Genomic DNA, 57,671 nt, shown 5'->3' on the forward strand with positions numbered 1-57,671 from the left:
TTTTGAACGCCGACAAAGGCAGCCGCTAACCTGTGGCCGCCTTTGTTTTGAAAGGATGTCCTGAGCGCACTGCTACGCTTGCTTGCCTGGCCTTGCACGTTATGTGTATGCCACGCCGGTTCATTAGCCTGATAATGCCACCCATGAAACAGGCGACACACGATGCATTGATCGAAGTTCGCGCAGATGTCTGGCTTTGCCGGTTTGAATCGTCCACCGACGCGGCCCAATAAGTAGGAGCGTCGGGAATTGCGACGGCTAAAGCAACACTGAACAAGTCTTGCTGCACCCTCATCATTTGCCGAGTATTACGACTCGCTGCAAGGGTGAGCCGGATCATCCACCGCTCCCCGACTGGCGTCACATTCACCACGAACATCCCCTTGACGATGGTGACGGCAAACTGCAAATGGATTCGATCACTGACGATGGAATGCGGCGTAGTCGAAAAGCTCAGAAAATCCAGACCTTCTATAGATGGAAGCCCCGTCGGCTGATGCTTCCAGAAAGCACAGCGCGACGTTGCGTGACTTGGCTTGTACTAGTGCATGTTGAATCAGGGCACTGGCGTATCCTCTGCCCTGAAACTCGGACTGTGTACCGATATCGAATGCCGTCTTTGAGGACAGAGTCGATATAAGCGCTCGGCTGTTTCACGATCAACAGATTGAGGCTCGCTGCCTCGACGCCAGTAAGGTAAGCGGACGCGCAATCATTGAAATGGTGATATCTCTGGCTGATCGAGGTGAAGAAATAATCTTCCACCCGATGATAGAGAGACGTCAGCGAGGCATCGTTTCGTTTGGACATGGTCAAAGATCGGGACAGGAAAGGGTATGCCAGCGATCCAACGCATCAGGAGTGGCAGTGCATTTGTCACTTCTGGAGGAATGCTTAGTTCGTCTCCGTTTTGCCTTGTCATTTTGGTCACCGTAGCGCCACAGACTGTGCTGCGGCGCTTAAGGCATTTCTTCAGGTTTGCAAGTAGACGTTACGCCAGATCAAACCGATCAAGGTCCATCACCTTGGTCCAAGCGGCAACGAAATCATGCACGAACCTTTCTTTTGCATCCGCACTGCCGTAGACCTCGGCCAAGGCTCGAAGCTGCGAGTTTGAGCCAAAGATGAGGTCCACGCGGGTGCCGGTCCACTTGAGGTCGCTCGTCTTGCGATCGTGTCCTTCGAACACATCTCGCGAACTGGCGGTGGGCTTCCACTCCGTACCCATGTCCAGCAGGTTGACGAAGAAGTCATTGGTCAACACGCCGGGTCGCTTGGTGAACACACCATGCTTGGATTGCTTGTGGTTGACGTTCAGGACACGCAGTCCACCCACCAGCACGGTCATCTCGGGCGCGCTGAGCGTGAGCAATTGTGCCTTGTCGACCAGCAGGTGCTCGGCAGGTACGGCGAATTCACCCTTGAGGTAATTGCGGAAGCCATCGGCTAGCGGCTCCAGCACGCCGATCGATTCCACATTGGTCTGTTCCGCGGTGGCATCGTTGCGGCCCGGACTAAACGGCACCGTCACGTTGACGCCAGCATCCTTTGCCGCTTTCTCGATGCCAGCGTTGCCGGCCAGCACGATCAGGTCGGCCAGCGATATCTTCTTGCCGCCGGTGGCTGCAGTGTTGAACTCAGCCTGGATACCTTCGAACGTCTTCAGCACCTTGGCTAAATGAGTCGGCTCGTTGGCGTCCCAATCCTTCTGCGGAGCCAGTCGAATGCGTGCGCCATTGGCGCCACCGCGCTTGTCCGAGCCGCGGAACGTGGAAGCCGATGCCCACGCCGTGCTGACCAGTTCGGACACGCTGAGTCCCGAGGCGAGCACCTTGGCCTTGAGTGCGGCCACGTCCGCATCGTCGATCAGCTTGTCATGGACGGCAGGAATCGGATCTTGCCAGATCAGTTCTTCCTTCGGCACTTCCGGGCCAAGGTAGCGTGCGCGCGGTCCCATGTCGCGATGCGTGAGCTTGAACCATGCGCGGGCAAAGGCTTCGGCGAACGCTTGCGGATTCTCCAGGAAACGGCGCGAGATCTTCTCGTAAGCGGGGTCGAAACGCAGCGAGAGGTCGGTGGTCAGCATCATCGGCAGGCGCTTCTTCGACTTGTCGTGCGCATCCGGGATGATGGCCTGGGCACCCTTGGCGACCCATTGATGGGCGCCGCCTGGCGACTTGGTCAGTTCCCAGTCGTACTTGAACAGATTTTCGAGGAAGTTGTTGCTCCATTGAGCAGGTGTGGTGGTCCAGGTCACTTCTAGGCCACTGCCCACCGCATCGCCGGCCACGCCGCTGCCGAAGTTGCTCTTCCAGCCCATGCCTTGCTGTTCGATCGGGGCGGCTTCGGGCTCCGGACCTTTGTGAGATTCTGGTGCGGCGCCATGGGTCTTGCCGAAGCTGTGGCCGCCTGCGATCAGCGCGACGGTCTCCTCATCGTTCATCGCCATACGGCCGAAGGTAGTGCGGATTTCATGGGCGGCAGCAAGCGGGTCCGGCTTGCCGCCGGGGCCTTCCGGATTGACGTAGATCAGCCCCAGTTCGTTGGCGCCAAACGGCTGGGGCAGTTCATTGGTTTGGGGATCACGGCGATCACCCAGCCATTTTTTCTGGATATCGCCCCAGTTGACGTCCTCGTCCGGTTCCCAGGTGTCTTCGCGGCCACCAGCGAAACCGAAGGTACGAAAACCCATCGTTTCCAGTGCGACGTTGCCGGCGAGGATCAGCAGGTCCGCCCAAGAAATCTTCTGACCATACTTTTGCTTGATGGGCCATAGCAGACGGCGCGATTTGTCGATATTGACGTTGTCCGGCCAACTATTGAGCGGCGCGAAGCGTTGCTGGCCGCGACCACCACCACCACGGCCATCGGCGATGCGGTAGGTGCCGGCAGCATGCCAGGACATGCGGATGAATTGCGGGCCATAGTGGCCGAAATCGGCCGGCCACCAGTCTTGCGAATCGGTCATCAGGCCGCGCAGGTCTTTCTTCAGTGCTTGATAGTCCAGCTTTTTGAACTCTTCGGCGTAGTTGAACTGCTTGCCGAGAGGATTGGACTTGGCAGAGTGTTGATGCAGGAGGTCCAAACGCAATGGGTTGGGCCACCAGTCCTGATTAGTCGCGCCGCCACCGGCGACGTGGGTGAACGGGCATTTTGCTACGATTGACATGTGTTCTCCACCTTTGGTCATTAGCGTCCAGCTACGTGGTCCAGTCTGAAGTCCAAGTATCGATAGATAGAATGGCTCTTACTTCATGACATTCAGTGATGCATTCGCTTGTTGATGAGCAGATAGTCGTGTGTCAGCAGTACGCTGGCAACAACGCTAACGCTTTTGTAGTGAGCTGGCGTGTTGCAGGTGATCATGCGGATACTGCGGTCGCTGCTCACGATGATTCCTTCCTTGCAATGGAGTCAGTGGCTGGCGTCGGCTAGCTACCCGAGCCAATCTACGCAGATGCAGCCGTCACGGGAATTCGATTTTTCCAATGCTTGCCATAGCCACAAGCTATCACCAAATGAATGATCAAAAGATGCTGGTGATGCTGCTGTGCAGCGAATTTGCGCAAAGTGAAATGAATCGAGTTCGATGCGTGCGTTCGCGTGTCATGCCACGACAATGATTAGCCGAAGCTAGTGTTTCAGTTTTGTGTTTGTCGCGTAAAGCTTCGATGAAGTCAGTCGTTACGAAGCATTGCCATCCTGAGATGCGGGTTATCTCAGGATGGCAAAGAAGGGCGGGCGTAGGGTTGCTCAGACTTATGTTGCGGTCGTTCCTTGGCGTCTTGCTCTTCAGGAAAGCGCCTTCAACCGATAAAGCGCCTCAAGTGCTTCCCGCGGTGTCATCGCATCCAGATCCATGCTTTCCAGCACTCGCTCGACCACGGACGGCATTGCCGCAAACAATCCAAGCTGCGGCGATGCAGGTGCCGTTGCAGCCGGTGCCGCAACATGTGCATGCATGCCACGCTCCAATTTCGCCAGGGTGCGTCGAGCGTCGGCGATCACCCCTTTGGGCAAGCCAGCCAGCGCGGCGACCTGCAGGCCGAAGCTGCGGTTGGCCGGGCCTTCCTTCACCGCATGCATAAACACCAACTGCTCGCCGTATTCGACCGCGTCGAGGTGCACATTGGCGATGGTCCCATATTCGGAAGCTAGTTCCGTCAGCTCGAAATAATGCGTGGCGAACAGCGTATAAGCACAGCTGGACGCAGCAAGATGAACGGCTGCGGCGCGAGCGAGTGCGAGGCCGTCATAGGTGCTGGTGCCGCGCCCGACTTCATCCATCAGCACCAGACTTTGTGGCGTGGCGTTGTGAAGAATATTGGCGGTCTCGCTCATTTCCACCATGAAAGTGGACTGGCCGCGCGAAAGATCGTCGCCCGCGCCGATACGCGTGAAGATGCGGTCGGTCGGTCCGATGGTCGCAGACTTGGCTGGTACGTAACTGCCGATATGTGCCAGCAGCACGATCAGTGCGTTCTGTCGCATATAAGTCGATTTACCGCCCATGTTCGGGCCGGTAATCACTAGCATGCGACGGTTGTCGTCCAGCATCAGGTCATTGGGCTCAAACGGCTCTTCGCGAACCTTTTCCACCACCGGATGGCGCCCGCGTTCGATTGCGATGCCAGCTACGTCGGTGAGTTCGGGCGCACTCCAGTCCAGCGCTTCGGCGCGTTCGGCAAGCGCGCACAGCACATCGAGTTCAGCCATGGCGGCTGCGGCGTGCTTGAGTGGTTCGAGCTGTTCGGTGAGCGTGTCCAGCAGTGCTTCGTACAGAGCACGTTCGCGCATCAGCGAGCGTTCCTTGGCCGACAGCACCTTGTCCTCGAAGGTCTTCAATTCTTCGGTGATGTAACGCTCGGCGTTTTTGGTGGTTTGGCGACGTGTGTAGTGCGTGGGTGCCTTGTCCGCGTGGCCCTTGCTGATCTCGATGTAATAGCCGTGTACGCGGTTGTAGCCGACTTTCAGCGTGGGGATGCCGCTGGCAGCTTTCTCGCGCTCTTCGAGTTCGATCAGGTATTGATCGGCGTGGGTGGACAGGCGGCGCAGTTCATCCAGCTCGGCATCGTAACCATTGGCAATGATGCCGCCGTCGCGCAACAACACGGGCGGTTGTTCGATGATGGCTCGCTTGAGCAGCTCGGCCGTCACGCCATGATCGCCGATGCCATCGATCAGCGCATGCAGTAGCGGGCTGTCGAGCGCGGCAACTGAATCGCGCAAAGCCGGAGCCGCGGCAAGACCATCGCGCAAGGTAGACAGGTCACGCGGACGTGCCGAACGCAATGCTACGCGAGCTAGGATGCGTTCCAGGTCGCCAATGCCGCGCAACTGATCGCGCAGGCTCTCGTAACGATGCGTTTCGATCAAGGCGCCGATCGCCTGGTGGCGTCGACGCAAGATCTCGCGCGAGCGCAGCGGGCGATTCAGCCACCGCCGCATCAAGCGTGCGCCCATGGGTGTCACCGTTTCATCCAGCACGCCGAGCAGTGTGTATTCGGTGCGTCCGCTGGGGTGCGTATCCAGCTCCAGGTTGCGGCGAGTGGCGGCGTCCAGCGCGATCGTTTCGCTGGCGCTTTCCACCGACATGCCGGAAAGGTGTGGCAACGTACTCTTTTGCGTTTCTCCCACGTAACCAAGCAGACAACCGGCGGCGGCAATCGCCAGTGGCATGTTGTCCACGCCGAAGCCACCGAGGTCGCGCGTGCCGAAGAAGCGGTTGAGTTCGCGCCGAGCCGCATCGCTATCGAAGTGCCACGGTGGACGCTTGCGCAAGCTGGGCAGGGAACTCACTAGTTTCGGCCATGCCACATCTTCGTCCACCAGTGTTTCGGCCGGCTGCAAGCGCGCCAGCTCAGCAGCAAGCGCTTCGGCATTGGACACTTCGCTCAGCAGGAAACGGCCGCTGGCAAGATCGACCCAGGCCAATCCGTAGCTACCATGCGCACCGGCGGCAATCGCCAGCAAAAGGTTGTCGCGCCGTTCTTCCAACAAAGCGGCATCGGTGACCGTGCCCGGCGTGACGATGCGCACCACTTTGCGGTCCACCGGTCCCTTGGCCAGCGCCGGATCGCCAATCTGTTCGCAGATCGCTACCGACTCCCCCAGCCGCACCAGCTTGGCCAGGTAATTTTCAACTGCGTGATACGGCACGCCCGCCATCGGAATGGGCTGCCCCGCCGACTGTCCTCGCTGCGTCAGCGTTATGTCCATCAAGCGCGCCGCCTTGCGAGCGTCGTCATAGAACAGTTCGTAGAAATCCCCCATGCGGAAAAATAGCAGCACATCGGGATGTGCGGCCTTGGTCGCGAGGTATTGGCGCATCAAGGGGGTATGCAGGTTCAGATCTTCTTGATTCATGCGATAGCGTAGAGGATGGGCGGATGCAACAATGGCTAGCTGGGAAAACGTGAAAGTTTCGCATGGATGCGCTGCTTTGCCTATTTGGACGCAAACGCTGCTTCATGGGCGTTAAATTCCGTACCATTGGGTATCGGATGTTCGGTCCGGGGGAACCTTTGACGATGACAAACAACATGCCTCCCAAGGGTGTCCAGGTGATGGCTGTGGTTTTGATTGGCGTGCTTGTGTTTGCCGCCATGGGCGGCGCCCACGTTGTTTCACCGACGCATATCGGCTGGCTGATGACGGGCGGTGACACGCCGGCACACTATTTGGGGTGGAGCTATTTTCGACATACGTCGTGGTGGCAATGGCCATTGGGCGCCAATCCCGAGTATGGCAGCGATGCGCCTGGCACTATCGTCATGTCGGATTCCATTCCCGTCGCGGCTTTTTTCTTCAAGCTCTGGCGTGGCTGGCTTTCCCTCGACTTTCAGTACTTCGGCATCTGGGTGCTGTTTTGCTTCGTGATGCAGGCGTGGTTCGGTTACCGCCTGATGGAACGTCTGTCCGAGGATGTTTGGCTGAGGTTGTTCGGGTGCTTTTTTTTCACCACTGCAGCGATTTTTTTGGTACGCATTTACATGCACCCTGCGCTGTCGGCGCAATGGATATTGTTGGCGGCGATCTATCTGGGCCTGGATAAACACCTGCGCACTACAGCGTGGTGGGCTTTGCTGCTTTTTGCCGCGCTGGTTCATGCCTATCTGCTGGTTATGACCTCAGCATTGTGGCTTGCGTGCCTCTTTCATCATGTGCGCATTCGCTCCATGCGGCTGCCGGCGATGCTGGGCTATGTGCTCGCAGTGATGTTCAGCATCGTACTGGCGATGTGGTCTGCGGGTTATTTTGTTCATGAGGCGGTGGTTCCACTGAACGTCCGCTCGTACACTAATTTAGCGTTTCCCATATGGTCGGGTTTTTGCGTGGGGGATCCATGGTCCCACATCATCCCATGCAGCAAGTTCGAATCGCTGGGAATAGCTCTGCAGTTGGGGGACGGATTCGGCTATTTTGGCTTGGGTTATCTGGTGCTTTCGGTCATTGCACTGGTTTTTCTTGCACTGGGCAAGCGGATGTCGCCAGGATGGTCCGGCGCAGTGCGGCCAATGTTGTTGGTGTCGCTCATGTTACTGATCTATGCGATGGGCGATCGCGTCTACGTCGGGCCGCACTTGCTTTTTGCTTTCCATTGGCCTGATCCATTGGATTACGCGGCACATGTGTTCCGCGGGGCCGGTCGCATGATCTGGCCTCTGTGGTATTTGTGCTTATTTATGGTGATGGCCGCGGTGATTTCGGGTTTCGATACCCAATACGCCCGAGTTGTTCTCTTGGTTGCGTTCATTTTGCAATGTGCGGATCTATCGACGGTGGCCATGAAGTTGCAGCGCGAACTCAAGCAGCGAACTGTTGGCATTCCCCGGCTCGGCTCGCCGCAATGGATATTGCTGGACAAGCAATATCGCCATTTTGTCTTCATCAAACCCCGCACGTTGCCCAATATCCTGGTGGGATGGAGTCAGGACTACCGAATGCTTACCTTGCAGGCGGCACGCGATGGCCTGAGTGTGAACATCGGTTATCTCTCTCGAATGAATGAGACAGTGCTGGATGCCGCACTGGCCAAGCGTACAGCGCTGCTTCTTGGAGGTGGTGCCGAACCCTCAACCTACTATGTCATTGATGACAGTGACTTGTGGCAGAAAATCCTGTGTGCTCCCGATCATGGGCAATGGCACGGCATGCTGAACAACATGCCATTGCTGGTGCCGGATCCATCGCCTGATCTCAAGCTTCCACCGGCTTCTGTCGGTCAGGCTTGCAGCGGATAATTCAAAGCGAGCACATTTCACCATGTACGTCACCCCAAACACGGCCGATGATGACCTGCGAGAGCTGGCGCAACGCGTCGTCGAAGCGGTGCAGCATCATCAGTACACCCTGGTTACCGCCGAATCGTGTACCGGCGGCTGGATCGCCAAGATACTGACCGATCTGTCTGGCAGCTCTGCCTGGTTCGACGGGGGTGTGGTCAGTTACAGCAATGCGGCCAAAACATCGTTGCTGGGTGTTCGGCGGGAGACGCTGGAGCGCTATGGCGCAGTGAGCGAGGAAACCGTGCTGGAGATGGTGGCCGGTGTCATGGATCGTTTCGGGGCCAGCGTGGCGGTGGCGGTCACGGGCATTGCCGGACCCACTGGCGGTACGCCACAGAAACCTGTCGGCACCGTGTGGATCGGTTGGAAACGCCGCGACAGCGAGGCGCGTGCCAGGTTGTTTCATTTCGCGGGTGATCGTGAGGCGGTGCGGCGACAAACCGTGGCCGAAGCGCTCATCGGTGTTCGCGAGATGCTGACAAATTGAGTAGAAATTGACCAACTGTTCGGCTTGACCGATGTGGGATACTTGGACTCCGCATCGATCCCAACCCGTGAGACGGGAACGGAGGACGATGCATGCCTCGACCACTTACGACCGGAATCAAGACGATGGATGACAACAAGCGCAAGGCGCTGGCTTCCGCCCTCGGCCAGATTGAGAAGCAATTCGGCAAAGGCGCTGTCATGCGCCTGGGCGACCGCACCGACGACAACATCGAAACCATTTCCACCGGTTCGTTGGGCTTGGATATCGCACTGGGCGTCGGTGGCCTGCCGCGCGGCCGTGTGATCGAGATCTACGGCCCGGAATCCTCCGGTAAAACCACGCTCACCCTGCAGGTGATCGCCAACTGCCAGAAGAATGGTGGTACCGCGGCCTTCGTCGACGCCGAGCATGCGCTCGATCCGACCTATGCGCAGAAGCTGGGCGTGAATGTGGACGACCTGTTGGTGTCGCAGCCCGACACGGGCGAGCAGGCGCTGGAAATCGCTGACATGCTGGTGCGCTCCGGCGCCGTGGATATCGTGGTGGTCGACTCGGTCGCTGCGCTCACGCCCAAGGCCGAAATCGAAGGCGAAATGGGCGATTCCCATGTCGGCCTGCATGCCCGCCTGATGAGCCAGGCATTGCGCAAGCTCACCGCCAATATCAAGAAATCGAATTGCCTAGTGATCTTCATCAATCAGATCCGCATGAAGATCGGCGTGATGTTCGGCAGCCCGGAAACCACGACGGGCGGTAACGCGTTGAAGTTCTACGCCTCCGTGCGCCTGGATATCCGTCGCATTGGTGCAGTGAAGAAGGGCGAGGAAATCATCGGTTCGGAGACCCGCGTGAAAGTGGTGAAGAACAAGGTGGCGCCGCCATTCCGCCAGGCCGAGTTCGAAATCCTCTATGGCGAAGGTTCCTCGCGCGAAGGCGAAATCATCGAACTGGGTGTGAAGGAAAACCTGATCGACAAGTCAGGCGCCTGGTACAGCTACAAGGGCGAGCGCATCGGGCAGGGCAAGGAAAACGTGCGCCAGTTCCTCCGCGACAACGCCGCCATCACCGACGAGATCGATCGCGAGTTGCGCGCACGCTTGCTGGTGAACAGCAGCGGTGCCATGGCTTCTTCCGACGAAGCCCTGGAAGAAGCCTGAGCATGAGCGAAAAACGCCTGCATAGTGTAGAAGGGGAGCAGACGGGGCAGATTTACAAGGTTTTTTGATCTGCCCAAGACGTCATCCCAGGGAGTGTCGAGTTTTAACTCGGCATGTTTTAGGTCGAGCTGGGGCTGGCGTTCCCAGATAGATCACGACTGGCGTCGAGTAATCATCTGTTGCACATGAAACGCAAATCTAGCGATAAAACCACGGAGAGACCCAGCGCCTACAACAAGGCGCTCGGCCTGCTCGTACGCCGTGAACACTCTCGCCGAGAATTGCGCCAGAAGCTGGATCGCAGCGGCTACGCCGACGATGAAGCCTGTGAGGCGCTGGACCGCCTCGGCCAGCAGCATTGCCAGGACGACGATCGCTTTGCCGAAGCGCTGATCCGCAACCGCTCAGCGCAAGGTTACGGTCCCATGCGCCTGCGCGCCGAGCTGAAAAGCCACGGCTTGCCGGATGCACGCATTCGCAGCCTGCTGGAATCGGCCCAGATCGATTGGACTGATTCCGCTGCCGCCCAATTGCGCCGCCGCTATGGCTCTGCAGGCACAACGGACCCGGCCGAACGCACCCGCAGGGCGCAATTCCTCTTGCGCAGAGGCTTTTCCGCCGTCACAGTACGGGATGTAACCCACGCCGACGTGGACGCTGCTGACGCTTCCCCCTGAGTTCCCTGTTCCAGAAGGATGGATGGGCCGGTCGCGGCGTCGGCGCTGTGCGGCGGTCCCTTTTGTCTTTTTGCCATGACATCATGAAAACCGCTGATATACGCTCTGCTTTTCTCGATTACTTCCGCGCCAAGGATCACACCATCGTGCCGTCCAGCTCGCTGGTACCCGGAAACGATCCGACCTTGCTGTTCACCAACTCCGGCATGGTGCAGTTCAAGAACGTATTCCTCGGCAGCGAAAAGCCACCCTACGTGCGCGCGGCTGATGTACAGCGATGCCTGCGCGCGGGCGGCAAGCACAACGACCTGGATTCGGTGGGCTATACCGCGCGTCACCACACTTTCTTCGAGATGCTTGGCAACTGGTCGTTCGGCGATTACTTCAAGCGTGACGCCATACGCTATGCCTGGGAGCTGCTGACCGAGGTCTTCAAGCTGCCGCGCGAAAAACTGTGGGTCACGGTCTATCACACAGACAACGATGCCTACGACATCTGGAATAAGGAATTGGGCGTACCGGCCGAGCGCATCGTGCGTATCGGCGACAACCAAGGTGCGTTGTATGCCTCGGACAATTTCTGGCAGATGGCCGACACCGGTCCATGCGGTCCCTGTACCGAAATTTTCTACGACCACGGCCCAGAGATTGCCGGCGGCCCGCCCGGCTCACCCCATGAAGATGGCGATCGCTACATCGAAATCTGGAACCTCGTGTTCATGCAGTTCGACCGCGCGCCCGACGGCACGCTGTCGCCACTGCCAGCCCCGTGCGTGGACACCGGCATGGGCCTGGAACGTCTCGCCGCCGTGTTGCAGCACGTGCACTCCAACTACGAAATCGATCTGTTCCAGCACCTGATCAAGGTGGCTGCGGAACTAACGAGCACGAAAGAGCTGACCAACAAATCCCTACGCGTGATCGCAGATCACATCCGCGCGTGTTCCTTCCTGATCGTGGACGGCGTGTTGCCGTCGAACGAAGGTCGCGGTTATGTATTGCGCCGAATCATCCGCCGCGCGCTGCGCCATGGCTGGATGCTCGGCGTACGCGGTGATTTCTTCTGGAAGATGGTGCAGCCGCTGGTCGAGGAAATGGGCAGCGCCTATCCAGAACTGGCTGCGAAGCAGTCGTTCGTGGAAGACGCGCTGCGTACCGAAGAGCGACGCTTCTGCGAAACACTGGAAAACGGCATGCGCTTGTTCGATGTCGTGGCAACCAAGTCGGGCGACGAGATTCCGGGTGTGGACGCGTTCCGTTTGTACGATACCTATGGCTTCCCGGTCGACCTGACTGCCGATATCGCACGCGAGCGCGGCCTCACCGTCGACATGGACGGCTTCGAGCAAGCCATGAAGGAGCAGCAGGAGCGTAGTCGCGAAGGCGGTAAATTCGAAGCCAAGGGCCAGATGCCGGCCGAACTCGCCAGCCAGCTCAAGCCCACTGCTTTCCTCGGTTACGAAACCTTGTCGAGCCAGGATTGCAAGGTGGTTGGCATAGTCCGCGCGGGCAAGCAGATCGATCAGCTTGCGGCGGGCGAAGAAGGCCTGGTGATCCTTGACCGCACACCGTTCTACGCCGAGTCGGGCGGCCAGATCGGCGACACCGGTATCCTGTCGAACGGGGCCGGTTCGTTGGACGTTGTCGATACGCTCAAGATGGGCGGTGTGTTCTTCGGTCATGCTGGTCGCTGGCAAGGCGTGCAACCACTGCGCACCGGCGATCTTATCGATGCCTCGGTGGACGCTTCGCGTCGCCAGGCCACCGTGCTCAACCACTCCGCCACACACTTGCTGCATGCTGCATTGCGCGAAGTGCTGGGCACGCATGTCATGCAGAAGGGGTCGCTGGTGGCTCCGGATCGCCTGCGTTTCGACTTTTCGCATTTCAAGCCTGTCAGCCGTGAAGAGCTGGCACGGATCGAGACGATGGTGAATGCCGAAGTGCGCCGCAACGCTGAAGCCGAAGTGCGTCACATGGCGTACGACGATGCCATTGCCTTGGGTGCGATGGCGCTGTTCGGCGAAAAGTACGGCGACGAAGTGCGCGTGCTGAAAATGGGCGATTTCTCCACCGAACTTTGCGGCGGCACGCACGTTGACCGTACCGGTGACATCGGCCTGTTCAAGATCGTCAGCGAAGCAGGCGTGGCTTCTGGCGTGCGTCGTATGGAGGCTGTAACCGGAGCGGGTGCGTTGGCTTATGTGGCCGACGAAGAGCGTCGCCTGGGCGAATTGTCGAGCCTGCTTTCCAGTAGTGGCGACGATGTCGCTGAGAAGCTGCGTCAGTTGCTTGACCGTCAGAAAAAGCTCGAGCGCGAATTGGAATCACTGCGTGCCAAGGCAGCCGGTTCTATGACTGGCGACCTGGTCAGTTCGGCGAAAGATGTCGGCGGTATCAAGGTGATCGCTGCACGTCTGGAAGGTCTGGATGCCAAAGCATTGCGTGATGGCGTGGATCAATTGAAGCAACAACTTATGGATTGTGTCGTGGTGCTGGCTGGTGCTGCAGAAGGTCGGGTTTCCCTGGTGGCGGGCGTGCATGGCAAGGCCGCAGGGCGCATCAAGGCGGGAGATCTGGTGGCGCATGTCGCCAGCCAGATCGAAGGAAAAGGTGGCGGCCGTCCAGACATGGCGCAAGGCGGCGGCTTCGACAAACCACAATTGTCTGACGTCCTGACAGATGCCGTGGATTGGGTTGGAAAGCAGCTTGCCGGTTGATGCGCCGCATATGGACCCGATGTAAAGATTGTGTATAGATTGCACTTGGTGCCTGTGCTCAGTTAATATCCTTAAGATTACGGTGCTATCTGGTTGCGTCAGGTACCGTGAAAGCCAAGTTGTTTTTCGAGGCAACTTGGTTTTGGAGCCGGGGAAGGCGGTAAGGCCTTTGACGGACGCGAACGTCAGAACTGCGTGATGGATGTGCTCAGGGGTGAGGCAACAACATGCAGATGGCCTATGACCACAAGCATTAAAATGGAGTAGCAGCTATGTTGATTCTGACCCGCAGGGTCGGTGAAACCCTGATGATCGGCGACGAGGTGACCGTTACCGTTCTTGGCGTGAAGGGCAATCAGGTCCGTATTGGTATCAATGCGCCCAAAAACGTCGCCGTACACCGCGAAGAGATCTACCAACGTATCAAGGGCGAGAACGAGCATCATGGCGGCGCTTCGGGGCAATCAGGTGGTCATTGATCGACCCTTTACCTTAAGGGCTTTGGCCAGTATCCTTGCGGGCTCCGCGGCGACGCGGAAACAAAACACGGAGAGATGCCCGAGAGGCCGAAGGGGCTCCCCTGCTAAGGGAGTATAGGGTCAAAAGCCTTATCGAGGGTTCGAATCCCTCTCTCTCCGCCAGATACGCAAAAAGCCCCTTAAGGGGCTTTTTGCGTATCTGGCGGAGAGAGAGGGATTCGACACAAATTTGTCAGGAACAACTAGGACAGCTCAAATGGCTTGTTCAGTTAGCTGCCAGGAGTGAATGTGCACTCGTTCGGGCTTTGGCTCTGACAAGAACTTGGCTCGTCGGATTTAGACGCCTGCCATTTATCGGATAAGGTGATTTTCTCTGGATTTTTCAAGCTGAGCCTCAATCCGTCTTTGGTATCTGTCCCGTTTGGCTCGAAAAAGCCGTAATCGCAAAATATTTGCGTTTTCCCGTTCGTAACCTTCGCATTGGCTTCAAGGAACTTGACGGATATTTGTTCGTTTTTGCTGCGTGAGGAGCGGTCACTTCCGATCCAAGTAATGCCCTGTGCTGCGTCGATTTCGTACTTGCACCCTTTCGAACTGCCTGCTGAGCAGTTCGCAGCCTTTATTGTTTCCGTACTTGGACAAGCGCGGTCCCAAGCCGAACGAGGCGAGCGGTGATGACGACCGGCTGTACAGCGAGATTGGTCGACTGAAAGTGGAACTGGACTGGCTGAAAAAAAGTCCGGGCTGTGAGCATGGCGATGCGGATGAGTTGGATCGATGCGTCGGACACGGCGCTGTCTATCACGCAGCAGTGCGTATTGAGCGCGGTGCCACGGGCAAGTGTGTATCGCCAACGGAGCGCGCAGACCCTACCCTGCGAGGAGGATTTGCTGTTGTGCAGGTTGATCGATGAGGCGTACACCGCAAGGCCGTTCTACGGCAGCCGGCGGATGGTCAGGACCATGCGTGCGCAAGGCTATCGGGTCAACCGTAAGCGCGTGCAGCGCCTGATGCGTGCGATGGGCTTGGCAGGCATGGCGCCCGGTCCAGCGACCCGCGTGAAGCATCCTGAGCACAAGGTCTATCCCTACCTGCTGCGTGGCGTGCCGGTCGTGCGCCCGGGTCAGGTGTGGAGCACGGACATCACCTACATCCGGCTACCGCGTGGTTTCGCTTACCTGGTCGCGATCATCGATGGGTACAGCCGCAAGGTGCTGAGCTGGCGGATCAGCAACAGCCTGGATGCCGCGTTCTGCGTCGACTGCCTGGAGGAGGCATTGAGCGTTTACGGCCGGCCGGAAATCTTCAACAGCGATCAGGGTGTGCAGTTCACCAGCAAGGCATTTACGGATGTGCTCAAACGCGAAGGTGTGCAGATCAGCATGGATGGTCGCGGACGCGCACTGGATAATATTTTCGTCGAACGGCTGTGGCGCACGGTCAAGTATGAAGACGTATATCTGAAAGGGTATTCCACGATGGCCGAGCTGATGATCGGCCTGACGAACTACTTCGCGTTTTACAATGCGGAGCGCCCGCACCAGTCCCTTGGCTATGAGTCGCCGGACACGGTGTACGCCACGAGGAATGGCGGCGGTGCGCTGATCATCGACAAGTACGGCAAGGATGATGTATCCATGTCGAAAACAGGGCAGCGCTGTTCCGCTGCGGATGAGGTTGTGGAAGCAGCTTAAACTGGACTAAAAACTGTCTTGACAGTGGGGTCCACTTTATTGAATACATGGACGGCTTGAGTTTGCAGGGTGCTGGCATGAACTTGTATTCCAGCACGTAACGGTACCTGGTTAACTCAGAATGAGGTAAGCCCCCGGCTTTGCCGGGGGACTCACCAAGGTTTGACCTATACGGCGGTCGTAGTGAACCTGAAATCTCGACCAAGAGACGAGGTTCACGATGAAAGAGTATCAAAGCTTGAGTCATGCCCGTTGGGACTGTAAGTACCACGTGGTGTTCATTCCCAAGCGGAGAAAGAAGCAGGTGTTTGGAGAGTTACGCAAGCACTTGGGCGAGGTCTTCCACGAGTTGGCTTCGCACAAGGAATCGCAGATTGTGGAAGGCCACCTGATGAGCGACCACATTCACATGTGCATCAGCATTCCGCCGAAGTATGCAGTGTCGAACGTGGTGGGTTACCTCAAGGGTAAGAGTGCCATCACCATTGCGCGCAAGTTCGGAGGACGGAATCGAAACTTCACTGGGGAGTCGTTTTGGGCACGAGGCTATTTCGTCTCGACGGTGGGCTTGGACGAAGCGATGGTGAGGGCATACATCCGAAACCAAGAGCAAGAGGATGAACGTTACGACCAGATGAAGCTGGGCGTGTAGCCCGCCGCCTTCAGGCGGCTCACGCTGTTATCGCCCCTTTGAGGGGCTCACCCAATAAAGCCCCCGGCTTTGCCGGGGGATACTTACTTTCGTGAGCAAGAAATTGGGCTGGGTGAAGTGATCAGGTTTTCAGCAGAGAGGCTGTGGCATGGGTGCCAATCGTTTCCATCATTGCCTTCACCATGTGCAGGTTGCCGGCGATGATGTTGCCGCTTTCCGGAATACCATCGCGGCCGGCGAAGTCGCAGTATTGGCCACCGGCTTCGCGCACCAACAGCAGACCGCCTGCCATGTCCCACGGCTTCAGGCCGGTTTCGAAGAAACCATCATAACGGCCGGCTGCGGTATACGCCAGGTCGAGCGCAGCAGAACCCGAGCGGCGAAGGTCTTCGGCCTGGGTCAGCAGGGCGCGGGTCATGGCGAGCTGTGCGTCCAGATGCGCGCGCTGACGGTAGGAGAAACCAGTGCCGATCATCGCACCGTTAAGGCCCTCGCGCTTGCTCACGCGGATGCGGCGGTCGTTGAGGTAGGCACCATCGCCCTTGCTGGCGGTGAAAAGTTCGTCGCGCAGAGGATCGAACACCACGGCGTAGACCGGCTCGCCCTTGTCGAGCAGGGCGATGGAAACGCTGAAGTGCGGGATGCCGCGCAGGTAGTTGTGGGTGCCGTCCAAGGGATCGATCACCCACACCAATGGCCCCTTGCCGAGGGCGCCGCTTTCCTCAGCGAGAATGGCGTGGGTGGGGTAGGCGCGGCGTAGTTCCTTGACGATTTCAGCCTCAGCCAGTCGGTCGACCTCGGATGCGAAGTCCATGCGTTGCTTTTCAACGACGTTCAGGCCGTCGATGCGATTCATGTAACGCAGGATCACGTTACCAGCGGAGCGCGCGGCGCGTACCGCGACGTTGACGGCGGGTCTGGTCATGGCTTTGGCTTGGCAAAAGAACGAATTAGCGGCGTGGGATTCTAGCAGGTTAGGGCAACGCTCTGGCAGGTTCATAGCCCCCGCGGCATGCTCCGTCCACTATTCTTGCCAGCTTCATTCAAGCGTCCTACTCGCATGACCACTGTTTCCGACCTTTCCAGCTATTTCCGCTTTGTCCTTGTTCGCACCTCGCACCCGGGCAATATCGGCAGTGCGGCGCGTGCCATGCGGACCATGGGGTTTCACCGCATGGAGCTGGTTTCGCCGCATCGTTTTCCGGACCGTGAGGCCTCCGCGCTGGCGGCTGGCGCAGACGACGTGTTGGCGAATGCAGGCGTGCACCAGGGACTCGTCGAGGGGTTGGTTGGCAGCAGCATGTCCCTAGGTCTGTCGGCTCGCCGGCGCGGTGTGAATTTGCCAGAGTTGACGCCGCGCGAGGCCGCCGCCCAAGTGCTGGCTGCGGTCCAGCGTGGGGAACAGGTGGCGCTGGTGTTTGGCAATGAGCGCACCGGGCTGGAAAACGAGGAATTGGCGCGTTGCCATGCGATGGTGCGTATTCCCAGCGTGGACGATTTCAGTTCGCTCAACTTGTCGCAGGCAGTACAGGTGATGGCTTACGAATTACGCGTGGCCATGCTGGGTGAGAACGTACCTGCGCCGCCGCCGGCGCATGATGAGCCGCCCGCCGATGCTGCACAGATGGAGCGTTTCTTCGAGCATCTGGCGCAGACACTGGACGATATCGATTTTCACAAAGGCCGTGCGCCGACCACTATCATGCTGCGGTTGCGCAAGTTGTTTCAGCGCGCGCAGATGGACGAGCGCGAGTTGCGTATGCTGCATGGGATTTTTGCCGATGCGCAGCGCATGGCCACCTTGGCGAAGAAAGAAATGTAGGGGCAGGCCCCACGCCTGCCCGGCCTTAGTTGTTCATTGTTCGTCATCCGCCAGTTCAATCCGTGGTACCGGTGTGATCAGCAGCTTGTCGATGCGCGCACCATCCAGATCCAACACTTCAAAGCGAATGCCGCGCCAAGCGAAGACTTCGCCGATCTGTGGGATATGTCCCAGCGCTGCCATCACCATGCCGGCGGCGGTGCGGAAGTCGTGTTCATCCTCGCCTGGCAAATGATCCTGCCGCAGTAGTTCACGCAGATCGTCGGTGGAAATGGCGCCGTCAACCAGCCAGCTACCGTCTTCGCGCTGCGCGATGGGCAGGTTTTCTTCGTTGCCGTGGCCGAGCTGGCTGGCGCCGACCACCGCGGCAAGCAGGTCGTTGAGGGTGACGATGCCGTCGATGCTGCCGTATTCGTCCACCACTAGCGCCATCGGCGTTTCGGCATCGCGGAACTCTTCCAGCAGGTCCAGCGCACGAGCGGTGGCAGGCACGTACAACGGCTTGGCCAGGGTGCGGAACAGGTCCGGCTTGCCAGCGGTGATGCTGCCGAGCAGGCTCTTCACTTCCACCACGCCGACGATGTCGCTCTCGTCACCGCGATAGACCGGATAGCGGGAGTAGGGCGTTTCGCGCAGCACTTCCAGGTTTTCCTGCAGCGGCGCGGTCATATCCAGCCAGGCGATGCGGGTGCGGGGGCTCATCACACTGTCCACCGTGCGGTCACCCAGGCGCAGCACACGGTTCACCATGGCCTGCTCATCGGCATCAAGCACGCCTTGCTCGGTGCTTTCGGCGACCAGCAGGCGGATTTCTTCTTCTGTGGCCGCTGTTTCGCCGCGATCCTTCACGCGCATCCATTTCAGCAGCAGGCTACTGGAGCGGTTGAGCATCCATACAAACGGAGCGGTGGCGCGTGCCAGCACTAGCATGGGCATGCCGACGATGCTCGAAACCTTTTCCGGTGCGGACAGCGCCAGCCGCTTGGGTACGAGTTCCCCTACCACGATCTGGATAAAAGAGATCGCCATGAAGCCCAGCGCCGTGCCGATGATCCGCGTATAGGGCACCAGCCACGCAATGCTGCCGTCGTGCAGCAGGTCGGCGATGTGTGCGCCAACGGCGTCGCCGGCTACGGCGCCAGTGACCAGCATGATCAAAGTGATGCCCACCTGGATAGTGGACAGGAAGTGCTCAGGCGCCTCGGCGTGGCGCAGGGCGATTCGGGCGTGCCGGCTGCTGCGGGCCATCTGCTTCAGGCGGCTCTTGCGCGAAGCCACCAGCGCCATTTCCGATAGCGCGAAGAAACCGTTGCACAGGGCGAGGATGAGGACGAGCGCGAAGGTGGTCAGCATCTCGACAGGGGATGAGGTGCGGGCATGGCGTCAGTGTAAGGCACGGCAGGTTACCGGTGGTGCAGTGCGTAAGCCCGATTAGTTCGAAGACAGACCTCGTTGCTTGTGGGCACCAGGCCGAAGAGAACGTAAACGCTGGGTCGCCCTGGGGCCGTGGTGTGGTGCGGCAGGTGTCTCCTGTAACATGCGCGAAATATTTGCTCCCCTCCCGCGTCCCAGGCTCTATTGCATGTTTTCACTCCAGACGATTTTCGGCAAAGGCGACAAGTTCTACGGATTGCTCGAACAGAGCGCCGAAGCTGCCCGCGAAAGCGCCAAGGCCCTGTATGAACTGGTGACCCATACTGACGGTGCTCCGATCATGGTCGACTTCGCCTCCGCTAGGGCACGCGAAAAGGCGCTGGCTGCGCGGATTAGCCAGGAGCTGGTGAATACCTTCGTCACCGCACTGGATCGCGAGGACATCGAGGCGCTCAACACGGCGCTCTACAAAATTCCGAAGAGTGTGGAGAAGTTCGCTGAGCGCTACGAGATCGTCTCCAGTCGCCTGGTCGGAGTGGATTTCGGCCAGCGTGCCCTGGTGCTTGCCCAGGCGACCGAGGTCGTGGCTCAGATGATCGGCGAACTTCGCAACGGGCTGCACATCGATCCTGTGAAGTCGCTGCAGGACCGCCTGCAAGCTCTGGAGTCGGAGGGCGACCGCTTGCTGTTGGCGCCGTATCGCACGCTCTATATCGAGAGCAACGACGCCATGCGCGCCATGCTGGCAAAGGATTTGTTCGAGCTGCTGGAGAAGGCCATCGACAAGTGCCGCGATGTCGGCAACATCGTTTATTCCATCATCCTGAAGAACTCCTGAGGGATACGCCTTGCACGCTTTCCTATCTGCATGGCGCATCCTGACGGGAGTGGATGCATGAGTCTTGGCCTGGTTATCGCAGTCGTACTGATTGCGCTCACTTTCACCTATATCAATGGCTTTCATGACACCGCCAACTCCATCGCCACCGTGGTGGCGACCAAGGTGCTTACACCTGGACAGGCAGTGCTGCTGGCAGCGGTTACCAACATGATCGGTGCGCTGTGGGGCACTGCCGTGGCGGCGACGATTGCAGCGGGCATTGTCAACACCGGTGTGGTGGAGGCCGGTTCGCAACTGCTGACCTGCGCCTTGCTGTCGGCGATCGTATGGAACCTGATCACCTGGTGGCTGGGTTTGCCTTCCAGTTCCAGTCATGCCTTGGTGGGCGCGCTGGTGGGGGCGGCCATCGCGGAGTCCGGTGGGCGTCTTGCTGCCGTGATTTGGACCCAGGGTGGCGCGCATTGGTGGGAAGGTAAAGGCGTGTTGCCGAAAGTGGTCGTGCCAATGGTGGTGTCGCCGATCATGGGATTTATGCTCGGCTTCCTGTTGATGGGTGGGCTGTATGCGATGCTGGCGTGGTTTGCCCATCGCAAGGGGTTTCTGCGCTATCTGGGCCGTACGCCCTTCGTGAACAGCTTTTTTGGCAAAGCACAGATCTTGTCGGCCAGTGCCATGGGCCTGGCACATGGCATGAATGACGCACAGAAGAGCATGGGCATCATCGCACTGGCACTGGCCGGTGCCACGGCTGCTGGGGATTTCGATGGCGTGCCGGGCTGGCTGTCGTTCCTGCGTATCCATGCATCCGCCACGGGTGGTTTTACCGTGCCGTCATGGGTGGCGGTGCTGTGCGCGCTGACCATGGCGGCCGGTACGGCGGGCGGCGGCTGGCGCATCATCAAGACGCTTGGTCACAAGATGGTGCGTTTGCATCCCATCCATGGCTTCGCTGCCGAAGGCAGCTCGGCACTGGTGATTCTCGGCGCTTCGGTATTTGGCTTGCCGGTGTCGACCACGCATGTAGTGTCTTCGTCAATCATGGGCGTGGGCGCGGCCAAGCGCTTCAACGCCATTCGCTGGTCGGTGGTGGAGCGCATGGTGTGGGCGTGGATCCTCACGCTGCCAGTCACCGCATTGATCGCCTACTGCTTTGTCTATCTGGCCCAATCTATCTGGCCGAGTGCTTGAGCTAAAAGCTGTCGCCACCGCTGACAATCGCCTGTTCGAGCTGGTCGCCGAGGCTGCCCAGTTCGCCGATCAGTCGCTGCAGCTCCTGTTGGTTGAGCAGCTCGTAAGGCCGGTTCTCGCACAGGTGCAGGAATGGCGAACCATCCAGGTCGGCCACCGCCAGAAAGCCATTGCGCTGTTCCCAGTTGAAGCGCAGACAGCGCCTGGGATCCGTGCCGGAAAGGGGGCCGATCGGGGTGGAAATACGCAGGTAACGGTGTCCACCCTCATCCTCCAGCTCCGCCAGATAGATACCTTGGTGGCGACCATGTGGTAACGCCAGATCGAAGCTGATCAGGTAGGGATCGTTCTGCCTCAAGGTATGCAGGCTGCCGATTAGCGAACGCACGGCCTCGAAGTGATGCATGCGAGCACCCGAACAGAGGGACGGATGACTGCTACTCTGCCACGACTGCCTCGCCGGTGCACGTTGTCATGAAAGCGGAATATATGAAAGTTTTCCAGGCCATCGCCGCCATTCCACCCGGACGCGTGGCCAGCTACGGCGCCATCGCGGTTCGGGCTGGCCTGCCGGGACGGGCGCGAATGGTTGGCCGTTTGCTCGGCGAAGTGCCGGATGGCATGACACTGCCCTGGTTTCGCGTGCTGCGATCCAGCGGCCATATCGCCATGCCGCCAGGCAGCCGCGGCTTTCGCGAACAATGCCGTCTGCTGCGCGCCGAGGGCGTGGAGGTGAAGAATGGCCGGGTGCCGTTGTCGCGCTTCGGGCTGGATGCGGATGTGGATCGTGCGTTGTGGGGCATGCCTTATGTGCCCTTTCCCCCTTGGGGCGAGGGCTAGAGGGAGGGGCGCGCTCGCGATAGCGGTGATCACTGACGTGCATCCTTACTCGAAGCTCGAGAGTTAAAGAAATAAGCTTGATCTCCAGGTTGCCCCTCCCCCCGACCCTCTCTCCCAGACGGAAGAGGGAGAAGAAAAAAGTATGTCCGCCACTCCCCTCGATATCCTCCAAAGTGTTTTCGGTTACGCCAGTTTCCGCGGTCCGCAGCAAGCCATCGTCGAGCATGTAGCCCAAGGCGGCGATGCCTTGGTGCTGATGCCTACCGGCGGCGGCAAATCATTGTGCTACCAGATTCCAGCCCTGCTGCGGCAGGGCACGGGCATTGTGGTATCGCCGCTGATTGCGCTGATGCAGGATCAAGTGGACGCGCTGCGCGAGGCCGGTGTTTCTGCGGCCTATCTCAACTCCAGCCTCCATGCGCAGGATCAACGCGAGGTGGAGCGGCGGTTGCTAGCGGGTGAATTGAATCTGCTTTACGTCGCGCCGGAGCGTTTGCTTACCGGGCGCTTCCTGGAGTTGCTCGAACGCACGGACGTAGCGCTATTCGCCATCGATGAGGCGCATTGCGTCTCGCAATGGGGGCACGATTTCCGTCCGGAATACCGGGAGCTGACGATATTGCATCAGCGGTTTGCGCAGGTGCCACGCATCGCGCTGACTGCCACGGCTGATCCGCGTACGCGCGAAGAGATTGCTGAACGGCTGGCGTTGCAGGATGCACAGCAATTCCTATCCAGCTTCGATCGCCCGAATATCCGATATGCCATTGCATTACGCCACAATCCGCGCAGCCAATTGATGGGTTTCCTGGACGGACATCGCGGGGATGCCGGCATCGTCTATTGTTTGAGTCGGCGTAAAGTCGATGAAACCGCTGCCTGGTTGTCCGAAGCCGGTGTCGAAGCCTTGCCGTATCACGCGGGTCTTGATGCGGCAACGCGTGCGGCCAATCAACAGCGTTTTCTGCGCGAAGACGGTGTCGTGATGGTGGCGACGGTGGCGTTTGGCATGGGTATCGACAAACCTGACGTACGCTTCGTGGCGCATTTGGATCTACCGCGCAGCATGGAAGGCTATTATCAGGAGACTGGTCGCGGTGGGCGTGACGGTTTGCCGGCGAATGCGTGGATGGTTTATGGATTGTCCGACGTCGTCACGATGAGTCAGATGATTGCGCAATCCGAATCGGGGGATGATCGCAAGCGTATCGAACGCTCCAAGTTGGATTCGCTGCTTTCGTACGCCGAGGCGACCCAATGCCGCCGCGAGTTGTTGCTATCGGCATTCGGTGAAGACTTCCATGGCCCTTGCGGCAACTGTGATAACTGTCTACAGCCACCGAAAACTTGGGATGCCACGATTCCGGCGCAAAAGGCTTTATCCGCGGTCTATCGCAGTGGCCAGCGCTATGGTTCAGGCCATGTGATCGACATCTTGCGAGGCATCGACAACGAGCGCATGAACCAGCTCGGCCACGATCGGCTATCTACCTTCGGCATTGGCGCCGATATGGACGAGAAGCAGTGGCGCTCGGTGTTTCGTCAATTACTCGCCGCGGGCTTGTTGGCGACCGATGCGGAAGGGTTCGGTACCTTACGTCTTACGGCGGCCAGTCGCGATGTCTTGGTCGGGAATCGGTCCATCCCTATGCGCGAAGAAACGCGGCCACTGCGCCGCGCATCGCGTCGACGCGATAGTCAGCTTGTGACCGGCGCGAGCCTTGGCATCGAAGCGTACGAACAGCCACTATGGGATGCGTTGCGTGCATTGCGTTCACGCCTGGCCAGGCAGCATGGCGTACCGGCTTATGTGATCTTCCACGATGCAACTTTGCTGGCGATGCTGCGCGCGATGCCGGAGAACGAGGACGAGCTTGCTTCAATCAGTGGCATTGGTGACGCGAAGCTGAAGCGTTACGGGCGTGATTTTCTTGAAGTGATCAACGCGAAAGAATAGGGACTATTCCCGTGCGTCATTACTATGGCGGGCGACGGTCGTCCTGATGACGACCGTGATGCAGTTGTCAGGTCGATGTGAAGTCGACTCGCATGGCAAGAAATGCCAAGTGTGTTGGCGATTTCGCCAGGGTCCACATAAAGGGCTCGCATAAAGCGATGTCCTGCCCTGACGTCATGCGAGCTTGCGAGCGGGTGCACTATTCGCCACATAATACAAGGCGTTGGAGCGTGGCAGCGGATCACGGCCACGAATCGCATCGGCAATCTTTTCCGCCATCATGATGGTGGGTGCATTGAGATTGCCCGTGGTGACCTGCGGCATGATGGATGCATCGACGATGCGCAAACCCTCGATGCCATGGACACGCCCCTGGCCGTCAACCACGCACATGTCACCGTTGCCCATCTGGTTGGAGCAGGATGGGTGATAGGCCGTTTCGGCGTGAGAGCGCACGAAGGCGTCGAGTTCTGTATCCGTTTTCAACTCTGCACTCGGAGAAATTTCCTTGCCAAGATAGGGCGCCAGCGCGGGTTGATGGAAAATTTCCCGGGTGATGCGGATGCCTGCGCGGAATTCCCGCCAATCCTGTTCGTGCGACATGTAGTTGAAAAGGATGCTCGGGTGCTGGCGTGGATCCTTCGAACGCACCTGGATGCGGCCACGGCTGGGCGAACGCATGGAACCTACGTGAGCCTGGAAGCTATGCGCCTTGATCGCATTGGAGCCGTTGTAATTCACGGCGATAGGAAGGAAGTGGTACTGCAGGTTCGGCCATTCGAACTCTTCGTGCGAGCGAATGAAGCCGCCTGCTTCAAACTCGTTGCTGGCGCCGATGCCGGTGCCAAGGAACAGCCACTCGGCGCCGATTTTTGCCTGGTTGTGCAGTTTCAGCGCGGGTGCGAGTGATACGGGTTGCAGGCATTCGTACTGGATGTACATCTCCAGATGATCCTGGAGGTTGGCGCCGACACCGGGAAGATGGTGAACCAACGGAATGTCCAACCCGTGCAATAAGTCAGCCGGGCCCACGCCGGATCGCTGCAGGATTTGCGGCGAGGCAATGGCGCCACCGCACAACAGCACTTCGCGGCGTGCATGCGCCTGGCTGGTTTCATTGCCCCGCAGCCAACGCACACCGATGGCGCGCTGGTGGGAGAACAGGATGCGATCGGTCAACGCATGTGTGACGATGGTGAGGTTGGGACGACCGCGTGCCTGGTCGAGATAGCCGCGCGCTGTGCTGGCACGCCGGCCACGCGGCGTCACGGTTCGATCCATCGGCCCGAAGCCTTCTTGCTGGTAGCCGTTGAGATCATCCGTGCGCGGATAGCCGGCCTGCACTCCCGCTTCGACCATCGCATGGAACAGGACATTGTTGCCGGCCTTGGGGGTGGTGACGCTTACCGGGCCATCACCACCGTGATAAGTGTTCGGGCCGATGTCGCGCGTTTCGGCTTTCTTGAAATAGGGCAGGCAGTCGAGGTACGTCCAGTTCTCCAGGCCCGGTCGCTTGGCCCAGTTATCGTAGTCGAGTGCATTGCCACGGATGTAGCACATGCCGTTGATTAGCGATGAACCGCCCAATCCCTTGCCGCGACCGCATTCCATGCGGCGATTGTCCATATGCGGTTCGGGATCGGTGCGATACGCCCAGTTGTAGCGGCGACCTTGCAGCGGATAGGCGAGGGCGGCCGGCATTTGCGTACGAAAATCCAGGCGGTAATCCGGGCCGCCCGCTTCAAGCAGCAACACCGTGACATGCGCGTCTTCGGTCAGGCGTGTTGCCAGTACGTTGCCGGCGGAACCCGCGCCAATGATGATGTAGTCGTATTCCTTGATATCGGCCATGTTGATTCCTTATGTGATGGCGCACGAAAGCGCGCGCAGTTGTCCGGCAGCTTTACGCTGCAAGCAATGGACTCAGAACACGGAGGCGAATGGCCCTAGCTCGACTTGCACGGACTTGATACGGGTGTAATGCGCCAGCGTGCTGATACCGTTTTCACGACCCACGCCCGATTGCTTGTAACCACCCACTGGCATTTCCGCCGGCGATTCGCCCCAGGTATTGATCCAGCAGATGCCGGCTTCCAGTTGGTGGATGACGCGGTGCGCGGTGGCCAGGTCTGGCGTGACTACACCGGCGGCCAGGCCGAAGCAGGTGTTGTTGGCGCGGGCAATCACGTTGGCTTCGTCGCGCCAAGTGAGGATGCTCATCACCGGGCCGAAGATTTCTTCGCGCACGATGGTCATGTCGTCGGTGCAGTCGGTAAAGACAGTGGGTTGCACATAGGCGCCCTTGGCATAGGCGCTATCATCGACGCGCTGGCCGCCGCTCAGCAGGCGCGCGCCTTCGCGTTTACCCTGCTCGATCAGCGACAGCACTTTCTCCCTATGGGCAAAACTGGTCAGCGGACCGAAGTTGGTCAAGGGATCTTCCGGATGGCCCAAGCGGATGCGGGTAACGCGTTCCAGCACTGCGGCCTCGAAGGATTCACGCAACGTTTCATGTACGAAGACGCGCGTGCCGTTGGTGCACACCTGGCCGGAGCTGAAGAAGTTGGCCATCACGGCGATATCGGCGGCGCGATCGACGTCGGCATCCGGGAAGATGATCAGCGGCGACTTGCCACCCAGTTCCATCGTCACTTCTTTCAATGACGAAGCGGCCGCGCTGGCCATCACTTTCTTGCCCGTTTCCACGCCGCCGGTAAAGGAGATTTTTTCGATGCGTGGATGTTCGCTCAACCATTGGCCGACGGTGCGCCCCGGGCCTTGCAGTACATTGAATACGCCGTCTGGCACGCCTGCTTCGGTGTAAATTTCCGCGAGTCGCAACGCCGTCAGTGGCGTCACTTCGCTGGGCTTGAAAATCATGGCATTGCCGGCGGCCAGCGCAGGCGCCGATTTCCACAGCGCAATCTGGATGGGGTAGTTCCATGCGCCAATGCCCGCCACCACGCCAAGCGGCTCGCGGCGCGTATAGAAGAAACTGGATTCGCGCAGTGGCACCTGTTCGCCTTCGATGGCAGGTGCGAGGCCGGCGTAATACTCCAGTACGTCCGTGCCGGTCACGATGTCGACGGTGGAGGTTTCCACATACGGCTTGCCGGTGTCGAAGGTTTCGAGCATGGCCAGTTCATCGTTGCGCGCGCGCAGAATGTCCACGGCGCGACGCAGGATGCGTGAACGCTGCATGGCGGTGAGCGCCGCCCACTCGCGCTGGCCTTGTTCCGCGCTTTCGACCGCACGCTCGACATCCGTCAGGGATGCGCGTTGCACGAGGGCAAGCACTTCGCCGGTGGCGGGATTGACGGTTTTAAAAGTCTCGTTGCTGGTAGCGTCGACCAATGCACCGTGAATATAGAGTTGTTGGTTGGGGTAGCGGGCCATGGGCTCTCCTTGCGTACAGCCGGGGCGCATCAATGCGCGTTGTCCGGCAGGTGGTGGTCGAGGTATTCGTAGGCGATCTGCTTGGCCTGCGCAACGTTGAATTCGCCACCGGCCAGGCTGCCGCGCAGCCACAGGCCGTCGATCATGGCAGCGAGTCCGCGGGCGGCAGTGCATGCTTTGTCGCGCGGCAGCGCGCGTTGAAATTGATGGCTGAGGTTGGAATACAGGCGCCGGTCATTCGCGTGCTGCAAGCGGCGCAACGGAGCGTCGTGCATGCTGGCGGCCCAGAACGTGAGCCATACGCGCATCGCAGTGGGGCTGACCTGGGTTGGGTCGAAGTTGCCATCAATGATGGCGCGCAGTTGCCCGCGTGGAGACTTGTCGGCGGTAGTGGCGCATTGTGCGACGGCATCACGTAGTTCACGCAGGATCTGCCGCATGGCGGCATTGAGCAGGCCATCCTTGCCGCCGAAGTAGTGGCTAATGATGCCGGTGGACAAGCCTGCGCGTCCGGCGATCTCCGCAATCGTGGCATCCGCCAGTCCCACACGGTCGATGGTTTCGAAGGTGGCGCGGATCAGTTGATTGCGCCGGATAGGTGGCATGCCGAGCTTGGGCATAGAACTAATTCGATATTGCGCAGATGAAAGGTGCTAGGAGCATATTTTATTTTGATTGAACGTTCAATTATGAAACACTGGAGCCACTTGCTAGGCTGAACCCAGGGCTGGCGGTAGGCGCATAGGTGCCAGTGGCCATCCCACAGGCGGGCACCGTGTAGAGATCAATAGCAACGGAGTTGCTGGCAGATGGATACAAAACGCACGCAGGGGGGTAAGCACGACACCGTCCGACTCAACCCGCAGGTGTTCTATTGTTCCGCCGCAGTCATCCTGATACTAGGCGCGCTGACGGTGATCTTCCCCCAAGCTACTGAGATCTGGCTGGGGCGGGCGCAGCACACCATATCGCGAGTGTTTGGCTGGTACTACGTACTGGTGATGGTGGTTTGCCTGGTCTTTGTGTTATGGCTGGCGGCTTCGCGCCACGGGCACATCCGGCTTGGCAAGGATGATGAGCAGCCAGCGTTCAGCTACGTGTCCTGGACTTCCATGCTGTTTTCGGCGGGCATCGGCATTGCGCTTATCTACTATGGCGCTTACGAGCCCCTCGATCATTTCCTTTCACCGCCGCAAGGGGTGGGTGGCACCGCCGAGGCCGCGCGTCAGGCCATGGCGACCACCTTTCTGCATTGGGGGCTGCACGGCTGGGCACTGTATGCGCTGATGGCCGTTGCGCTGGGTTACTTCTCGTACCGCAAAGGGTTGCCGCTGGCGCTTCGCTCGGCGTTGTATCCGCTGTTCGGCGAGCGCATCCACGGCTGGATCGGACACGTAGTGGATGGCTTCGGCATCTTGGCGACGCTGGTGTCGATGGTGACTAACCTTGGCATCGCCGCGCTGTTGCTCAATTCAGGCCTGCAATACTTGTTCGGCACACCGTCAACGCCTCATGTACTGACCGTGCTGGTCATCGTCATGATGGCGGTGGCGACGATCGCTGCCGTTTCGGGTGTGGAAAAAGGCATCGCCTGGCTCTCCAACCTGAACGTACGCCTGTTATGCGTGTTGCTGCTGTTCGTGCTGGTGTGCGGCCCCACCCTGCATCTGTTCGATGGCATGGTGCAGAACCTTGGCGACTACCTCAGTAGTTTTGTCGATGGCAGCTTTACCCTTTACCTGTATGGCAAGGGGCGTCAGTGGATGGGCGAATGGACACTGTTCTATTGGGCCTGGTGGATTGCCTGGGCGCCGTTTGTTGGCATGTTCATCGCACGAATTTCGCGCGGTCGTACGATTCGCGAACTGATACTCGGCGTACTGCTGATACCGCTGGGTTTCACCCTCGCATGGCTATCCATTTTCGGCAATACGGCCATCAACCTGGTGTTTAATCACGGCGCGGTGGAACTGGGTGAAGTGGCACAGGCGCATCCGCCGATGGCGCTGTTCAAGCTATTCGAATATCTACCCTTTACACGCATTGTCGCCGGTATTACGGTGCTAATTGGTTTTGTGCTGTTTCTGACACCGGTGGATTCGGGCACGTTGATGATTGCCAATCTATCCACGGTCGGTGGCGGAACCGAAGATGATGCACCGATCTGGTTGCGCATCTTCTGGGCCGCGACTACGACGGTAGTCTGCGTGGGCCTGCTTTATGCCAGTGGTGGAGACTTCAGTGCCATGCAGACGGCGGTGGTGCTGTGCGGCTTGCCATTTTCAATCGTATTGCTGCTTTACATTCGTGGATTGACGAAGTCACTGGCAGGTGAATGGTGACTGCACGGATGAAAGGTGTTGCATGATGAAAAGGTGGGCAATAAGTCACTCTGTTAATCGTTGGTTTCAGCTTGGCTGACGTTATTAGAAACCATTATTTTGTCATGGTTTCTGAAAATGGGTATTTATTCCCAAAGAGTCCCTTCATCACAATATCTATACTGCATGACGGTATACGATTTTTTTTGGCATTTGTGTACGCTGATTCGTAACCAATGCGTGAAACGCGGGGATTGGGATGTAACGTCAAGCCGTGTGGTCAAATTTCCAGCCATGTCCCACTTACCGCATGGAGGCTAGAAGATGCCACGTTCACCACGGTTTGATGTCGCTGATGTATCACAGCATGTGATTCAACGCGGCCTTAGTCGCGCGCAATGCTTTTTTGCGCCGGCTGATTATCGTTGTTATATGACCCAATTACTGCATGCCAGTCGACGTTGGCAGTGTGCAGTGCATGCCTATGTATTGATGAACAATCATGTACATCTACTGGTGACACCTTCCACAGTTGGTGCGCTAGCCAGCATGATGCAAGCCATCGGGCGAAACTATGTCAGCTATGTTAACGCGACCTATCACCGCTCCGGCACGCTATGGGAAGGGCGTTACAAATCTTGCCTGGTGGATACCGACGATTACTTGCTGAGCTGCTATCGCTACATTGAGTTGAATCCAGTTCGCAAGGGACTGGTTGATGAACCATCCGCGTACCCATGGTCGAGTTACGGCTGCAATGCATTGGGCAACAGTGATCCGCTGATCATCCCCCATATGCAGTATCTGGCATTGGGCAATGAAAAGGAGGAGCGTCTGCGTGCCTACCGGCGGCTGTTTGCTGCGGACATTGATAATAAGCGACTGGAGGAAATTCGGACCTATATCCAGCAGCAGCGCGCGCTGGGATCGCCCGCTTTCCAGAACTGGGTCGAGAGTGTGCTTGGCCGCTATGCTAAAGCGCGTCCGGCGCATCGGCCACGGCGCACTGAAGTGGTGGCGTTGACCACCGGCTCGTGAATCGGGTTGTCAGGTTTCCAGCGTGGCCTATGTGGGTTATTACCTCTCGACGGCAGCTGTGCTAACCATGTTGGCTTTGATGGTAAAGCCAAAGCAGGCTGTGCAGGCAGATGTCGAGCCGTAGTCAACATAACAACACGCGATATTGACTAACTTCTTGGCTGACGAGCCAAGCTGCACATCCTCACAGTCCCTTATTTTGGCCCTTGTTTTAAGCAGCCAAACTGTCGCCAGTTTTGTAAACAACGGTGACACGTTGCTTCAGTTTGTCATTCACAAGTGTGCGACGTGCTTTATTCGATACTCGACGTCCACCTTACTATTGCAAAGGAGCTTATATCATGCGTGCATCATGTGTAGTGAGTGTACTTGCAGTGTTGCTTTGCAGCGCTGGCACGATCGGGCAGGCCAAAGCTCAAGGCACCACTCTTGGTACCGGTAATTGCGCGGCGACGGTTGCGGCTGTGTTTTCCCCAGGATTGAGCGTCACTCAGCGTTCGCAGTCGATGTCCATCGATTCTGTATTCACAGGCTGCGCTTTTGTCAATGCAGCGAAGGGGATTGTTTCCATAGTAACTCCTTACAAGTTCACGTGGAGCGGTTCAATCAACGGTGCCGGTTGCGTGGCAATTCTTGAAAATACACAGCCCGCAGGGACCGGTACGCTTTATTGGGAAAACGGTCAAACCAGCACAGTGCAGTTCGACAGCTTGTCATATACGGATTTGACCGGAATTGTCCCTGCCGAGATGATTTTTGGCGTCACCGCTGGCTATCAGCAGGGCGCATCCTTTTCAGTCAATGCGGCATTGATACCGACCGCTTATGGTGTTTTGCAGTGCGCTGGCAGCTTACTCAACCCGAATTTGGCTGTTAATGTAATTACTGGTGCGGTACCCACCATTGTTTTCGAAAATATTAATGTCAGCTTATAGGGTCTGAGACAAGGGCGGGCAAGCGATAGAGGAATGAAAACGCCGCGCTGGACGCGGCGTTTTCATTTTCAGGTATGCATCGCAGTGCTAGGGCGATGGTGCATGGGCGACGGGGACGCCGGGACGCGAAACGGTACCACGCTGGAGTCGATCGGCAGCTGCGCGTTGCTGAGCATGGTCAGCAGGGTTTCGCCGTAGATCAGCTCGAAGGGTTTGCCAGCCACGAATTTCCAGGCGTCGTTGGTGTAGTCGCCGCGGGCGACGATCTTTACGGCGGATGCATGGTGATATTTCATCAGGCTGTACATCTCGCGTACGTCTTTCACCTCCACATTGCTATTGCGCCAGTGCCGGCATTGCACGAGGGTGGTCAGGCCGTGTTTGTGTACGATTAGGTCCAAGCCGTTGTCTATGTCTTCGTGCATGACATGTTCGCCGGTAACTTGTTCCACGGCATAGCCGCGATAACGAAAAGCGTTGGCGATGCGGTTCTCGAACGCGCGCCAGTGCATTTGGCATAGATCGGCAAGTTGCTCGCGGACGATCAGGCGATGCATGCGCTGGCGAGAGCCCATGCAGCAGAGCAGGGCGCAGACCCACAGGGCGATCAGAAGCAGCCACACGATCGTCATATGGACGGCTGTTTGCGTGCCGGTGCCGTAGCGTATGCCCACACAGGCGCTCACACCGAACAGTGTGCCGGCAGGCCAGTGCACCGAGATCAGGTGCTCGATGTGGTGTGTCCCGTGCTTCACCATCAACTCCCCGAGCCAAGAACGCTGCTTCTGCAACGCAAGGTTGACCTTAGCGCGGACGATTCAGGAGTTCAGCGTGCACTGCGGCATTCCGCCGCTGCGTGGTTCTGCTACAGATTGGCGATAAATAAGAGGTAGGAGGCGGTTTGTTTTGTGCGTTGCAGCGAGGCTTTATGGCTGCCAGCCTGCAAAAAACGGAGTTCTGGACCGGGTTTTACACAAGGCCTTAACGTACATAGATTTAATCCATGGCCTGCATTTGTATGGGTTGCAGATGCGGTAGCTGTCTTCTCGTCGTCCCGGTTTTCGCCGGGACGACGAGAAGACAAGCATTGTGACGCATCGGAATCAAGCGTCGGTTGGCGCAACCGCTAGGCCTATGACTTCTTGCGATGCCTGCCCCTGCAACACCAGTGCAAGTATCACGGCGGCGATGGCCGCTACCGCAGCCAGCCCGTATACCGCGTTGTACCCCATGCCGCTGGCAACCCATCCGCCGAAGGGGCCGGTGATTGCCATGGCCACGTCCATGGATACGGAATAGACACCCAGCGCGGAACCCCGACTGTGCGCTGGCACGCGATGCACCGCTTCAACTCCCAGCGCTGGAAATACCAGCGAAAAGCCGAAGCCGGCGATGGCCGCGCCGATACCCGCCATGTGCGCACTACTGGCCAGGCACAAGGTGATCAACCCGATGGCTTCAATCGATAGCGACATCATGGCGACGCGATACCCACCTAACCAGTTGATGGTGCGGCCAAATACAAAGCGCACGCCAACGAACACGGTGCCGAATACCGTGAGCGCTAGCGCGGCATGGTCCCAACCGTGCGAGGCGTAGAACAGCGTGATGAAAGTGGCGATGCAACCAAAACCTATCGAACCCAGCGCTAGGCCGATGCCATAAGGAATGACGCGTGCCGCTACGGTACGGAAGGGCGAACGTTCCTCAGCTTCCACCGTGGTAGCTCGCTTGAGACGTGCCAGTGGCAGCATCGCCAGCGCCAACAGCAGGCTGATCGCGCCGATGGCTGCAAAGCCGAGGTGGTGATCGATCATCACACCGAGCGGAGCACCCGCAGCCAGTGCGCCGTAGGTCGCCACGCCATTCCAGGAAATCACGCGAGCCGTATGGTGATGCCCCACCTGGCCCATGCCCCAGGCAATGGCGCCGGTACCGACGCAGCTTTCAGCGCAGCCCAATGCTAGCCGCGCGAGAAAGACCAGCCCGAGGCTGAGCCACGGCAGGCCGGATGCGAGTGCGCCGACGAAGAGCAAGGCGCCGGCTGTCGCGCACAGCATGAGTCCCGTCATTACCGTGCGCTTGGGACCTCGCGAATCTGCCATGCGCCCGACGTGCGGACGACTCAGCAACGTGGCCACGTACTGCACGCTGATCGCCACGCCTGCCAGCATCGCACCCAGGCCAAGGTTATTGTTCACAAAACCGGGTAACACGGCCAGCGACAAGCCGATGGTCAGATAGGTAATAAAGGTAAAGGCAACGGTGCTGAGAATCGACAGCAATACACCGGACTGGCGACCGTTATCGATCGCGGAAAAATGGGAAGCATCGGTCATAAAGATAGGGCAGGACAGCTTTTTTGCGGGTGGATCAATCCGGATGGGACCGGACGAGCCTTAAATTGTACACCTGTATGGTGCGGTGCGTCATGGCTGGTTTTCCTATGGTCCTCTCCGGCAAGTCACCCAACGTGGTCCACTGGCGTTCCAGCGTCTCAATACGAGCCCGGTATGCGGCCACGTCCTGCTGAGCCATGGTCAGGCTGGTACGGAGGGTCGCTCTGTTGAGAATTTTTTTGACCGTGTGACATCGATAGCCAAAATCTATGAAATGCCTCTTGCTAGATGGCACAACTCTACGACGAAAGCTCTTGTGCGACTTGAGTTTCAGCGTTTTGTCGAAGCGCTCCCCTGCTTCGAAGCATCCTCCGCCATCTCTGGCGGTGCCGGCACTTTTTGGCCGTTGCCGGGTTTGGTCCACACCGCCACATAGTCCACCACCATGGAGTGGCCTGGCTCGGTATCCGGCGTAGGCGTGGGTTTCCAGCCGGCCATCACGAACGAGAAGCCGCCGCCCATCGCTACGTCGAGCAGCATGAAGTGACCGCGCTGCCGGGTGATTTCGCGCCAGGTTTCCGCGGGCATCTGATTTTCCGCCACCTGATTGACCAATTGCCCGTCGACGAACCAGCGCAGTTGTTCCGGTGAGACACTGCGGTTCCATTCGAAGGTGAAGGTGTGCGGGCCTGCGGTGCAGGCTTCATGCGGGCAGGGCAGGCGACTGCCGATGCCGATCGGTTCGCCACAAGGGCCGCCTGGGTTGATGCCGCAGTGCAGGATGCCCCAGACAGCATCGAGCCCATTGACGCTTTCCATAATGTCGAACTCACTGGAGTCCGGCCATTTCATGTTGGTGCGGTAGTTGCTACCCAATGCCCAGAACGCGGGCCAGTAACCCAGCGCTTTCAATCCCGTCACGTCGGGCATTTGAATGCGGGCTTCCATGCGCAGCATGCCACCTTCCGCCACGGTAAAGTCGTCGCGAATTGTTTCGATGCGTCCGGACGTCCATTGGCCGTTCGCATCCCGCTGTGGTGTGATCAGCAGATGGCCCTTGCCGTCCAGATGAAGATTGGCCGGATGGGTGGTAAATCGTTCGATCTCGGAGGTACCCCAGTTGATCGGGCCATTCGGATACTGATGCCCCGTGTCGACGCGCCAATGGGTTGTCGAAGGCAGCGAGCCCGGGGTACCCGCGAAATTGTCGCCCCATTGCAGCACCCAGCCTTTCGGCGCGGGCAGGTCGGTGGCCTGTGTGAGCTGAGGGATACTGGTCAGGCTCGCCACGAGGGACAGTGCTGCGATGGGAACGGGGCGGACGATGATCTTTTTTATCTGCATAAACTTCAAACCGTCACGGGCCCGGACTCAAGGGCAAATGCTGCGAATGGGGGAACCCTGTGCGTATGTTTAATGTGTTCGGCACGGGGAAGCAAATCTGTAGCACCGGACTCATGCTTGTTAAGCTGGCCGTTTGACTGGAACGCCTGGGAGAGCCCTTATGAAATCGCGCGCCGCCGTTGCCTTTGCGCCGGGCAAACCGCTGGAAATCGTCGAGATCGACGTGGCGCCGCCCAAGGCGGGCGAGGTGCTGGTGAAGATCACGCACACCGGCGTGTGCCATACGGATGCCTTCACACTCTCGGGCGACGATCCGGAAGGCATCTTCCCGGCCGTGCTGGGCCATGAAGGTGGCGGCATCGTGATGGAAGTGGGCGAGGGCGTCACCACGCTCAAGCCTGGCGATCACGTGATTCCGCTCTACACGGCCGAATGTGGCCAGTGCAAGTTCTGCCTTTCCGGCAAAACCAATCTCTGCCAGGCCGTGCGCGCCACGCAAGGCAAAGGACTGATGCCGGATGGCAGCACGCGCTTCTCCTACCAGGGCAAACCGGTCTATCACTACATGGGCACCAGCACCTTCAGCGAATACACGGTGGTGCCGGAAATTTCGCTGGCAAAAATCGATGAACGGGCGCCGCTGGAAAAGGTGTGCCTGCTCGGCTGCGGGGTGACCACCGGCATTGGCGCCGTGCATAACACGGCCAAGGTCGAACTGGGCGCCACAGTGGCGGTATTCGGCTTGGGGGGCATTGGCTTGGCGGTGATTCAGGGCGCGGTGCAGGCCAAGGCTGGACGCATTCTCGCCATCGACACCAATCCCGCCAAGTTCGAACTGGCGCGTGAGATGGGCGCGACCGATGTCATCAATCCCAAGGATCACGACAAACCAATCCAAGACGTGATCGTCGCCATGACCGATGGCGGTGTCGATTACAGCTTCGAGTGCATCGGCAATGTCGATGTCATGCGCGCCGCGCTGGAGTGCTGCCACAAGGGCTGGGGTGAAAGCATCATCATCGGTGTTGCCGGAGCCGGCAAGGAAATTCACACGCGCCCGTTCCAGCTCGTCACCGGCCGCGTGTGGCGCGGCAGCGCGTTCGGTGGCGTGAAGGGCCGCAGCCAGTTGCCGGGCATGGTGCGGCAGGCGATGCGCGGCGAGATCCGCCTCGATCCGTTCATTACCCACACACTGCCGCTGGAGCGCATCAACGAAGCCTTCGACTTGATGCATGAAGGCAAGTCGATCCGCACTGTCATCCATTTTTGATCGGAGCACGCTTATGTCACTGGAACGCCTTGAACACCGAGCCTGCTTTCGCACACTTGTGCCACTCATCTCGTTTACGTTTGCCGCCGTCGTCAATGCTGCCGGTGCAGTGGGTGGTCAGCCGACATGCTCGGCCACAGGCACGCCTCCGCTCCAAACCGTTGAACCTGTCACTGAACGGCCAAGTTGCAAAGACGGGCAGGTGCTGTCTTTCGATCAAAATGGCGTGACGCGTTATGCCTGCCTCAGCCTGCCACCACACACCGCCGCTGGTGCGATGAAATGGCCAATGATCGTCTACTTGCATGGCTCGATGACCACGCCTGACAGCCTGTATCGAGATGGCCGTGCGCTATATGAGTTGAGTCGTGATTACCCGTTATCGGCGCATGTTGGCACCAAGGGTTTTATCCTGCTGGCGCCGGAAGGCCGGCGAGCCAAGCCTTGGGCATCGGATAGCCCGCATACGGGAACAGGCTTTCACTGGGACGAGTGGCAGCGCGATCCATCGAAGAATCTTGATGTGCAAGCCATCGACCACTTTATTGATCAAGTAGTTGCCATGGGCCTGGTCGATGCGAAGCAGATCTACGTGTTCGGTTGGAGCAATGGTGCGAATATGGCGGTGCTGTATGGCGCATGGCGCGCTGACCGCATCGCTGCGGTGGGCCAGTACGCTGGCGCCGATCCCTGGCAGCGTACACCTTGCCCCGTGGACATGCCGCAGGGCAGGCAGGTACCGCTTACGCTGCTGCGAAACATGTGCGATGCACTGGCTACGTGCAGCGTCACCAGCAGTTGGAGCGACACATTGGATAAGCAACACTGGCCGCTGCGGCGGGTCGACTTGAGCCTGGATGGCAAGGACGCTGGGCCGAACGCGCAGTGTGTTCTCCGGTGCGGGAAAGCACGTGGCCTATACGAACATATTCGCTGGCCACAGGAGACGGTACTGGCGGACGGGATGCTGGAGTTCTTCAAGGAACATCCACTTCCTTGAAGACCTGACGCCTGCTGTCTATGCAGTGGCGGGATTCATTTATTCGGAGCCATTCATTTTCCGCTCGTTCTTGTGAAGTTACACTTCGGCCCTTGACGCAACATGGGCATTTGCTGTGAATCAAGCCATAAACGCACCCGCTACCGTATTCCTACTGGACGTCGACAACACCTTGCTGGACAACGATCGTTTCGCGTCCGACCTGTGTGCCTATCTCGTGCAGCAATTCGGCCAGGAAGAGTGCGATCGCTACTGGTCCGTTTACGAGCAATTGCGCGATACCGTGGGTTATGCCGATTACCTCGGCGCGCTGCAGCACTTCAGGCGCGACAAGGATGTGCGCCCCGGTTTGCTCGCCACCTCTACATGGTTGCTCGACTATCCCTTCAAGGAGCGCGTGTTTCCGCAGGCGCTTTCCACCATCGACACATTGAACCAGCTTGGCCTTGCCGTGATCCTGTCGGATGGTGATATCGTGTTCCAGCCACACAAGATCGATCGTGCTGGCATCTACGGAGCTTCGCGCGGCGAAGTGCTGATCTTTGTGCACAAAGAGCTTGCGCTGGATGCCATGCAGGCACGTTACCCTGCGGCTCATTACGTGATGGCGGATGACAAGCCGAATCTTCTCGCCGCGATGAAACGCAGCCTGGGTGACAAACTCACCACCGTTTTCGTGCGTCAGGGACACTACGCCGCGCAGGCGAAACTAGCCAGCCTGCATCCCGCGCCGGACTACACCATCGACAAGATCGCTGACCTGCAGGCGCTGGCCGCCGAGTTGGTGCATACCCTGGCCTGAACAAGGCGCGGCCGGCACAGTTGCCTTAATAGTTTCCGTACAACACCCCCTGCACTAAGCTCAGACCTCAAGATGCCTGTTGCCTGGGCAATGTTGCGAGGGGTGTCATGGCTCACGTCGAGTTGAGGACGGTTGTCCACGTCGATAACGAGTGGCGCCGCTGGATCGCGGAAAATCTGTTACTGGATGGTTCGCCACAAGGCATTTACGAGCAGATGCTGCGGGCTGGCATTGCGCACGAAGAGGCGCTCCGGGAGCTTCAGCAGGCTATGGCCAGTCCATACGTAGCGGGTGCGCAGCGGCTGAGAAATCGCCTGGCCAAGCATGATTGGGTGCTCGATACCCAGCGCCACATGAATCGCCTGCGCGATACAGAGGTGCCGCGGCGTCACAAGCTTTCACGCGAGGCATTCCTCGACGGGTATTACACCGCGGGCCGGCCGGTCATCATCACCGGCATGATGGAAGACTGGCCTGCCATGACGAAGTGGGGACTCGATTACTTCAAGGAGCGCTGCGGCGATCGCGACGTGGAGATCCAGTTCGGCCGCGATTCGAATGATCAATACGAACTGCACAAAACCGCGCATCGCAAGACGATGCTGTTCGGCGATTATGTCGAGCTTGTGCGCAACGTTGGTCGCAGCAACAATTTCTACATGACAGCCTACAACGAAGGGCAGAATCGCAAAGCCTTGGATGTGTTGTGGCAAGACATCGCGCAGATGCCTGAATACCTCACCAGTACGGGTTTGACCAGGGGTTTTCTGTGGTTTGGCCCATCCGGCACCATCACACCGTTCCACCATGACCTGACCAACAACTTCATGGCGCAGGTGATCGGTCGCAAGCGCGTATTGATGATGCCTGCGTGCGAGATCGCCCATGTCTACAACCATGAACACTGCTTTACGCATGTGGATGGGCGGCAGATCGATCTGGAACGTTATCCGCACATGCGTGATGTACAGGTGCTTTCCTGTACGTTGAATCCGGGTGAAGTGCTGTTTTTGCCCGTGGGCTGCTGGCATTTCGTGGAAGGGCTGGATATTTCGGTGACGGTGTCGTTTACCAACTTCCTGTGGGATAACGACTTCATGACGGAATATCCGCAGCAGCATGCATTTTGATGCTCGGCTGTCCTTTGTCTCTTGTTGCAGCGTGCTCTACGGGGAGAGTTCGGGCATGGCATCTATCCTTTCAACAGAACCACTACGGCCCCCGTCCCACCCTGCATCGGTCGCGCCGATGCGAAGGCAATCACATCATCCCGACGACGCAGCAGACGATCAGTGAGGATTTTCAACACCGGTCCGCCAGCTTTGGATCGCAGACCCTTGCCGTGCACGATGCGTACACAGTGGTAACCGCGTTCGGACGCTTCGGCCAGAAATGCCGCAATGGTTGCCTGCGCCGCCGCGGCATTCATTTGGTGCAGATCGATATCATCCTGCACGCTGTACTGCCCTCGCTTGAGCTGGCGTAGCAGCTTGGGCGCATAGCCGTCACGCAGGTAGCTCAATTCTTCACCAGCTTCCATCAGGCCCGGATCGAACGCCATGTCGAGTAATTCGCCTGGCACCGCCGCTTCATCGGCTTCCAGCATGTAAGGATGCGGCTCGGGCTTGGGCATCGCAGGGGGCGGTGCGACGGGATCGAACTTTCTCACTTCGCCGATCGCCTCGCGAAACAGGCGGCTGTCCTCGTCGTTGACGGTGGCGGGAGTGCGGCGTTTCATGCTGGCTATCCTAAGTAGTGCGGAGGGTTACCATTTCGTGATCATTCGCGCCGATATGAAAGCGGTCGTGAAACCGGCGATCCGCTCGGTTAGACTCCCTTATCCTAAGGAGCGTGCACAGTGTCTGAAGGCTGCATGCGGGCAATGGGTTTTGAACGGATCATGATGCGAGTTTTGGTTTCTAATGACGATGGCGTGGACGCCCCCGGTATCCGCGTACTCGCCGAGCGCCTCGGTGCGGTCGGCCAGGTGACGGTAGTGGCGCCCGACCGGGACCGCTCCGGCGCCAGCAATTCCTTGACGCTCGACGCGCCTATTCGCTCGCTGCGCATGGAGAACGGTTATTACCGCGTGGCCGGTACGCCCACAGACTGCGTGCATCTGGCGCTAGCCGGCATGCTGGATGACGAACCGGATATAGTCGTTTCCGGCATCAACAATACCGCCAATCTCGGCGACGACGTCATTTATTCCGGCACCGTATCGGCCGCGATGGAAGGGCGTTTTCTGGGTCTGCCGGCCATCGCCGTGTCGCTGGCCAGCAAGGATCACAAGGGCGAGCATTACGATTCCGCAGCCAAAGCCGTGCTGCTGCTGATGGAGCGCCTGCTGGTCGATCCGCTGCCGGCCGACACCATTCTCAACGTCAACGTGCCGGACCTGCCCTGGGATGCCATCCGGGGTTTCGAAGTAACGCGACTTGGCAAACGGCATCGCTCCGCGCCGTGCATCAAGCAGACCGATCCACGCGGCAAGACCATCTGGTGGATCGGTCCCTCCGGCGATGTGGACGATGCCGGTCCAGGTACGGATTTCCACGCCGTGCAGCGTGGCTTTATTTCCGTGACGCCCATCCATGTGGATCTCACCCGTTTCCAGGCCCTGGAAAAGGTCAGCAACTGGGTGCAAGCCATCAGTCACGGTATGCCTGGCAACACCGACGGTAAAGCGGCATGACCCATCCCTTGCCGCCCTCTGCATTGAAAGGCGAGGGCATGACCTCGCAACGTGCGCGCGATCGGCTGATTGCCAAGCTGAAAGAAGAAGGCATCCGGGATCAGCACGTGATCGATGTGATGCGCAATCTGCCGCGGCATCACTTCATCGATCAGGCATTGCATACGCGCGCCTACGAAAACACCGCATTGCCGATTGGCCACGGCCAGACCATTTCCCAGCCATGGGTGGTCGCACGCATGACCGAGGCGTTGCTCGAACCCTTCGAGGTCCAATCCGGCCGTCCCAACAAGGTGCTGGAGATCGGCACCGGCTCGGGTTATCAGGCCGTGGTGCTAGCCAACCTGGTGCCACAGGTCTACACGGTCGAACGCATCGAGGAATTGCTGCGCCAGGCGCGCCGCCGCTTCCGTCAGCTTGGCATCGACAACATCCGATCCCGTCACGATGATGGCAAACTCGGTTGGGCCGCCGAGGCGCCGTTTGACGCCATTATCCTGACTGCCGCCGGCGATGCGATCCCCACCCAGGTGCTCGATCAATTGAGTCCCGATGGCGTGTTGGTCGCACCGGTCGGCTCCCCCAGCAGCCAAACCCTGATCCGCATGTGCGGCGATGGCAAAGGAGATTTCGTGCAGGAAGAATTGGCCGCCGTAAGTTTCGTACCCCTGCTGGGCGGTATTGGCTGATGCGCCTGTTCGGAGCGTTATATGCGCGCGTTCTGGTGTGGGCGCGTGATCCTAGAGCGGTTCGTTATCTGTGCGGTTTGAGCTTCGTCGAAGCCTTCATCTTTCCGATCATGCCGGAAGTAATGCTGGCGCCGATGATGCTCGGCAAGCGGCATAAGGCCTTTTTCTATGCCAACACCAGCCTGCTGTTCTCGTTGCTGGGTTCACTGGTCGGTTACGCGCTGGGCCACTGGGCCTTTCATGCGTTGATGCCACTGCTGCAATCGCTGCATCTTTACGACCCGATCGAAAAGGGCGTGGAAAACCTGCGCCTACAGATGAACCAGCATAGGCTGGAACTGCTGCTGGTGCTGATGCTCGCCGCCTTGCAGCCTGTCGTACCGATGAAGTTCGTCACCTGGGCCGCCGGCATCGTGGGTGTGCCGGTGGTGCCGTTCCTAGTTTGCGTACTGCTTGGACGCGGCAAGCGCGTGTGGTTGCTTGCGTTACTCATTCGTCTGTTCGGTGAACGTGCCGAGCGCATCCTGCACAAGCATATCGAGTGGATCGGCTGGGCTGCTTTGGTAGCGCTGGCTGCCCTTGCAGGCTGGTGGATACTGATGAAGCATTAACGTCTTACAAGCGCTTTCGGCAGGGCCGTATGAAAACTCCACGTGACCCCGTTATGCTGACGCGCATGAATGGATTGATGCGATGGTCCGCCCTTATCACGATTGCGATACTCCTGACCGGCTGTGCCACTCGCAGCACAGTCGTGGTGCAACAACCTCCCGGTGGGCAAACTGCCGTACGCCCGGGGCAGGCTGGTAACGGACCAGGCACTTACACCGTCGCCAAAGGCGATACGCTTTACTCCATTGCTTTCCGCAATGGCACCGACTTCCGCGCGGTGGCGCAGTTGAACGACATCGCCGCGCCGTACACGATCTGGCCGGGGCAAGTGCTGAAGCTCCCCGGGCACGGTGTTCCCGTTTCTGTACATGCTCCCCCGTCGGTCGTGGTGGCCAAAACGCCGGAACAGCCGGGCGCACCAGCGTCGGTATTCCAGCCGGTTCAGGCCGAGCCAGTGGCAAGTCCGCCATCCAATTCGCCATCCACGACAGCGGCGACCGTCGTACCGATTGCCGGCGGGCCTACCACTCCCCCACCAGCCGCCGGCAATACAGCTTCCGCCGTGGCCGCGACGCCGGTAGTGGCAACCAGTGGTGGCACCCGCACGGTGGGTGGTGTGAAGTGGCGCTGGCCGGCTTCCGGCGCGGTGGTCGGGCGCTTCCAATCAGGTGCCGCCATTCCCGGTATCGACATCGCCGGCAAGGCAGGCGATTCCGTGGTGGCTGCTGCGAACGGCGTGGTGGTGTACAGCGGCAATGGCCTGGTGGGCTACGGTGAACTGGTGATCATCAAGCACAACGACAGCTTTCTTTCCGCCTATGGTCATAACCGCAAGCGTCTGGTGACAGAAGGTCAGCAGGTGAAGGCGGGGCAGCAAATTGCCGAAATGGGTTCCAGCAGCAGCGCACGTGATGAGGTGCAGTTCCAGATCCGCAAGGACGGCAGCCCAGTCGACCCGCTGGACTACCTGCCGACGAAGTAACAGAACAGCCTCTAGGCACATGCTGTCGAAGCAGCAAATGCCTAAGTGCGGTTAAACAGCAAGTGAAAAGGTCAACGCGCCAGCGCGGCTCCTGCGCCGCGCCAACGACGGTTCGTCATGCTGTCTTCAGCATATTTTCGACACGGGATGTGGTATACGCTACAGATTCTGGTTTAGATTTGCGGCGTGATCAGGGAAAGGTGGTTCTGGCAAAATCACTGGGAAGGTATATGCGGTGTTTCGCATCTTCCAAACCGCAGGGGATATTGCATAGTTTGCTCTTTAGCCGTCGTGGGTTCGGACGGCCGTTGCGGCAGGGGCATACACGCAGCTCGTAGGGCACGCGACAATCAGAGCATCCCTAGGCTAACGCTGAGGTGTGATCGATGGGCACGTTGCGCTGTGGCGTAGTACCGATCGGCACGCAAGAAGGTTTTGCGCGTGTTGTCTTCGACGACCTGCAAGCGCATGCCAAGGGTGGCATGCAACTGCTGTGGCAGCCGGCACTCGGCGAGCAGACGGATTGCGATCTACTGATCTTGCCCACCCAGGTCGAAAACTTTGGCGAGGTAACCGCCGAGCTTGCGCGCATTCGCGCCGATTGCCCTGGCTGCAGCACCATTGTGAGTTGTCAGGGGTTGGTGTCGGAACAGATAGCGACACTGCTGACTGCCGGTGCTTTCGATTTCGTCTCCACCCCATACTCAATGCCGGAATTCCAGATGCGGCTGCAGCGTGCCGCAGGCACGTTGCAGGGGCGATGCGAGCAGCATTCCTCGATGATTTTCAGGGCGCGTACGCATGGTTTGATCGGGTCCAGCCCGTGTTTCATAAAACAGGTGTCTTCCCTGCCGATCATCGCCAGTTGCGATGCAAGCGTACTGATCTTGGGCGAAACGGGTACCGGCAAGGAAGTGTTTGCGCGCGCCATTCATTATCTTTCACCACGCGCATCCCGCCCACGCGTCACGGTCAACTGCGGGGCCATTCCCACCGAGCTGATGGAGAGCGAGCTGTTTGGCTGTGTACGGGGTGCCTTTACCTCGGCACATGCCGCGCGCAGTGGGTTGGTGCACGAAGCGGAAGGAGGAACGCTGTTCCTGGACGAAATCGACTCCTTGCCATTCGGTGCGCAAGCCAAGTTGTTACGTTTTCTGGAAGACAAGGAATATCGCCCAGTAGGGGGCACCTGCGTGCAGCGAGCGGATGTAAGAGTGATCGTGGCCAGCAACAACGACCTGCTTAGGCTCACCGAGCGTGGCACGTTTCGCAGCGACCTGTATTTCCGTCTCAATGTGCTGAATTTGATGTTACCCACCTTGCGCGATCGTCGCGAAGACATTCCCGAGCTTGCCAGACATTTCGTCGAGCAGTTCACGCGGAAAAATCATCAGCCAGCTTTGCCTTTTACCTGCGAAGCACTGCGCAAACTGGTGCAGTACAACTGGCCCGGCAATGTGCGCGAACTGCACAACGTCATTGAGCGGGCCGTATTGTTTTGCCAGAGTGCAGCGATTGAGGCCGAGGGTCTGGAATTACCTGTCAATCCCATGGCCGACCCAGTTCCCGAATCGTTTCGTGCGGCGAAGGCGCGCACGGTTGAAGCCTTCGAACGCAACTACATCGAGCAGCTACTGATGATCAACGCGGGCAATATCACACGTGCGGCCATTGCCGCACAGAAAAACCGCCGCGCGTTCTTTGCACTGATGCGCAAGCATGCGATTGCACCGGAACGTTTTCGTGGTCCGGGTAAGCGTACTTATTGATCCGGCATCCATGTGTATTCAAGTAACCGAGCCGCCACTCACCGTCATCGTCCCGTCCTTTAGCGTTAAGAGCGTGTTCTTGGTGACGGTCACCGTGGATAAGTCGGGCAATTGCACGTTATCGCCTCCGAACATCGCAGTGGCGCCCTTACTCACCGTGACGTGTGAATCCGAATACACTGCGACGGTAGACTCGCCCTCTGCGTAAACCCGCGCATTTGGACCCGCGTGTACCCACGCCTTTTCGTTCGCATTTGCGTATAATGTATATTATGTAAAATATAACCATTCCACCCTGGGCTATCTCAGCCCGATTGAGTTCGAGCTACGACATGTTGCTTACGAGTGTTCGTGATTCACAGGGCATGTCCACGCGGCATCTGACGACAACCTTGAATTGGCAGCGCACTAACGTAAGCGGGTACGCGGATCGCCCCTTCCACACAGTACAGTCCTGCCGCTGGCGGCTGCCCACTTTGGACTACTTCGTTTAGTGCTGGTGTTCCCTTGATTTCGGTGCAAAAAGTAACGCTTCGCGACTTTCTGTATCCCTTGAGTTGCTGTTACCCCTTTTTGAAGCCCTCATTCGCGCTAATTGGGGTAGAACAAGCAGTCGTGTCACCAGCCGCCATTTCGATCACGGCAGGTCAAGCCGCGTGTTCATATCGAGGTCAAACCGCCCATACGGGTTGACGTGCTCCCAGATCAGCGGCGTCAGGGCGGCGTAGTCGCGCGGCGTGAACCTGCCCTGCCAATGCGGTTGTGCCAGCACTTTCTGGATCATCAGCGTATTGACGTAGACCATACAGTTCTGGATCAGATGCAGCGCGAGCATGCTGACCTCATGATCCTCGCGGCGGTTGCTCGCCATCTCGCCACGGCGAGCGAAGAACACGAAGTCGGTCGCACCGTTCCACTGCTCGACCACGTTCAGCCCCTCGTTGATCTCGCGGCGCAGCGCCTCGTCGTGCAGGTAGCGGCAAAGAAAGATGGTCTTGATCGCCTTGCCTAACTCGGCGAATGCCTTGTAGGTCGGGTGCTGCACGTTCTTCTTGGTGAAGCGGCGCAAGATGGCTTCGGTCTCCGCTGTGCCCAGGCGCAGCGCGGTGGCGTACTTGACCATCTGGTCGTACTGCTGCCGCACCGAGTCCCAGTCGATGGGCTTGGTCAGAATCTGTTGCAGGTTGGCATAGGCATCGGCCTTGCCGGTTTCCAGCCGGTACAGCTTCTGTGAGTGGATCGCCTTCAACCGGGGAAGCAACCGGAAGCCCAGCAGCCGGCAGAAGGCGAACGCGACCGTGCTCTGTCCGTGCGAATCGACATACTGGCGATCCACCTCCATTTCGGTGCAATGGTGGATCACACCCTCGATCATCGATGCTACTTCCGATGACGACGGTGATTTGAGCTGCGAATGGATGCACAGCGAGCTGCGCTCGACGTGCCAATAGATCATGATGCCGCGCCCGCCGTAGCGCACATGCCATTGCGTGGTGAGGTTTTGATCCCATGCGCCGAAGTGCTTGGAGTCCGACGCGCAGGCGGTGGTGCCGCTACCCCAGATCGCCGGGTTGCGGGCATGCAGCGTGCCGTCTGCGACGATGGCAATCGCGCGGCGCATCGCGTCCACGCTGATGTAACGGCGGCGCACATAGGCCAGGTCGCGCGCCGTAGTGCCGGAATCCAGCCCGGCCATGCGCTGCAAGCCGGCATTGGTGCCCAGGCCGTGCACACATAGCAGCAGGCGCGGCTGCAACACCGAACGATCCATCGTCTCGTAGGAAGTTGGGCTTTTCAGGGCGTCGGTGAAGCTCAGCCGCAGATCGGTTTCCTTGACCATATCGAGCAGGCTGGTCATCGGCCAGATGGCGTTGAGTTCGGCCTTGAGCGCAGTCAGATTGGGTGGATCGGGTTGTGCATCGAGCGGCGTCAGCGTGATCCAGCCACCGCCCTTGCTGCTCAGCCGAACGGAGGGATTCTTCTTCAAGCCGGCGTCGAAGGTGAACAGCGCCTCGCGCATCTCGGCCTGCAAGTCGGCGATGAAGCGCTCCCCATCGAGCGGCAGATTCAGCGTACGGTAGTAGTCCTCGCGGTTCTGCTCGAAGTCGGTCGGCAAGTCGTCGTCGGGGTTGCGATAGCGGTTTGCGCCGACTACCCAGATTTCCTTGCAGCGCAGCCGCTCGCGCAGCGCCTCCAGCACCGCGATTTCATAGGTGACGCGGTTGACGTGATCCCGGCCGGCTGCGTCTTTCTCCATCACAGCCTCACGCCACAGGCCGCGCACCACGCCGTCGAGCGGCACCTCCACGTCGGCCGGGAAGGTATGCACCTTGGTGTCGGCAAAACGCTTTACCAAGTCGAGCGCATCCATCACCGGACGGTGGCGGTCGTTGTTGGAGCGGAATTCAAGCGCGGCCAGCAAGGTCGGCACCATGCGGCGGTAGTGCCCCCTGGTACGAATTGCGGATCACGGTGCGCAACGTGATGCGGTAGGTCGAGCCGGTGGCTTTCCACTCCTTGACCAGATCGCGCAGCGTCTGCTCGCCGACCACCGGAAACACCACATCGCGCACCACGCCGTCCGGCTCGGCCAGCGTGGCGTCGGCCAGGTTGAACAGCAGGTTCTGTTTGCCGGAGACGCGCTTGAGGTCTTCCAGCAGTTCGCGTTCGACCTTGCGCTCGGCACGCGCGCTGATCTGGTGGACGGTCTCGATCAGCAAGTCCACCAAGTCGTCGGTCAAGCTGCGGGCGCGTAGGTAGACGAAAGCAGCCAGCCAGGTGAGGCGTGCAGCATCTGGATGTCGACGCAGATCGCGGGGAACCTCGACCGACACACGCTGGCGGCAGCGCTCCAGATCACGCGGTGAAGCCCGGTCGAACAGTCCGGCGGGCAAGTCAATGCCCCGGATCAGTTCCAGCTTCGCCAACTCGTCCTGCATGCTGGCAAGGCTGGGGCGGCCGGGACTGCCGCGCAGTTTCAGCAGAACGGCCGGCGCGCTGCCTGCGGCTTCGCCTTGAGCATCTTCAACGGCGCTCTCGGCGTCGCCCGACTTTTCGGGGCGCAGCAAGGCATCCAGGCGTTCGCGGGTCGTGGGCGGCAGCCGCTCTTGGACTCCGTTATGAACGCGCTGCGCGCGATGCGCTCCATCCGGGTCACCGCCGACTTCTCCGGCAATATGATCGCGCAGCCACTCCGTCAGCATCTCGGCATCGGCCACCGTCGCTTCGCGGAAGCCAAAACGCACGCGGATTTCGCCGCGCAGCCGCTCGGCAGTGCGGCCCGTGAGGAAGGCTTCACCGTCGATGGGTGCGTCGAGTTGTTTGGCGAGGGCGGCTATGCCCTGTACCTCGACTTCGGTTTCGTCGCGCGGGAAACGGCCGCGCTCGCGGAAGAAGGTCAGCAGGATGGCAAAGCCCAGCCGATTCGCGCGGTTCTTGGTCATCACCAGCTCGCGTTCGGCCGGTGCCAACAGCCACTGATCTTCCGCGTTGCCGTCCACTGCTACGCTCCGAGTTGCGATGGCGCGGGCCAGCTGACCCGCGCCAGGGTTTCGATTAGGGTGGTGCGCTTGACGCCGAAGTTGCGGCACACCGCCGCCTTGGACATGCCGCCATCGAGCGCGGCAATGATGGCGTCCAGCTTCTCGCCAGTGATCGCCTGCGGCCGACCGCCGATCCGGCCGCGTTTGCGCGCGGCGGCCAAGCCGGCGACGACGCGCTCCTGGATCAAGGCGCGCTCGTACTGTGCGAGCGCGCCGAACACCTGGAACAGGAACTCGCCCGAGGGCGTGGTGGTGTCCAGGTTTTCCGTCAGCGAGCGGAACGCCACCTGCTTATCCTTGAGCGAGGTCACGATGCCGAGCAGATGCGACAGCGAGCGGCCGAGCCGATCGAGTTTCCACACGACCAGCACGTCACCAGAGCGGACGAATTCGAGTACTCGCGCCAGCCCCGCGCGGTCATCCTTCGCGCCCGAAGCATGATCTTGAAACAGATGGCGCGCATCGACGCCAGCGGCGAGCAGCGCATCGCGTTGCAAGCCCGTGCTCTGGCGGTCGGAATCCGACGACACGCGCATGTAACCTACCAACATAAGCGGATAACCATCAAAATGACGTTTCCGTATAGTAACGCATGGCGACAGAGTTTTCCGCATAATTTTGCGGCCACTGGGAGGTTGATGCAACGGACTGTTGCCGATATGTCGCCAAACACTTGTTTGGCGACACTCGGAACCGAGCGCCCACTCGCCTTGTTGATGCGTCGGGTAATGAAAATATATATACTTAGACAGTACCCAATGAGAGGAATCTCCGTCATGCCGAAAGAAGCCGTTTTCACCATGAAGCTGGAGCCCGAGCTGCGTGCTGACTTTATGGCCGAGGCCGAGGCTGCTCATCGGCCGGCATCACAAGTACTACGCGAGCTGATGCGTGAGTTCGTCCAACACCAGCGCGAGGCGCGGAACTATGACGAGTTCCTGCGTCGCAAGGTTGAAGCCGGCCGGGCATCAATGCGCGCGGGTCTGGGTCGCCCGAATGAAGAGGTCGAAGCCGAATTCGCCGCACGGCGTGCCAATGCAGCTAACCAGACGTGAGAGTCATTTGGACGCCAGAGGCGCAGCAAGATCGCACTGATGTGTGGAATTACATTGCCGCTGACAACCCATGGGCGGCTGCCCGGATGGATGATCTGTTCAGCGATGCGGCAACTCGGTTAGCTGCGCACCCGATGCTCGGTCGCCTCGGGAAGATCCCCGGTACCCGCGAAATGGTCCCACATGAAAGCTATCGCTTGGTCTACGAAATCGAGGACGAGACGGTGTGGATTCTGACCCTAATCCATACCGCTAGGCAGTGGCCACCCTTGCGAGATGGCGGCTGGTGACACGACTGCTTGTTCTACCCCAACAGGCGCTGTTCTTCCAGCGCCTGCGCCATGCCGTCGAGCTTGAGGGCACGCAAGTGTTCGAGGGTGGGATGCGTCAACAAGGGGTAACAGCAACTCGTTGATTGCAAAGAAATTGGTCAAAATGACGTTCAGATTTTGCCAATATAATCAAAGGGATACAGAAAGTCGCGAAGCGTTACTTTTTGCACCGAAATCAAGGGAACACCAACATCCACCAACGGTCCCAATTCAGCCACATAGCTACAGAGCATCAGCGGTGGAAGGTGAGGCAACATCTGCTGGTACTCCGCCACAGCGGTTTCAAGCTCTAGGGCGAGGTACAGCGCCTCGATGCCAGGCCGGTTAAAACGGCCTCCCGCCTTGGCAGCCCCCGCACCGCTCAGCGGCGTATAGGCATAACGCGGTGTATTGGCTCGATAGAGGGTGATTGGCCGAGCCAATTGGCTCGTAATCACCCGACAAATCCAGACTCAACCGATGCCAAATATCCCAACACATCACGCGCATTCTGAGCCACCCGCGTACGATCACTCGTCATCACTTCAAAAGCTGTGCGACCACTAAATGCTTCAAGGGGCTGGTTCCGCAGCCACAGTGCCGCTTTGTTGGGATCTTGGGTAATGGTTTCTGCGGTGACCAGAATGCGGAGAATCTGTAGACTCCGGGTGCGTTCTTACCGTATTGCGGTGAACACCCGCAACATCTGCCAGGTCGCCCACACTCATATTCAGCAGCTTCGCGACTTTCTGCGGGGAAATCGAGGCGGGACGTGCTTCGAGCTTAAGGGCTTCGATGGAGGAGGAGAGGAGGGCCATGGGGTACCTCAATGGTCGGTTACCGCAACCTAGTGGAATTGCATACAGTATGCACTTTTTTTGCATAGATTACGACTGTTTTCATGCAGTCCAGAATCTACTTGTGTTTTAGCCCACATCCACCTTGCGCTCTCACAATGTCGCGAATCATCCGATGGGACGCGGGTCATAGGTTTTCGAACTTATTCCATTTTTTTGCCGTCCCGCGTGGTGCATTACCAGTACAGGCGATACCGATTGCGATCCTGCTCTTTGTACTCAACAGGTGATGATATGGACAATCAAGATTTTATCAGCAGCAAGTTTATTCAGCTTGAAATAGACCGGCTTCAGTCGGCGAATGCCATGATGCGTTCTGCAAACCGAGCGCTTGCACAAGGCAATGATGCGGTGCTCATGGCGATGGGATATTCGCAGGAACATATCTGCGATCTACACAATAAGGGGGGTATTCCATTGACGTCGATCACGAACAATACGCGGATGATTGCGTATTTGCGGTCTGTTTTGCGAGATCAAGAGGGGGCGTTTGAAGTCTCTGATAACAGGTTTTTAATCCGGAATTGCGGGAAGTTTTGTACATCTAACTCAGAATGAGGTAAGCCCCCGGCTTTGCCGGGGGACTCACCAAGGTTTGACCTATACGGCGGTCGTAGTGAACCTGAAATCTCGACCAAGAGACGAGGTTCACGATGAAAGAGTATCAAAGCTTGAGTCATGCCCGTTGGGACTGTAAGTACCACGTGGTGTTCATTCCCAAGCGGAGAAAGAAGCAGGTGTTTGGAGAGTTACGCAAGCACTTGGGCGAGGTCTTCCACGAGTTGGCTTCGCACAAGGAATCGCAGATTGTGGAAGGCCACCTGATGAGCGACCACATTCACATGTGCATCAGCATTCCGCCGAAGTATGCAGTGTCGAACGTGGTGGGTTACCTCAAGGGTAAGAGTGCCATCACCATTGCGCGCAAGTTCGGAGGACGGAATCGAAACTTCACTGGGGAGTCGTTTTGGGCACGAGGCTATTTCGTCTCGACGGTGGGCTTGGACGAAGCGATGGTGAGGGCATACATCCGAAACCAAGAGCAAGAGGATGAACGTTACGACCAGATGAAGCTGGGCGTGTAGCCCGCCGCCTTCAGGCGGCTCACGCTGTTATCGCCCCTTTGAGGGGCTCACCCAATAAAGCCCCCGGCTTTGCCGGGGGATACTTACTCATCCGGTTACACACAACACGCCAAAATTGGGCTTAGCCTTTTCAGGCTTTATACCAGTGCTGGCCTTTTTCGACTGCTGCGCGAGCGGCCGACTCAAGACGCGAACGGTGAACGTACCGACCACCATTGGGCCGTCTGAGTATTGGGCTTTGTTATAAGCGGAACTCGAGATGCAGCGGTCATGTTTTCCCCGGATTTCCAAAAAGTTAATTTTACATAATATACATTTTATACGCATAACTTATTGATTTATAATGAATTTATCTTCTAACGTAATGCCATTCATCACTGTGATCAAAGATCAAAACTCCCCAGCGATGTTTTAGTCCGCGTATCCAGCAACTCCACATGCGCATGCGAAACCACTGCCAACGCCACGCTATTTTCCACGCGTGGGACAAACAAATACAGCGTACCTTGTAGCCCAAGCGCATGCTGTGCACGCACCGCTTCAATCTGCCTTGCCTGCACCTCATCGGAGACTGGCAGGTTGCAAGGAAAATCCGAAGGCAGGATTTTCAGCGTTACGCCTTGTTGGTTACGCAATATGCTCGCCCAACAATATTGACCATAGCTCGCGAGTGGGAAACTCTTTGTACTGAAGTCGTACTGATTAGAGCATGTCGTCATAAGATTCTGAGCCACATGACGAGGCAGCGAATTTGCACAGCGGCAAGGAAAGAGGACAGATTCTTCGCGTAGCGTGTCGCCACACCACGCCACTGTTTCAGGTACAAAAACGCATTCTCAACCAGGTGGCGATGACGATACAGGTACGTGTCGTAGTCGCGCGGCTCTTTTCGGTTTTTACGTGGCGGAATATGCGCCTGCATGCCTTGCTCATGAGCCTGCTCAACAATGGCATCACTGTCATAACCTTTGTCGGCCATGAGATGCTCAGCAGGAATGTCTTTGATCAGTTCCGCAGCCTGCGAACAATCTGCCCGGGTACCCTCTGTAACAAGAATTCGGACTGGCATACCATGCGCATCCACGGCCAAATGTATCTTGGTGTTGCGCCCCCTTTTGTGAGACCTATGCCCTGATTGCCGCCACGAGCTCCCGCTGCATGAGGATGAACCTTGCAGTGGCTGGCATCGATCATCAGCCACTCAAAGTCCGGCTCATCCATCACACGTTCCAACAGACCTTCCCATGTGCCGTTATCGCGCCAGCGACAAAAGCGCCGATGGGTATTCTTCCAATCGCCGTACTCGGGTGGTAAATCTCGCCACGGCGCTCCGGTGCGAAGTATCCAGAACACTGCGTTGATGAATTGCCGATTATCTTTGGCTACACGCCCCCATCGGCCCGCTTGACCCGGCAAATGGGGTTCAAGCAAACCCCATTTTTCATCGGAGATGTCATGGCGTCGATAGGCTGCAGTCACAGAGGATTCCATCCAGCAAGATTCGATGGCAGGTAGTTAACCATATTTCAACACCTCATGACGACAGGCTCTAGCGATGTTGTCACCGAATGATTGTCCAGCGAGCTATCCGAAGAGGCATCGATGTGAGCGAATCTAAAACGAAAGTGGCCCTTGTCACCGGTGCTACTAATCCAGGCGCGGTGGCGCGCAACGACTGTGCGAGGAAGTGGGCAAGGCCGAAATCCAGATCGACTATCTGGTGAACAATGCCGGGTCAGGCGTGTTTGGTCGATTCATGGAAACCGACATTGAAGACGAGCTGTCGATCAACGAACTCAACATGATGTCTCCGACCATCCTGTGTAAACACTTCCTGCCTCAATTGCTTCGCCGCCGAGGCAAGATCATGAATGTCGCCTCGGTGGCTGCATTCCAGCCCGGGCCATACATGGCGGTTTACTACGCCACCAAGGCTTACTTGTTGTCCTTGTCCGAAGCGATGAACACGGAACTAAAGGGAACTGGAGTGACCGTGACCACGTTCTGCCCGGGACCCACGCAGTCCGGCTTTCAAGATGCCGCCGGCATGTCTTCCTCTGGCCTGGTCAAGGGCAAGCGCCTGCCGTCGGCCCATGACGTTGGCGTCGCGGGGTATCGCGCGCTGATGGAGGGGAAATCGGTATTCATCCCCGGCTTCATGAACAAGGTTATGGTCGGCTCGGTGCGCTTCGCGCCAAGAGCCTGGATCCAGCGCGTGGTGATGGCTATGTCGGCGCCAAGGTAAATGCAGGCTTTGTTGAGGAAATCCATGTCAATTTACACTCTTGCCAGAGAAGCAGGCGCACGCAAAGTTCGGCGTGGCCGCTTTGAATTGATGCGTCTCAGCCGTCCCGGTGAGCGTCTAGACGCCTCCATGCAAAGGGAGATGCTGTTCGCCTTTGCCAAGGAAACCGACCTGATCTACCAGGCCGACACCTCGTTTCACTGGCTATCGCGAAAAGACTATTTCGCAGGCATCGAAGATCTGTGGCTGGTCTTTCTTGACCGTGAGCTGGTCGGCTTCACAGGCATCCGCCTGTTCTACGGCGCCGATGAAAAGATCGTCTATATCGACAATATGAACATACGGTCGATACCGCTCCTGGTGGCCGATCGCCACACGTTGGGATCGATGTTGGTCCACGAGATATTGCGAGCCAACTATCCGCGATCCGTTCCTCCGATGTCGGTGGTGTTTCGGACACAGAATCCCAGCGTGTATCGGCTGGCCCAGGCGATTTTGCCGCCGGCTGTCTATCCGCGCATGGACCCGTCGACCGTGCGCGACGAGGAACGCTGCCGGCGCGTGCTGGGTTTCATGGCGCAGACGCTTTCCCCTGGAAAGGTGTTCGAGTGCGATGTTTCGGTGATCCGCCGCGCCTATGGTGGGCATATCTACGGACGTCCAATGAGCTCGCCGATAAGCATCAAACCTGTGCTGGCGAATTTTTGGAAGGAGCATGTGTCGCTGGAAAATGGCGATGCCGTTCTCATCGCGGTATGTCCCACCCATCCCGAAGTGCGCGGACTTGTCGACACCTACGCCAGGACGCTGATCCGCTGGATGCGGCGGGTGAGAGGACCCCGGATTTGAGACACCAGTTTAGACTGTCCTCCGCGAGAGGATAACGAGCAGATGAGCGAAGGCAAGAAGCGTAAGACGCACAGCGCGGAGTTCAAGGCCAAGGTCGGCCTGGAGGCGGTGCGAGGGGTGAAGACGATCAACGAGATTGCCCAGCAGTACGGCGTCCATCCGGTGATGGTCAGCCAGTGGAAGAAGGAAATCATGGATCGGGCCGGCAGCCTGTTCGAGACCAAGCGCGGTCCCAAGCCGAACGAGGCGAGCGGTGATGACGACCGGCTGTACAGCGAGATTGGTCGACTGAAAGTGGAACTGGACTGGCTGAAAAAAAGTCCGGGCTGTGAGCATGGCGATGCGGATGAGTTGGATCGATGCGTCGGACACGGCGCTGTCTATCACGCAGCAGTGCGTATTGAGCGCGGTGCCACGGGCAAGTGTGTATCGCCAACGGAGCGCGCAGACCCTACCCTGCGAGGAGGATTTGCTGTTGTGCAGGTTGATCGATGAGGCGTACACCGCAAGGCCGTTCTACGGCAGCCGGCGGATGGTCAGGACCATGCGTGCGCAAGGCTATCGGGTCAACCGTAAGCGCGTGCAGCGCCTGATGCGTGCGATGGGCTTGGCAGGCATGGCGCCCGGTCCAGCGACCCGCGTGAAGCATCCTGAGCACAAGGTCTATCCCTACCTGCTGCGTGGCGTGCCGGTCGTGCGCCCGGGTCAGGTGTGGAGCACGGACATCACCTACATCCGGCTACCGCGTGGTTTCGCTTACCTGGTCGCGATCATCGATGGGTACAGCCGCAAGGTGCTGAGCTGGCGGATCAGCAACAGCCTGGATGCCGCGTTCTGCGTCGACTGCCTGGAGGAGGCATTGAGCGTTTACGGCCGGCCGGAAATCTTCAACAGCGATCAGGGTGTGCAGTTCACCAGCAAGGCATTTACGGATGTGCTCAAACGCGAAGGTGTGCAGATCAGCATGGATGGTCGCGGACGCGCACTGGATAATATTTTCGTCGAACGGCTGTGGCGCACGGTCAAGTATGAAGACGTATATCTGAAAGGGTATTCCACGATGGCCGAGCTGATGATCGGCCTGACGAACTACTTCGCGTTTTACAATGCGGAGCGCCCGCACCAGTCCCTTGGCTATGAGTCGCCGGACACGGTGTACGCCACGAGGAATGGCGGCGGTGCGCTGATCATCGACAAGTACGGCAAGGATGATGTATCCATGTCGAAAACAGGGCAGCGCTGTTCCGCTGCGGATGAGGTTGTGGAAGCAGCTTAAACTGGACTAAAAACTGTCTTGACAGTGGGGTCCACTTTAGCTGCGCATGGGTACATACGTTTACCAAAGTGGTTGGACGCAGCAATATCATTTCCGAAAACGATCAACCGCCCCGACCAGCGGTGTGTGAACAATGAACGACGTAATTAGATCCAGCAATTGCGGTGCAAGCACCGTCATGAACTCTTACAGCATAGGCAACTTGAGCCCCTGCTCCTTCGCACACTGCACCGCAATGTCATAACCCGCATCCGCATGGCGCATCACACCAGTGCCAGGATCATTCCACAGCACGCGCGCGATACGCTTGTCCGCGGCTTCGCTGCCATCGCATACGATCACCACGCCGCTGTGCTGGCTATAACCCATGCCCACGCCGCCGCCATGATGCAGGCTCACCCACGTTGCGCCGCCAGCCACGTTGAGCATGGCGTTGAGCAGCGGCCAGTCGGAAACGGCGTCGCTGCCATCCTTCATCGCTTCGGTTTCGCGGTTGGGACTGGCGACGGAGCCGGAATCAAGGTGGTCGCGGCCGATCACGATCGGGGCCTTCAATTCGCCCTTGCGCACCATCTCGTTGAAGGCCAGGCCGAGCTTGTGACGCAGGCCCAGACCCACCCAGCAGATACGCGCCGGCAGGCCCTGGAAGCTGATGCGCTGTTCGGCCATGTCCAACCAGTTGTGCAGGTGCGGATCGTCGGGGATCAGTTCCTTCACCTTGGCATCGGTCTTCATGATGTCTTCCGGATCGCCGGAAAGCGCCACCCACCGGAATGGCCCCACGCCACGGCAGAACAGCGGGCGCACGAACGCAGGCACAAAACCGGGGAAATCGAACGCATTGGCGCAGCCTTCGTCCTTGGCCATCTGGCGGATATTGTTGCCGTAGTCGAAGGTCGGAATGCCTTGCGCGTGGAATGCGAGCATGGCTTCGACATGTTTCTTCATCGCCTGCTTGGCGGCCTTGGCCGTGCCGGCCGGATCGCTCTTGCGGCGCTCGAACCACTGCGCTACCGTCCAACCCAGCGGCAGGTAGCCGTTGACCGGATCGTGTGCGCTGGTCTGGTCGGTCACCGCATC

The 57,671-nt window shown here is 58.6% G+C and carries 49 protein-coding genes, 1 tRNA gene and 2 pseudogenes (1 of these 52 running past the window's edge); 33 read left to right on the top strand and 19 right to left on the bottom strand.

Annotated elements, in window-relative coordinates:
* Nucleotides 1–991 precede the first annotated feature (991 nt).
* Together katG and mutS are read right to left on the bottom strand one after the other, a co-directional pair.
* The gene (katG, locus tag EO087_RS03950; RefSeq protein ID WP_128897737.1) at nucleotides 992–3,169 is read right to left on the bottom strand and encodes a catalase/peroxidase HPI; all 2,178 of its coding nucleotides are present in this window, start codon (nucleotides 3,167–3,169) and stop codon (nucleotides 992–994) included.
* A 623-nt stretch (nucleotides 3,170–3,792) separates the two neighbouring features.
* Nucleotides 3,793–6,366, bottom strand: coding sequence for a DNA mismatch repair protein MutS (gene mutS / locus EO087_RS03955; protein WP_128897738.1), 2,574 nt, complete (start codon nucleotides 6,364–6,366; stop codon nucleotides 3,793–3,795).
* 62 nt (nucleotides 6,367–6,428) lie between these two features.
* On the opposite strand from mutS, the gene EO087_RS03960 reads away from it, so the two are divergent.
* The 9 genes and pseudogenes from EO087_RS03960 (at nucleotide 6,429) to tnpA (EO087_RS04005) (ending at nucleotide 16,157) form a co-directional block, all read left to right on the top strand.
* Complete coding sequence (locus EO087_RS03960) at nucleotides 6,429–8,243, top strand: DUF6311 domain-containing protein (protein WP_128897739.1); 1,815 nt, start codon at nucleotides 6,429–6,431, stop codon at nucleotides 8,241–8,243.
* A 22-nt stretch (nucleotides 8,244–8,265) separates the two neighbouring features.
* Nucleotides 8,266–8,775, top strand: coding sequence for a CinA family protein (locus tag EO087_RS03965; protein WP_128897740.1), 510 nt, complete (start codon nucleotides 8,266–8,268; stop codon nucleotides 8,773–8,775).
* A 125-nt stretch (nucleotides 8,776–8,900) separates the two neighbouring features.
* Nucleotides 8,901–9,935, top strand: a complete 1,035-nt coding sequence (gene recA / locus EO087_RS03970) for a recombinase RecA (protein WP_128899796.1) — start codon at nucleotides 8,901–8,903, stop codon at nucleotides 9,933–9,935.
* 185 nt (nucleotides 9,936–10,120) lie between these two features.
* Entirely contained in the window at nucleotides 10,121–10,612 is a 492-nt protein-coding gene (locus EO087_RS03975; protein ID WP_128897741.1) for a regulatory protein RecX, read from the top strand.
* Between the two features lie 83 nt (nucleotides 10,613–10,695).
* Nucleotides 10,696–13,332, top strand: a complete 2,637-nt coding sequence (gene alaS, locus EO087_RS03980; protein WP_128897742.1) for an alanine--tRNA ligase — start codon at nucleotides 10,696–10,698, stop codon at nucleotides 13,330–13,332.
* A 272-nt stretch (nucleotides 13,333–13,604) separates the two neighbouring features.
* The gene (gene csrA / locus EO087_RS03985) at nucleotides 13,605–13,811 is read left to right on the top strand and encodes a carbon storage regulator CsrA (protein ID WP_128897743.1); all 207 of its coding nucleotides are present in this window, start codon (nucleotides 13,605–13,607) and stop codon (nucleotides 13,809–13,811) included.
* Nucleotides 13,812–13,880: 69 nt separating this feature from the next.
* Nucleotides 13,881–13,973, top strand: a tRNA-Ser gene (locus EO087_RS03990).
* Between the two features lie 478 nt (nucleotides 13,974–14,451).
* A pseudogene (locus EO087_RS04000) lies at nucleotides 14,452–15,505 on the top strand (IS3 family transposase); the annotation flags it as partial.
* A 220-nt stretch (nucleotides 15,506–15,725) separates the two neighbouring features.
* Complete coding sequence (gene tnpA, locus EO087_RS04005; protein ID WP_128897727.1) at nucleotides 15,726–16,157, top strand: IS200/IS605 family transposase; 432 nt, start codon at nucleotides 15,726–15,728, stop codon at nucleotides 16,155–16,157.
* Between the two features lie 121 nt (nucleotides 16,158–16,278).
* On the opposite strand, the gene EO087_RS04010 is transcribed toward tnpA (EO087_RS04005), so the two are convergent.
* Complete coding sequence (locus EO087_RS04010) at nucleotides 16,279–17,082, bottom strand: inositol monophosphatase family protein (RefSeq protein ID WP_128897744.1); 804 nt, start codon at nucleotides 17,080–17,082, stop codon at nucleotides 16,279–16,281.
* Between the two features lie 135 nt (nucleotides 17,083–17,217).
* Here EO087_RS04010 and EO087_RS04015 point away from each other — a divergent pair, with 135 nt between their 5' ends.
* Complete coding sequence (locus EO087_RS04015; protein ID WP_128897745.1) at nucleotides 17,218–17,979, top strand: RNA methyltransferase; 762 nt, start codon at nucleotides 17,218–17,220, stop codon at nucleotides 17,977–17,979.
* A 33-nt stretch (nucleotides 17,980–18,012) separates the two neighbouring features.
* On the opposite strand, the gene EO087_RS04020 is transcribed toward EO087_RS04015, so the two are convergent.
* Nucleotides 18,013–19,332, bottom strand: coding sequence for a hemolysin family protein (locus EO087_RS04020; protein WP_128897746.1), 1,320 nt, complete (start codon nucleotides 19,330–19,332; stop codon nucleotides 18,013–18,015).
* A gap of 229 nt (nucleotides 19,333–19,561) precedes the next feature.
* Here EO087_RS04020 and EO087_RS04025 point away from each other — a divergent pair, with 229 nt between their 5' ends.
* The gene (locus EO087_RS04025) at nucleotides 19,562–20,191 is read left to right on the top strand and encodes a pit accessory protein (protein WP_128897747.1); all 630 of its coding nucleotides are present in this window, start codon (nucleotides 19,562–19,564) and stop codon (nucleotides 20,189–20,191) included.
* A gap of 57 nt (nucleotides 20,192–20,248) precedes the next feature.
* Entirely contained in the window at nucleotides 20,249–21,382 is a 1,134-nt protein-coding gene (locus tag EO087_RS04030; RefSeq protein ID WP_128897748.1) for an inorganic phosphate transporter, read from the top strand.
* A 1-nt stretch (nucleotide 21,383) separates the two neighbouring features.
* Here EO087_RS04030 and EO087_RS04035 read toward each other — a convergent pair whose 3' ends face one another.
* Complete coding sequence (locus tag EO087_RS04035; protein WP_128897749.1) at nucleotides 21,384–21,788, bottom strand: hypothetical protein; 405 nt, start codon at nucleotides 21,786–21,788, stop codon at nucleotides 21,384–21,386.
* A gap of 68 nt (nucleotides 21,789–21,856) precedes the next feature.
* Between EO087_RS04035 and EO087_RS04040 the strand changes: the two genes are divergently transcribed.
* Nucleotides 21,857–22,222 (top strand): MGMT family protein, encoded by a 366-nt coding sequence (locus EO087_RS04040; RefSeq protein ID WP_128897750.1) that lies wholly within the window; start codon nucleotides 21,857–21,859, stop codon nucleotides 22,220–22,222.
* Nucleotides 22,223–22,364: 142 nt separating this feature from the next.
* Complete coding sequence (recQ, locus tag EO087_RS04045) at nucleotides 22,365–24,179, top strand: DNA helicase RecQ (protein ID WP_128897751.1); 1,815 nt, start codon at nucleotides 22,365–22,367, stop codon at nucleotides 24,177–24,179.
* Nucleotides 24,180–24,353: 174 nt separating this feature from the next.
* Here the strand turns inward: recQ and betA are convergent, their stop codons facing one another.
* From betA to betI, 3 genes are all read right to left on the bottom strand, one after another.
* Nucleotides 24,354–26,030, bottom strand: coding sequence for a choline dehydrogenase (betA, locus tag EO087_RS04050; RefSeq protein ID WP_128897752.1), 1,677 nt, complete (start codon nucleotides 26,028–26,030; stop codon nucleotides 24,354–24,356).
* Between the two features lie 72 nt (nucleotides 26,031–26,102).
* Nucleotides 26,103–27,575, bottom strand: a complete 1,473-nt coding sequence (betB, locus tag EO087_RS04055) for a betaine-aldehyde dehydrogenase (protein WP_128897753.1) — start codon at nucleotides 27,573–27,575, stop codon at nucleotides 26,103–26,105.
* Nucleotides 27,576–27,604: 29 nt separating this feature from the next.
* On the bottom strand, nucleotides 27,605–28,195 hold the full coding sequence (gene betI, locus EO087_RS04060) for a transcriptional regulator BetI (protein ID WP_128897754.1): 591 nt from the start codon (nucleotides 28,193–28,195) through the stop codon (nucleotides 27,605–27,607).
* A 189-nt stretch (nucleotides 28,196–28,384) separates the two neighbouring features.
* On the opposite strand from betI, the gene EO087_RS04065 reads away from it, so the two are divergent.
* The 3 genes from EO087_RS04065 (at nucleotide 28,385) to EO087_RS04075 (ending at nucleotide 31,869) form a co-directional block, all read left to right on the top strand.
* Nucleotides 28,385–29,917: a BCCT family transporter gene (locus EO087_RS04065; protein ID WP_128897755.1), complete on the top strand. Its 1,533-nt coding sequence runs from the start codon at nucleotides 28,385–28,387 to the stop codon at nucleotides 29,915–29,917.
* 303 nt (nucleotides 29,918–30,220) lie between these two features.
* Nucleotides 30,221–30,934 carry a transposase gene (locus EO087_RS04070; protein WP_128897756.1) on the top strand — a complete coding sequence of 238 codons (714 nt, stop codon included), beginning with the start codon at nucleotides 30,221–30,223 and terminating at the stop codon, nucleotides 30,932–30,934.
* Nucleotides 30,935–31,275: 341 nt separating this feature from the next.
* Entirely contained in the window at nucleotides 31,276–31,869 is a 594-nt protein-coding gene (locus EO087_RS04075; protein WP_128897757.1) for a hypothetical protein, read from the top strand.
* Nucleotides 31,870–31,937: 68 nt separating this feature from the next.
* Here EO087_RS04075 and EO087_RS04080 read toward each other — a convergent pair whose 3' ends face one another.
* The 3 genes from EO087_RS04080 to EO087_RS04095 form a co-directional block, all read right to left on the bottom strand.
* A complete protein-coding gene (locus EO087_RS04080) occupies nucleotides 31,938–32,627 on the bottom strand; it encodes a restriction endonuclease (RefSeq protein WP_128897758.1) in 690 nt (229 codons plus the stop codon).
* Between the two features lie 345 nt (nucleotides 32,628–32,972).
* Entirely contained in the window at nucleotides 32,973–34,208 is a 1,236-nt protein-coding gene (locus tag EO087_RS04085) for an MFS transporter (RefSeq protein ID WP_128897759.1), read from the bottom strand.
* Between the two features lie 330 nt (nucleotides 34,209–34,538).
* Nucleotides 34,539–35,552 carry a family 16 glycosylhydrolase gene (locus EO087_RS04095; RefSeq protein WP_128897760.1) on the bottom strand — a complete coding sequence of 338 codons (1,014 nt, stop codon included), beginning with the start codon at nucleotides 35,550–35,552 and terminating at the stop codon, nucleotides 34,539–34,541.
* Between the two features lie 160 nt (nucleotides 35,553–35,712).
* Between EO087_RS04095 and EO087_RS04100 the strand changes: the two genes are divergently transcribed.
* The 4 genes from EO087_RS04100 to EO087_RS04115 all read left to right on the top strand — a co-directional run bounded on the left by EO087_RS04100 (nucleotide 35,713) and on the right by EO087_RS04115 (nucleotide 39,754).
* Nucleotides 35,713–36,822, top strand: coding sequence for an S-(hydroxymethyl)glutathione dehydrogenase/class III alcohol dehydrogenase (locus EO087_RS04100; protein WP_128897761.1), 1,110 nt, complete (start codon nucleotides 35,713–35,715; stop codon nucleotides 36,820–36,822).
* Nucleotides 36,823–36,835: 13 nt separating this feature from the next.
* Nucleotides 36,836–37,822, top strand: coding sequence for a PHB depolymerase family esterase (locus tag EO087_RS04105; RefSeq protein ID WP_164931758.1), 987 nt, complete (start codon nucleotides 36,836–36,838; stop codon nucleotides 37,820–37,822).
* A gap of 115 nt (nucleotides 37,823–37,937) precedes the next feature.
* Nucleotides 37,938–38,624, top strand: a complete 687-nt coding sequence (locus tag EO087_RS04110) for an HAD family hydrolase (RefSeq protein ID WP_128897763.1) — start codon at nucleotides 37,938–37,940, stop codon at nucleotides 38,622–38,624.
* A 107-nt stretch (nucleotides 38,625–38,731) separates the two neighbouring features.
* Nucleotides 38,732–39,754 (top strand): cupin-like domain-containing protein, encoded by a 1,023-nt coding sequence (locus EO087_RS04115; protein WP_128897764.1) that lies wholly within the window; start codon nucleotides 38,732–38,734, stop codon nucleotides 39,752–39,754.
* 62 nt (nucleotides 39,755–39,816) lie between these two features.
* Here EO087_RS04115 and EO087_RS04120 read toward each other — a convergent pair whose 3' ends face one another.
* Nucleotides 39,817–40,362 carry a Smr/MutS family protein gene (locus EO087_RS04120; RefSeq protein ID WP_128897765.1) on the bottom strand — a complete coding sequence of 182 codons (546 nt, stop codon included), beginning with the start codon at nucleotides 40,360–40,362 and terminating at the stop codon, nucleotides 39,817–39,819.
* A 165-nt stretch (nucleotides 40,363–40,527) separates the two neighbouring features.
* On the opposite strand from EO087_RS04120, the gene surE reads away from it, so the two are divergent.
* The 5 genes from surE (at nucleotide 40,528) to EO087_RS04145 (ending at nucleotide 45,371) form a co-directional block, all read left to right on the top strand.
* Complete coding sequence (gene surE, locus EO087_RS04125) at nucleotides 40,528–41,319, top strand: 5'/3'-nucleotidase SurE (RefSeq protein ID WP_128899798.1); 792 nt, start codon at nucleotides 40,528–40,530, stop codon at nucleotides 41,317–41,319.
* Nucleotides 41,316–42,008, top strand: a complete 693-nt coding sequence (locus tag EO087_RS04130; RefSeq protein ID WP_128897766.1) for a protein-L-isoaspartate(D-aspartate) O-methyltransferase — start codon at nucleotides 41,316–41,318, stop codon at nucleotides 42,006–42,008. Before surE ends, EO087_RS04130 begins: the two co-directional genes overlap by 4 nt.
* Entirely contained in the window at nucleotides 42,008–42,619 is a 612-nt protein-coding gene (locus tag EO087_RS04135) for a VTT domain-containing protein (RefSeq protein WP_128897767.1), read from the top strand. Before EO087_RS04130 ends, EO087_RS04135 begins: the two co-directional genes overlap by 1 nt.
* 29 nt (nucleotides 42,620–42,648) lie before the next feature.
* A complete protein-coding gene (locus tag EO087_RS04140) occupies nucleotides 42,649–43,602 on the top strand; it encodes a peptidoglycan DD-metalloendopeptidase family protein (protein WP_240669124.1) in 954 nt (317 codons plus the stop codon).
* Between the two features lie 386 nt (nucleotides 43,603–43,988).
* The gene (locus tag EO087_RS04145) at nucleotides 43,989–45,371 is read left to right on the top strand and encodes a sigma-54 dependent transcriptional regulator (protein ID WP_128897768.1); all 1,383 of its coding nucleotides are present in this window, start codon (nucleotides 43,989–43,991) and stop codon (nucleotides 45,369–45,371) included.
* A gap of 637 nt (nucleotides 45,372–46,008) precedes the next feature.
* Here EO087_RS04145 and EO087_RS16635 read toward each other — a convergent pair.
* Genes EO087_RS16635 through EO087_RS04155 form a run of 3 tightly spaced genes read right to left on the bottom strand, consistent with a single transcriptional unit; the run spans nucleotide 46,009 to nucleotide 49,464 of the window.
* Nucleotides 46,009–47,805: a Tn3 family transposase gene (locus EO087_RS16635; RefSeq protein ID WP_240669125.1), complete on the bottom strand. Its 1,797-nt coding sequence runs from the start codon at nucleotides 47,803–47,805 to the stop codon at nucleotides 46,009–46,011.
* Nucleotides 47,777–48,871 (bottom strand): DUF4158 domain-containing protein, encoded by a 1,095-nt coding sequence (locus EO087_RS16640; protein ID WP_240669126.1) that lies wholly within the window; start codon nucleotides 48,869–48,871, stop codon nucleotides 47,777–47,779. The genes EO087_RS16635 and EO087_RS16640 overlap by 29 nt, the downstream gene beginning before the upstream one ends.
* A 2-nt stretch (nucleotides 48,872–48,873) precedes the next feature.
* Nucleotides 48,874–49,464, bottom strand: a complete 591-nt coding sequence (locus tag EO087_RS04155) for a recombinase family protein (RefSeq protein WP_128897769.1) — start codon at nucleotides 49,462–49,464, stop codon at nucleotides 48,874–48,876.
* A gap of 249 nt (nucleotides 49,465–49,713) precedes the next feature.
* Between EO087_RS04155 and EO087_RS04160 the strand changes: the two genes are divergently transcribed.
* Complete coding sequence (locus EO087_RS04160; RefSeq protein ID WP_205744471.1) at nucleotides 49,714–49,968, top strand: antitoxin of toxin-antitoxin stability system; 255 nt, start codon at nucleotides 49,714–49,716, stop codon at nucleotides 49,966–49,968.
* Nucleotides 49,965–50,258 carry a type II toxin-antitoxin system RelE/ParE family toxin gene (locus EO087_RS04165; RefSeq protein WP_128897771.1) on the top strand — a complete coding sequence of 98 codons (294 nt, stop codon included), beginning with the start codon at nucleotides 49,965–49,967 and terminating at the stop codon, nucleotides 50,256–50,258. Before EO087_RS04160 ends, EO087_RS04165 begins: the two co-directional genes overlap by 4 nt.
* 230 nt (nucleotides 50,259–50,488) lie before the next feature.
* Here EO087_RS04165 and EO087_RS04170 read toward each other — a convergent pair.
* Nucleotides 50,489–50,734: pseudogene (locus EO087_RS04170) on the bottom strand (RES domain-containing protein); the annotation flags it as partial.
* A gap of 636 nt (nucleotides 50,735–51,370) precedes the next feature.
* Here EO087_RS04170 and EO087_RS04180 point away from each other — a divergent pair.
* A complete protein-coding gene (locus EO087_RS04180; protein WP_128897773.1) occupies nucleotides 51,371–51,694 on the top strand; it encodes a hypothetical protein in 324 nt (107 codons plus the stop codon).
* A 95-nt stretch (nucleotides 51,695–51,789) separates the two neighbouring features.
* Entirely contained in the window at nucleotides 51,790–52,221 is a 432-nt protein-coding gene (tnpA, locus tag EO087_RS04185; RefSeq protein ID WP_128897727.1) for an IS200/IS605 family transposase, read from the top strand.
* A gap of 383 nt (nucleotides 52,222–52,604) precedes the next feature.
* Here tnpA (EO087_RS04185) and EO087_RS04190 read toward each other — a convergent pair whose 3' ends face one another.
* Both EO087_RS04190 and EO087_RS04195 read right to left on the bottom strand, forming a co-directional pair.
* Entirely contained in the window at nucleotides 52,605–52,856 is a 252-nt protein-coding gene (locus EO087_RS04190) for a hypothetical protein (protein ID WP_205744428.1), read from the bottom strand.
* Nucleotides 52,857–52,936: 80 nt separating this feature from the next.
* Nucleotides 52,937–53,712 (bottom strand): IS5 family transposase gene (locus tag EO087_RS04195; protein ID WP_240669003.1). Its coding sequence is split into 2 segments (ribosomal slippage): nucleotides 52,937–53,343 and nucleotides 53,343–53,712, totalling 777 coding nucleotides; the frame shifts between segments, so codons are not numbered across the junction.
* A gap of 196 nt (nucleotides 53,713–53,908) precedes the next feature.
* On the opposite strand from EO087_RS04195, the gene EO087_RS04200 reads away from it, so the two are divergent.
* From EO087_RS04200 to EO087_RS04210, 3 genes are all read left to right on the top strand, one after another.
* Nucleotides 53,909–54,466 (top strand): SDR family NAD(P)-dependent oxidoreductase, encoded by a 558-nt coding sequence (locus tag EO087_RS04200; protein WP_164931759.1) that lies wholly within the window; start codon nucleotides 53,909–53,911, stop codon nucleotides 54,464–54,466.
* Nucleotides 54,467–55,315, top strand: a complete 849-nt coding sequence (locus EO087_RS04205; protein WP_128897775.1) for a hypothetical protein — start codon at nucleotides 54,467–54,469, stop codon at nucleotides 55,313–55,315.
* Between the two features lie 42 nt (nucleotides 55,316–55,357).
* A protein-coding gene (locus EO087_RS04210; protein WP_240669127.1) for an IS3 family transposase occupies nucleotides 55,358–56,591 on the top strand; the annotation gives its coding sequence in 2 pieces (ribosomal slippage) (nucleotides 55,358–55,644 and nucleotides 55,643–56,591; 1,236 coding nt in all).
* Nucleotides 56,592–56,777: 186 nt separating this feature from the next.
* Here the strand turns inward: EO087_RS04210 and hutU are convergent.
* Nucleotides 56,778–57,671, bottom strand: partial view of a urocanate hydratase gene (gene hutU, locus EO087_RS04215; RefSeq protein WP_128897776.1) — the 3' portion only. 777 nt of this gene lie beyond the right edge of the window; 894 of the gene's 1,671 nt are visible here — the last part of the coding sequence; its start codon lies beyond the right edge, outside the window; it ends in the stop codon at nucleotides 56,778–56,780.

The organism is Dyella sp. M7H15-1, from assembly GCF_004114615.1.
GTDB lineage: Bacteria > Pseudomonadota > Gammaproteobacteria > Xanthomonadales > Rhodanobacteraceae > Dyella_B.

Coding starts and splice junctions, on each gene's coding strand:
- katG (WP_128897737.1), bottom strand. CDS start 3,169: ATGTCAATCGTAGCAAAATGCCCGTTCACCCACGTCGCCGGTGGCGGC.
- mutS (WP_128897738.1), bottom strand. CDS start 6,366: ATGAATCAAGAAGATCTGAACCTGCATACCCCCTTGATGCGCCAATAC.
- EO087_RS03960 (WP_128897739.1), top strand. CDS start 6,429: ATGGATGCGCTGCTTTGCCTATTTGGACGCAAACGCTGCTTCATGGGC.
- EO087_RS03965 (WP_128897740.1), top strand. CDS start 8,266: ATGTACGTCACCCCAAACACGGCCGATGATGACCTGCGAGAGCTGGCG.
- recA (WP_128899796.1), top strand. CDS start 8,901: ATGGATGACAACAAGCGCAAGGCGCTGGCTTCCGCCCTCGGCCAGATT.
- EO087_RS03975 (WP_128897741.1), top strand. CDS start 10,121: ATGAAACGCAAATCTAGCGATAAAACCACGGAGAGACCCAGCGCCTAC.
- alaS (WP_128897742.1), top strand. CDS start 10,696: ATGAAAACCGCTGATATACGCTCTGCTTTTCTCGATTACTTCCGCGCC.
- csrA (WP_128897743.1), top strand. CDS start 13,605: ATGTTGATTCTGACCCGCAGGGTCGGTGAAACCCTGATGATCGGCGAC.
- tnpA (WP_128897727.1), top strand. CDS start 15,726: ATGAAAGAGTATCAAAGCTTGAGTCATGCCCGTTGGGACTGTAAGTAC.
- EO087_RS04010 (WP_128897744.1), bottom strand. CDS start 17,082: ATGACCAGACCCGCCGTCAACGTCGCGGTACGCGCCGCGCGCTCCGCT.
- EO087_RS04015 (WP_128897745.1), top strand. CDS start 17,218: ATGACCACTGTTTCCGACCTTTCCAGCTATTTCCGCTTTGTCCTTGTT.
- EO087_RS04020 (WP_128897746.1), bottom strand. CDS start 19,332: ATGCTGACCACCTTCGCGCTCGTCCTCATCCTCGCCCTGTGCAACGGT.
- EO087_RS04025 (WP_128897747.1), top strand. CDS start 19,562: ATGTTTTCACTCCAGACGATTTTCGGCAAAGGCGACAAGTTCTACGGA.
- EO087_RS04030 (WP_128897748.1), top strand. CDS start 20,249: ATGAGTCTTGGCCTGGTTATCGCAGTCGTACTGATTGCGCTCACTTTC.
- EO087_RS04035 (WP_128897749.1), bottom strand. CDS start 21,788: ATGCATCACTTCGAGGCCGTGCGTTCGCTAATCGGCAGCCTGCATACC.
- EO087_RS04040 (WP_128897750.1), top strand. CDS start 21,857: ATGAAAGCGGAATATATGAAAGTTTTCCAGGCCATCGCCGCCATTCCA.
- recQ (WP_128897751.1), top strand. CDS start 22,365: ATGTCCGCCACTCCCCTCGATATCCTCCAAAGTGTTTTCGGTTACGCC.
- betA (WP_128897752.1), bottom strand. CDS start 26,030: ATGGCCGATATCAAGGAATACGACTACATCATCATTGGCGCGGGTTCC.
- betB (WP_128897753.1), bottom strand. CDS start 27,575: ATGGCCCGCTACCCCAACCAACAACTCTATATTCACGGTGCATTGGTC.
- betI (WP_128897754.1), bottom strand. CDS start 28,195: ATGCCCAAGCTCGGCATGCCACCTATCCGGCGCAATCAACTGATCCGC.
- EO087_RS04065 (WP_128897755.1), top strand. CDS start 28,385: ATGGATACAAAACGCACGCAGGGGGGTAAGCACGACACCGTCCGACTC.
- EO087_RS04070 (WP_128897756.1), top strand. CDS start 30,221: ATGCCACGTTCACCACGGTTTGATGTCGCTGATGTATCACAGCATGTG.
- EO087_RS04075 (WP_128897757.1), top strand. CDS start 31,276: ATGCGTGCATCATGTGTAGTGAGTGTACTTGCAGTGTTGCTTTGCAGC.
- EO087_RS04080 (WP_128897758.1), bottom strand. CDS start 32,627: ATGGTGAAGCACGGGACACACCACATCGAGCACCTGATCTCGGTGCAC.
- EO087_RS04085 (WP_128897759.1), bottom strand. CDS start 34,208: ATGACCGATGCTTCCCATTTTTCCGCGATCGATAACGGTCGCCAGTCC.
- EO087_RS04095 (WP_128897760.1), bottom strand. CDS start 35,552: ATGCAGATAAAAAAGATCATCGTCCGCCCCGTTCCCATCGCAGCACTG.
- EO087_RS04100 (WP_128897761.1), top strand. CDS start 35,713: ATGAAATCGCGCGCCGCCGTTGCCTTTGCGCCGGGCAAACCGCTGGAA.
- EO087_RS04105 (WP_164931758.1), top strand. CDS start 36,836: ATGTCACTGGAACGCCTTGAACACCGAGCCTGCTTTCGCACACTTGTG.
- EO087_RS04115 (WP_128897764.1), top strand. CDS start 38,732: ATGGCTCACGTCGAGTTGAGGACGGTTGTCCACGTCGATAACGAGTGG.
- EO087_RS04120 (WP_128897765.1), bottom strand. CDS start 40,362: ATGAAACGCCGCACTCCCGCCACCGTCAACGACGAGGACAGCCGCCTG.
- surE (WP_128899798.1), top strand. CDS start 40,528: ATGCGAGTTTTGGTTTCTAATGACGATGGCGTGGACGCCCCCGGTATC.
- EO087_RS04130 (WP_128897766.1), top strand. CDS start 41,316: ATGACCCATCCCTTGCCGCCCTCTGCATTGAAAGGCGAGGGCATGACC.
- EO087_RS04135 (WP_128897767.1), top strand. CDS start 42,008: ATGCGCCTGTTCGGAGCGTTATATGCGCGCGTTCTGGTGTGGGCGCGT.
- EO087_RS04140 (WP_240669124.1), top strand. CDS start 42,649: ATGAAAACTCCACGTGACCCCGTTATGCTGACGCGCATGAATGGATTG.
- EO087_RS04145 (WP_128897768.1), top strand. CDS start 43,989: ATGGGCACGTTGCGCTGTGGCGTAGTACCGATCGGCACGCAAGAAGGT.
- EO087_RS16635 (WP_240669125.1), bottom strand. CDS start 47,805: ATGGTGCCGACCTTGCTGGCCGCGCTTGAATTCCGCTCCAACAACGAC.
- EO087_RS04155 (WP_128897769.1), bottom strand. CDS start 49,464: ATGTTGGTAGGTTACATGCGCGTGTCGTCGGATTCCGACCGCCAGAGC.
- EO087_RS04160 (WP_205744471.1), top strand. CDS start 49,714: ATGAAGCTGGAGCCCGAGCTGCGTGCTGACTTTATGGCCGAGGCCGAG.
- EO087_RS04180 (WP_128897773.1), top strand. CDS start 51,371: ATGGACAATCAAGATTTTATCAGCAGCAAGTTTATTCAGCTTGAAATA.
- tnpA (WP_128897727.1), top strand. CDS start 51,790: ATGAAAGAGTATCAAAGCTTGAGTCATGCCCGTTGGGACTGTAAGTAC.
- EO087_RS04205 (WP_128897775.1), top strand. CDS start 54,467: ATGCAGGCTTTGTTGAGGAAATCCATGTCAATTTACACTCTTGCCAGA.